Source organism: Janthinobacterium longum (genome assembly GCF_051380735.1).
Taxonomy (GTDB): domain Bacteria; phylum Pseudomonadota; class Gammaproteobacteria; order Burkholderiales; family Burkholderiaceae_D; genus Janthinobacterium.
In genome coordinates, this window is record NZ_JBNYXQ010000015.1 from 1 (window position 1) to 57,671 (window position 57,671).

The window sequence follows — 57,671 nt, forward strand, 5'->3', positions numbered from 1 at the left end:
GAAGGTGGCGTTGGTGGCCTGCATGCGTAAGTTGCTTGTGATCCTCAACTCCATGGTCCGAAACAACACGCAATGGGTCAGCAACTAAATTAAATGATCAAGACAGTTGCTGACCCCGGCGGTGTCCTGATTTGCCACATAGCAAGCATCAAATCTCGGCCCACATTCTCAACAGATTATGATAATGCCCGGTCAAACCCACAGTCGCCTCCGAATCACCATGCGCACTGCGCACCTGCTGAATATTCTGGTCCAGCTCAAACAACATGCTGCGTTTCCAGTCATCACGCACCATGCTCTGGGTCCACAGGAATGAGCAAATGCGCTCGCCATTGGTGACCGGCATCACACGATGTACGCTGGTGGACGGATAGACGATCACATCGCCGGCCGGCAGCTTGACTTCATGCGTGCCATAGGAATCGACCACCACCAGTTCGCCGCCCTCGTACTCTTCCGGTTCGCTCAGGAACACGGTCGAGGACACATCGGCGCGCATCGACTGCATGCCGCCCTTGGGGGTGCGGATGGCACCGTCGATATGCAGGCCATAGTGCTCGCCGCCGGCATAGCTGTTGAAGAAGGGCGGCAGGATGCGCAGCGGCAGCGCGGCGGCAAAGAACAGCGGATTGGCCATCAGCGCGCGGCTGACGATCTCGCCCAATTCGATCGCCAGCGGCGAGCCTTCGGCCAGCTGGCGGTTGCGCTTGACCTGGGCGCCCTGTTCGCCGACGCTGGCGCGGCCGTCGATCCAGTCGGTCTGCGCCAGGCGCTGGCGGAAATACGTCACCTGTTCCGGCGTCAGCACGCCAGGTATATGCAGCATCATCTTGCACTCCTTTGTAAATAAAAATCATTCCGCGATTATCGCACCGGGCATCGCGCCAAAACAGGCTTCAAAGCAAGAACCGCACAATCGCAATCCGGTCGCCGAAATGCGAATGCGTATGGCCTTCATTTGCCTTGACGAATAAAAATTGGCCGAGTGTGGCAATCCATTTGAGAATGGGTTTTATTCGCGCGATATTTACGTTAAAAATACGGAAAAACCCTGTTCTACATCAAAAATTGCCAACATTTTGCGCTATCATGCGGGCATAGCGAGACCGGCAAGCCAGCAAGATAATGCGTCACCAGGCAGCCCAGCGCCACCCGGCAGTGACCACCCCAGCATCCGGTTTCATCATTGACCGCAGCACAGAACAAAGGAAATCCCATGAAGGGCGATAAAGAAGTCATCCGCATGCTCAACGCACAGCTCACCAACGAACTGTCGGCCATCAACCAGTACTTCCTGCATGCACGCATGTACAAGCACTGGGGCCTGGAAAAGCTGGGCAAGAAAGAATACGAAGAGTCGATCGGTGAAATGAAACACGCCGACAAGCTGATCGACCGCATCCTGATGCTCGACGGCCTGCCCAACCTGCAAGCGCTGCACAAGCTGCTGATCGGCGAGAACACGCCGGAAATGCTGGAATGCGATCTGAAACTGGAACGCGCCGCGCACGCCACCGTCAAGGAAGGCATCGCCATCAGCGAAAAGGCCGGCGATTACGTGTCGCGCGACCTGTTCCTGATGATCCTGGAAGACACCGAAGAGCATATCGACTGGCTGGAAACGCAGATCGACCTGATCGCCAAGATCGGCCTGCAAAACTACCTGCAGAGCCAGATGGCAGTGGAAGAGTAATCTTCAGCGCTCAACAAAAAACCGGCAAGCTTGCCGGTTTTTTTACGCCCATGCCGTCAAGCCTGGGGCACGGTGTCCTTGAAAGACTGCCGTTCGGACAATTTGTCGAACAGGCGCGCCAGCGCCGGGTGCTCGCCGCGCCAGTCGATCTCGGGAAAGCGGAAGCTGAGCCAGCCCAGCGCGCAGCCGACCGCCACGTCGGCCAGTGTATAGTTCTTGCCGGCGCAATACACGCTTTCGCCCAGGCGCGCGTCGAGAGCCGCCAGTCCACGCGTGACCTTGTCGTGCTGGCGTGCGATCCACGCTTCACTTTGCTGTTCCGGCGGACGCTGGGCGCGCTCCAGACGCATCAGCACGCCCGCGTCGAGGATGCCGTCGGCCAATGCTTCCCAATTCTTGATATCGGCCCGTTCGCGGCCATTGCCGCCAGCCGGCAGCAGCTTGCACACAGGCGTGAGCGTGTCGAGGTATTCGACGATCACGCGCGAATCGACCAGCGTGCTGCCGTCTTCCATTACCAGGCAAGGCACTTTGCCAAGCGGATTGGCTTCGGCGATGCGCGTTTCGGGCACCCACACGTTTTCCAGCTCGAAAGCATAGTCGAGCTTTTTCTCGGCCAGCACGATGCGGACTTTGCGGACATACGGGCTGGCGAGGGAACCGATCAGTTTCATGGATACTTTAAAGTAGACGAGTAGCTGTCAGTATAGCATCGGTGCAGCGCAGTATTTGGCAGCACGCAGCATGCCTGTTGACCAGTGTGGTGGCCATGCCGCATTCAGGGCACCCACCGGCTGCCGGCGGCAAAAGCGCGGCCAGCAGTGGTAAAATCGCTGCTTTCCCGTGGCGTCCCCTCTGCATGAGCTTGCCTACGCTCTGCTGCGCGCCCCGCGCCCACCGTTTGATTAACTTGCGTCCGCTCTCATGACCTCTACTACTCCGTATTCCACGCTGTCGGCCCTGTCTCCGCTCGATGGCCGCTACGCCAGCAAGACCGATCTGCTGCGCCCGATCCTGTCCGAAGCCGGCTTCATGCACCACCGCGTGAAAGTGGAGATTTCCTGGTTGCAGGCCCTGTCGCAAGCAGGCTTTGCCGAAATCAAGCCGTTCTCGGCAGAAGCCAATGCCCTGCTCGACAAGATGGCGGCCGACTTCTCGGAAGCCGACGCGGCCCGCATCAAGGCCATCGAAGCGGTCACCAACCATGACGTCAAAGCCGTCGAATACTGGCTCAAGGAGCAAGTGGCCGACGTGCCGGAACTGGTGGCCGCCTCGGAATTCATCCACTTTGCCTGCACTTCGGAAGACATCAACAACACCTCGCACGGCATGATGCTCAAAGCCGCGCGCGATGGCGTAATGCTGCCGGCATTGAACGGCCTGGTGGCCAAGCTGATGCAGATTGCGCACGACAATGCCGATGTGCCCATGCTGTCGCGCACGCACGGCCAGACTGCCAGCCCGACCACCTTGGGCAAGGAGTTCGCCAACGTGGTGGCTCGCCTGCAGCGCGCCGTGAAACGCATAGCCCAAGTCGAAATCCTGGGCAAGATGAATGGCGCTGTCGGCAACTACAACGCCCATTTGTCCGCCTACCCGTCGTTCGACTGGCCGGCGTTCTCGCAAGCCGTGATCGAGCAACGCCTGGGCCTGGTGTTCAACCCGTACACCATCCAGATCGAGCCGCATGACTATATGGCCGAACTGTTCGACGCCTTTGCGCGCGTCAACACCATTTTGCTGGACCTGAACCGCGATATCTGGACGTATGTGTCGCTGGGCTACTTCAAGCAAAAGCTGAAGGCCGGCGAAATCGGGTCCTCGACCATGCCGCACAAAGTCAACCCGATCGACTTCGAAAACTCGGAAGGCAACCTGGGCCTGGCCAACGCCGTGCTGAAACACCTGTCGGAAAAACTGCCCGTCTCGCGCATGCAGCGCGACCTGACCGACTCGACCGTGCTGCGCAATATCGGCGTCGGCCTGGGCTACACCCTGCTGGCCTACGACAGCTGCCTGCGCGGCCTGAACAAGCTGGAAGTAAACCATGCGCGCCTGGCGCAAGACCTGGATGCTACCTGGGAAGTGCTGGCCGAACCGGTACAGACCGTGATGCGCCGCTATGGCATCGAAAACCCGTACGAGCAACTGAAGGAACTGACGCGCGGCAAGGGCATTTCGAAAGAAGCGCTACAAACCTTCGTCAACGGCCTGGCGATTCCGCAGGACGCCAAAGACGTGCTGCTCGCCATGACGCCAGCGAACTACATCGGTATCGCGGCACAACTGGCCAAGGCCATCTGATCCATCCTTAAAGGCACCTGCCACAAGGTGCAGTATCTTTCGCGGGGCGTCCAGCATACAATTTGCTGCACGCCCCGCAGTTTTTCCGGCTGGCTACCTTGTAAAATCTACCGACCTACAGCGCACTTTGTTTTTCTTTGGTATATTAGGCCGGATTAGTCCTAACACGTACTACTTTCAAGAAAGCCATCGATGCACCGCTATACGTATACCGCCATGCTGTTTCACTGGCTGACCGCCCTGCTCATCATCAGCGCCTTTATCATGGGCCTGGTCATGACCGATATCCCCGGCCTGACCCCCACCAAACTCAAGTATTTTTCCTGGCACAAATGGCTGGGCGTGACGGTGCTGGCGATCGCCGCCATCCGCCTGCTGTGGCGCCGTGCCAACGTGCCGCCACCGCATCCGGCCAGCATGGTCGCCTGGCAAAAAAAGGCCGCCGACGCCATGCACGTGCTGCTGTATATCCTGATTTTCGCCGTGCCGGTTTCCGGCTATTTTTATACCCTGGCGGCCGGCGTGCCGGTGGTCTACCTGGGCCTGTTCCAGCTGCCGGTCATCATGGCGCCCAATCCTGAACTTAAGCCGCTTTTAAAAGACATTCACTATGTTCTGAACATGACAATGGCTGCGGCCGTTGCCGCCCACGTACTGGCGGCGCTCAAGCACCAGTTCATCGACAAGGACGGCGTGCTCAAACGCATGCTGCCGTAATCACGCAACGCCCTCCACTGAACTACCAGGAAAAATAAAATGAAAACCACCCAACGCATTGTGCTCGCTTCCCTGCTCGGCCTGTCCGTCGCCGCCACCGCCGCCACCCTGCTGAAAACCGACCCTGCCAAGTCCAGCGTGTCGGCCGTGTTCAAGCAGATGAACGTGCCGGTCGAAGCCAAGTTCAAGAAATTCAATATCGTCATCGATTACAACCCGGCCACGCCGGACGCCTCCAAGGCCACAGTCGACATCGACACCGCCAGCATCGACATCGGCGATCCTGAATACAACAAGGAAGTGGCGAAGAAAGAATGGTTCAACGCGGCCCAGTTCCCGAAAGCGACGTTTGTCTCCAGCGGCATCAAGGCCGCCGGCGCCGGCAAGCTGACCGTCACCGGCAAGCTCAACATCAAGGGCAAGGCCACCGACGTGACCTTCCCCTTGAGCGTGAAATCCGAAGGCGGCAAATACACATTCGACGGCGCCCTGCCGATCAAGCGCCTGACCTACAATATCGGTGAAGGCGAGTGGAAAGACACCAGCATGGTCGCCGACGAGGTTACCATCAAGTTTCATGTAGCCGCACAGTAACACCTGAGAAAACTTCCATGACTGCGTTGCTCTTGCCCGGTTTTTCACCTTGTGCTATACGCACTGCCTTCGGCAAAACGCCTTGTCCTGAACGTTTTTCAGGCGTTACTCACTCAGATTAACCCCAACCCCTAGGACCTTGATGAAACTTTCGCACTTGATGATCGCCATGCTGGCTGTTGCCAGCGCCGGTTCGGCCATGGCCGCTGCCGATACGTACAACCTCGATCCGACCCACACCTTCCCCAGCTTTGAAGCCGATCACATGGGCATGTCAGTCTGGCGCGGCAAGTTCAACAAGACCAAGGGTACGGTCACCCTGGACCGTGCCGCCAAGACCGGCACGCTGGACCTGGTGATCGAAGCCGATTCGATCGACTTCGGCCTGGACGCAATGAATACGCACGCCAAAAAGGCGGACATGTTCAACGTGGAAAAATTCCCGCAGATCACCTACAAGAGCAACAAGCTCAAGTTCACCGGTGATCAACTGACCGAGGTCGACGGCGAACTGACGCTGCTGGGCGTGACCAAGCCGGTAACGCTGAAAGTGAACAAATTCAAGTGCATCATGCACCCGCGCTACAAGCGTGAAGTGTGCGGCGCCGATGCCACGGCCGAATTCAAGCGCAGCGACTTTGGCCTGAACTTCGGCTTGCCAGCCTTCTCGCCGGAAGTCAAACTGGCGATCCAGGTCGAAGCGATTAAAGCAGACTGATCGTTCGCCTCAGAAACAGCCCGCCTCGCTGCCCGCAGCCAGGCGGGTTTTTTATGGATAAGGCGTAGCAAGTTGTCATGCATGTGCACTGCCGCACTGACCGCGTGCCACACCCGGGGCAAAATGGGTCCAGCCATCAGCATTGCTGGTGCAAACCACAAACATTTACCATCGGGCGGAGAATCACATGAACTTCATTATCTGGATAGTTATTGGCGGTGTCATAGGCTGGCTGGCCAGCATGGTCATGAAAACCAATGCGCAACAAGGCATCTTCCTGAACATCGTGGTGGGTATCGTCGGCGCCTTCCTCGGCGGCTGGCTGCTGGCACCGCTGTTCGGCACGGGCACTATCAATAGCGACAATTTCAGCCTCGCATCCCTGCTGGTGTCGTTCCTGGGCGCCGTGATCCTGCTGGGCATCGTCAACTTGCTGCGTCGCGGCAAGATGCGTTAAACCGGCGTCACTATCCTGCGGCTGTCAAAACGATAGCCGAACAGCAATAATTTTCACCATGGCCGGGCCGCGCAAGCGCCCGGCCATTTTCATGCGCGCTCTGGCACATGCGCCACAGGTGTCCTTGTGATACGGAAAATGTCATTGACTAGTCACACTGTGATACGGATACTCTAGGTCGTCCGCTGAAAAAATCAGCGGATACAGACGCTAATATCCGACTTTCCTTCATGTAAAAGACCATAACTCGAATGAAAAAATCCCTGATTGCGCTCGCTATCCTGAGCAATTTTGCACATGCCGACGAAGGCATGTGGATGCCACAACAGCTGCCACAAGTAGCCAAGGAATTGAAAGCGGCCGGCCTGAAACTGGACCCGGCCACCCTGACCAAGCTGACCGAATTCCCGATGGGCGCGATCGTCAGCCTGGGCGGATGCTCGGCGTCGTTCGTCTCGCCGCAAGGCCTGGTTGCCACCAACCACCACTGCGTCTACAACAGCGTGGCCGTCAATTCCACCAAGGAGCGCGATCTGCTGGCCAACGGTTTCCTGGCCAAGACGTTTGCCGAAGAACTGCCGGCAGCGCCGGGCAGCCGCATCTTCGTCACCTCGGCCGTGACCAATGTCAGCGACAAGATCATTAGCGCCGACGTCGCCAAGCTGCAAGGCAAGGCCCGCATCGATGCGATCGAGAAAAACCAGAAGAAACTGGTCGCAGAATGCGAAAAAGAAGCGGGCTTCCGCTGCACCGTGTCGGCCTACTATGGCGGCCTGGAGTTTTACCTGATCAAGCAACTGGAAATCCGCGACGTGCGCCTGGTCCATGCACCACCGGCGGGCGTGGGCAAGTTCGGCGGCGACACCGACAACTGGATGTGGCCGCGCCACACGGGCGACTACGGTTTCTACCGCGCCTATGTCAGCCGCGACGGCAAGGCTGCCGACTACAGCAAGGACAACGTGCCGTACCAGCCGAAACATGTGCTGAAACTGGCCAAGGACGGCCTGAAGGAAGGCGACTTCGTGATGGCGCTGGGCTACCCTGGCCGCACCAACCGCCACCGCCTGCCGTCGGAAGTGGCGTTCACGTTTGACTGGAACTACCCTGCTTTCGTGAAAGCATCCGGCGAAACGCTGGCCATCATCGCGCGCGAAACCAAGGATAACAAGGACGTGGCGCTGAAATACGCAGGCCAGGTTGCCGGCGTCAATAACTACTACAAGAACCGCCAGGGCATGCTGGACTCCTACGCGGGCAGCGACTTCCTGGCACGCAAGACGGCCGAGCATGAAGCGCTGAAAACCTGGGTCAACGCCAACGCCGCCCGCAAGGCTGAATTTGCCGGTGATATCGAGCAGGTGGAAAAACTGATCGCCGAGCGCGATGCCGACACCAAGCGCGACTTCTTCCTGGGCTACGCGCAGCCACGCCTGCTGAACACGGCGCGCAGCCTGTACCGCCTGGCCAATGAAAGCACCAAAGCCGACACCGAGCGCAAATCGGGCTACCAGACGCGCGACCTGCCGCGCCTGGAAGCGGGCATCACCTCGGTCGAGCGCACCTACGATGAAAAAGTCGACAAGGCGCTGGTACTGAACAGCCTGACCAAGTACGCCGCCCAGCCAGCCGCCCAGCGCCGCGCCAGCTTTGACGCCGCCATCGGCATCAAGGACGGCATGTCGCAAGCCGACCTGGCAGCTGCGCTGGACAAACTGTATGCCGGCAGCAAGCTGGCCGACAAGGCAGAACGCGCGGCATGGCTGAAACGCACGCCAGCCGAATTCCAGGCCAGCAAGGATACCTTTATCCAGGCAGCCGTCGCCATGTACCCTGATTCGCTGAAAAACGAAGCGGAAGAGGAAGAACTGTCGGGCAAGATCCAGCAATCGTACGCCAACTACATGAAAGCAAAAATCGCCTACATGAAGAGCAAGGGCCAGGCAGTCTATCCTGACGCCAACAGCACCCTGCGCGTGACGTTCGGCAAGGTTGCCAGCCGTGACCATGGCGCCGACGGCACCACCTGGACCGCGTTTACCACCGTCAATGGCGTGGTTGCCAAAGCTACCGGCGAAGGCGAGTTCAATGCCCCTGCAAACCAGCTGGCAGCGATCAAGGCCAAGGACTTCGGTAAATATGTCGATCCGAAACTGAAAACCGTGCCGGTCGATTACCTGGCCACGCTGGACATCACCGGCGGCAACTCCGGTTCGGCAGCGCTGAACTCGAAAGGCGAATTCATCGGCCTGGCCTTCGACGGGACTTTGGACTCCATCATCTCCGACTGGGACTACAACAAGGCCAATACCCGTTCGATCCAGGTCGACCTGCGCTACATGCTGTGGAATATGAAGCATGTCGATCACGCCGACAACCTGCTGAAAGAAATGGGCGCTGAATAAGAACAACAAGCCCGGCAACGGGCGGTTATAGCCTGGGCCACTTCTTCGGAAGTGGCTTTTTTTCGTCTAGCGTTTGATGTTGGAAAAACGATACGGCGAAGCTTGCACCTGCTCGCCACGCACGATCACGCGCTGGCCATTTTCAAGCAGCAAGGCCAGGTCGGCGCCCGGATAACGCTGCGCCAATAGCGGATAATCTTCGCGCGCCATGCTGGCGGCCGGTATCACGATACGGTAGCCATTGTCGCCAAAGTCCAGCAACAGCGCGGGTGCCTCGTCCGGACCCGGCAAGGCCGTAATGCGCACACGCACCTTGCCCTTGCGCCGGGAAAAGGACTGCCACAGCGGCAAGCTGCCCGACCTCAGGCGCAGGTCGACAGCTTGCCCGTCAGAAGCGCCATCGAGCGCAAGCAGCATGCCGCGATAGCGTATCAAGGCACCATCGCCGGCCAGCGTGATGGAACCGTCATGGGCAGCGGCAGCGCCGCTGGTGCAGCAGCACAACAGAATGATCGCAAGCATGTGCATGGCACCTCCCGGGGGTGAGGCTGATTGATAACACGGCCTTTGATGGCGCCTTCTGCACTGCATCAAACCCGCTACGCCGGTGCTACAATTGCCCCTTGCGAGCGCGCTTATCGAGCATGCTTCCCACCTTCCCAGCCTCAGACCGCCATGCCACAAGACTTGCGCACGACCTACGAACTCGGTAACCACAACCAGACCACGACCTGGCTGGAATGCATCACTTTCTACAAAGATCTCGCCGCACGCTATCCGCAACTGCTGCAGTTCGAACAGATCGGCCTGTCCGATTCGGGCGTGCCCATCCATGCTGGCGTGGTCAGCGCCGACGGCGTGTTCGACCGCGCGCAGATCAAGCAGGCCGGCCGCACCGTATTTTTCAACAATAATGGCATCCATCCGGGCGAACCGGAAGGCATCGACGCCTGCATGGCCATGGTGCGCGACCTGTGCACGCAGCCGGAGCGCCTGGCGGCGCTGGGCTCAACCGTCTTGCTGTTCATTCCGATCTACAACGTTGACGGCAGCCTGAACCGCGCCAACACCTCGCGCGTCAACCAGGATGGCCCGGAGCAGTTCGGCTTTCGCGGCAACAGCCGCCACCTGGACCTGAACCGCGACTTCATCAAGTGCGACAGCCTGAACGCGCAAGTGTTCAACCGGCTGCTGGCCAGCTGGGACCCGGACGTGATGGTCGATACGCATACGTCGAACGGCGCCGACTACCCGTACACCATGACCCTGATCCACACGCAGACAGACAAGCTGGGCAATGGCCTTGGCCCCTTCCTGCAAAACACCATGCTGCCGCAAATCTTTGCGCGCATGGAAGCGGCCGGCTGGCCGACCTGCCCGTATGTGAATCCCGTCAAGGACAGCCCCGACCACGGTATTGCCGAGTTTCTGGAAGTACCGCGCTTTTCAACCGGCTTTGCGGCCCTGCACCATGTGATCGGTTTTATGCCCGAAACACATATGCTCAAACCGTTTGCCGACCGCTACGCATCGATGCACGCCCTGCTCGACATCACCCTGGCATTTACGGTCGAGCACGGCGAGCAGATCAGGCAGTTGCGTGCGGCCGCGAAAGCGGCCGGCCGCACGCAGGCCGCATGGCCCGTTTCCTGGCGCATGAATCAGGAGCACCCCTCGACTTTCCGCTTCAAGGGCTATGCCGCCAACTATACGCCCAGCGTGATCGGCGACTACCAGCGCCTGTCCTACGACCGCGCGCAGCCGTGGGAACGCGATATTCCCTATTACAACCGCTTCGACGCCGAGGTGGTGGTGCCGGCGCCGAAAGCCTATGTGGTGCCGCAGGCCTGGCGCGAAGTAATCGAGCGCCTGCGCTGGAACGGTATTGAAATGAGCCGCATCACCAGCGAACAGACGGTAACGGCGCGCTACTACCATATCGTGAAGGTCGGCACACGGGCTACTGCCTACGAGGGCCATATGTTCCATGAGACGGTGGACGTGGAAGCGCGCACGGCGCAGTTCACCCTGCCGCCGGGCGACTATGTAGTGTCCCTGGACCAGGACCAGGCCCGCTACGCCGTGGAAACGCTGGAGCCGCAGGCGCACGACAGCTTTTTCCGCTGGGGCTTCTTCAACAGCGTGCTGGAAAAGAAGGAAGCGTTTTCCGATTATGTATTCGAAGACATGGCGCTGGAATTGCTGCGCGATGAACCGCTGCTCGCTGCCAGGTTTGCCGAATGGAAAACGGCCAACCCGGAGCTGCTCGGCAGCCAGGAAGCCGTACTCGACTTTATCTTTCAGCACTGCCAGCGCTTTGCCGAACCGGAATGGCGCCGTTATCCGGTGCTGGCCCTGATGTAAGCCCGGGCTGCAAAAAGTCGTTTTATCCTGGCGCTGTATCGGAAACCCCGGTGCAGCGCCTCTTTCTGTGCTCTACCCACAAGGTACAACCATGCACTACGCACTGAACCTGCGCACCTTTATTTACAGCCATTATTTTTACCTGGGCTTGCGCGTGGCCGTTGGCCTGGTCGGCCTGACCTTCCTGACCCTGGAACTGAGCGACAGCACCACCGCCATGACGGTGTGCATAGGTGCACTGTGCACCACCTTGATGGACATGCCCAGCCCGCTGCGCCACAAATTCAACGAGATGCTGGCCTCGGTGCTGCTGTGCAGTGCCGTGACCTTGCTGATCAGCCTGTGCGGCCCCGTGCACTGGCTGTTGATGACAGTACTGGTCCTGGTCAGCTTTCTCGCCAGCATGATGGTGGTGTACGGCAAAAAATCCATGCCCTTGCAACTGGCCGCCCTGTTTATCATGACCATGTCGATGGAACACCAGATGACATGGCAGCAATCGTTCCACCATGCGGGCCTGTTCATGCTCGGCGGCCTGGCCTACCTGGCCTATGCGATGGCGGTGGCCTGGGTGCTGCGTCACCGCATCAAGCAGCAGGTGCTGGCCGAGGCACTGTTCGAACTGGCCGCCTATATCGACATCAAGGCCGATTTTTATGATGCGCGCTTCAACCTGACGGAACAGTTCAACAAGCTGGTGCGCCATCAAAGCATCCTGGCCGACCGCCAGCAAGCCTCGCGCGATCTGATCCTGCGCAGCCACCAGAACAGCAAGGACGCCATCGTGGTGCAGGTACATGTGTGCATGCTGGACCTGTACGAGCTGATCCTGTCGACCCATACCGACTACGCCCTGCTGCGCCAGCACTTGGCAGATTCGGAAGTGCTCACTTCGCTGCACGACCTGGCCTACAAGGCAGCGCGCGATATCGAATCCGTTGCGTACGCCGTCACGCGCAAGCGCGCCTCGTATGCGCAGATCAATTACGACAAGGAATGGGCTGACATCGAAGCGGAAATCGCCCGCCTGCAAGCGAAAGGCGATGGTGCACAGGAAGCGCTGGCCACCCTGCGCGCACAGCGCAACAAGATCCGCGCCATCCTGAAGATGATAGCCGAGCTGCACCTGGCCAGCCAGAAAGTCTATGCCGACGTGCCGTTCTGGAATGGCGCCGACATGGCGCCGTTTCTGTCGCAGCAAAAGTATGAGCTGGCCACCCTGCTGTCCAACCTGCGCCTGGATTCGCCGATCTTCCGCTTTGCGCTGCGCGTGTCGATGGCCATTTCGGTGGGGCTGATGATAGGCCACTGGCTGCCCTATGCGGCGCACAGCTACTGGATCGTGCTGACCATCGTGATTATCCTGCGGCCCACCTTCAGCATGACGCGCCAGCGCCGCGCCGACCGCATTATCGGCACCATTATCGGCTGCGTGGTGACCGCCATCGTGATCCGCTATATCCACAGCAATATCGCCCTGATGGCGATTCTGTTCCTGTCCATCGTGGCCACGCCCACCTTCATTTATCTGCGCTACCGCTATACGGCGATTGCAGTGAGCCTGATGATCCTGTTGCAGATGCATCTGGTGGCGCCCAGCAACCCCAACCTGGTCAGCGAACGCCTGATCGACACCCTGATCGGTGCGGCGGTGGCCACCGTGTTCAGTTTCGTGCTGGCCAACTGGGAATACCAGAGCCTGCCACGGCTGATACGCCAGGTGCTCGATGTCAACCTGTCGTACATGCAGGCCAGCTTCGAGCTGCTGCAGGGCAAGTGCAACGATGACTTTGCCTACCGCATCGAGCGCAAGCGCCTGATGGACAGCCTGGCCGCGCTCAGCTCGGCGCTGGTGCGCATGCTCGACGAACCGGCCAGCAAGCAGCGCGCGGTGGAGGACATCAATCTGTTTATCGTGCAGAACTATCTGCTGGTGGCGCACGTGGCGGCGCTGCGCTCGATCCTGGGGCGCCATGCCAGCCAGCTGCCAGTGGCACCCGTGAATGCCCTGCTCACGCACAGCCATACGCAAGTGTGCAAGACCCTGTCGCGCGCACTGGACCAGCTCGATAACAAGGCGACCATCAGCGCGCCACAGCCAGCGTTGCCAGCGCCCGCAGTGGCCGATGTCAGCTGGTCGGGCTGGCCGCTGGTCCAGCGGCGCATCCGGCTGTTGCAGGCTGATGCCGACAAGATCGTGGTGCATAGCGCGGCAATCGTGCACATCGTTACACCAAGAAAATCATGAACAGAGAAATCATGTCATGAAGACGTAACAAGGGGCCGCTATGCTGCGTGGGTTTTTCCAGCCTCCCACTACGTCAAGGTTCCCACATGCATGCATTTCCCATGACCCGCCGCCTGCCACTGGCGCTGGCCATCAGCGCCGCCCTCGCCCTCGCTGCCTGCGGCGGTTCCGACCATCATGAAGACACGGCGCTGGTGATTCCGGCCGCACCGGCCGACCAGGGCGCGCCCGATACGGCGCCGCCATCGGCCACGGCGATTCCGTTTGTCGACAATGTCGCCAGCAACCAGCGCGGCGACGCCCGCTACGCTACCGCTGCCACCAATGCCGGCGTGCGCGTGCTGATCGGCATGCTCGATATCTGGAAGCCGTTGACGGAAATCGTCGACGCCGGCGTCACGGCACCAGCGGTAGCAGGCTTCCCGGCCGTTGCGCAATCGAGCTGGACCGGCGTACCGAATGACGGCACGCCAGGCGGCACCATCGTCAATGCAGCCGTGCACAACGCCAATATCGATTACGTGGTGAAAGCCACCACCAGCCGCACTCCTGCCCAGGAACTGGCGGCCTACCTGGACGACCGCCGCGGCAAGGGCTACAGCATTACCGACGGCATGGGTCCGCTGACGGATGCGTGGCGCAGCGCAGCGCGCCAGAGCACCAGCATCACGGCGATTGCGCCGGACGCCACCACCGTGCTGTACAACGACAGCGGTACCAATACCGGCGTGGCCGGCAGCACCAATGCTGAATTCGGCAATGTGGTGGCGCTGGTCAATGCCATGGGCAATAACGGCTCGACAGAACCGGCCAAGCGCTTCTACAAATATGCGCGTCCATTCCGCTGGAGCAGCAATGTGGTGCTGGTCCCGGCGCTGGTCCCGGCCAAGAGCCCTACCCCATCGACCGATGGCGGCTTTACCAGCGGCCACTCGGCCGAAGCCGTGCGCGGCGCGGTAGGCATGGCGTATGTACTGCCCGAGCGCTACCAGGAAATGGTGGCGCGCGGCCTGGAGCTGGGCGAAAACCGCATTATCGCCGGCATGCATTCGCCACTCGACGTGATCAGTGGCCGCGTGCAGGCGCAGGCAATCGCCGCCGCCAACCTGCTCGACGCCACCACGGCCGCTACCAAGGCCGCCGCCGTCGCGCAGGCGCACACGACCCTGATGACGAAAACCGGCACCACCGCCGACAATTTCTACGACTACGCGCACTCGGGCACAGCCGCCAACGACCGTTTTGCCGACTACGCCGCCAACAAGGCCGCCTATATCCGCCGCATGACCTTCGGTTTTGTGCAGACGGGGCCGTCCAGCCTGCCGGCCGTGGTGCCGAAAGGCGCGGAAGTATTGCTGGAAACCCGCTTGCCGTACCTGAGCGACGCGCAGCGACGCGTGGTGCTGAAAACCACCGCCATGCCGTCGGGCTACCCGGTGATGGACGATGCTGAAGGCTGGGGCCGCTTGAACCTGTTTGCCGCCGCCGATGGCTATGGCGTGTTTACCGGCAACGTGGTGGTGGCAATGGATGCGACCAAGGGCGGCTTCAACGCCGTCGACCGCTGGCGCAACGACATCAGCGGCACGGGCAAGCTGAACAAGCAAGGCACGGGCACGCTGAAACTGGGCGGCAACAACAGCTGGAGCGGCGGCACGCAAGTCGAAGCCGGCCGCCTGGAAGCGCTGTCGGCCACGGCCTTCGGCAAGGGCGATGTGTATGTCAGCGGCGGCACGCTGGTCAGCAATGCGGGCACCAGCCTGGCGCTGGCAGCAAAATACACGCAGCTGGCGACCGGCAACCTGGAACTGAAACTCGGTAGCGGCCAGGGTGGCCGTTTGACGGTGGCCGGCGCAATGACGGTCGCTGGTGGCAGCCTGAAGGTGACGTTCCAGAACGGCTACAAGCCGGCCGCAGGCGACACGCTGAACGTGATCGGCGCGGCCAGCCTGAAGGGCAAGTTCGACACGATTACCGTCGATGGATTCAAGGTCACGCCGACCTATACCGCGACGGGCTTGCAGCTGAAGCTGGACGTGTAACTGCCGGGGTCAGACCCTCAATGCCGCCAACGCAGAGGCTTGCGCTGCCGGCCGAGGGGGTCTGACCCCAGGTTTTATTTCAAATAACGTTCAAACCAGGCCAGCGTACGCTGGCGCAAATCAAGTTGGTGTTCTGGCTTGCGGAACGAATGGCCCTCGCCGTCGTAGATAAACAGGCTGGACGGCACGCCCATGGCGCGCAGGCCGTTCCAGAATTCCAGCGACTGGGCAGCCGGGGTTTCCACGTCGCGCTCGCCGACATAGATCAGGGTCGGGGTCACCGCCGCCTTGATGGTCGAGATCGGCGAGGCCTTGCGGTAGACCTCAGGGTCGTCATAGGCCGAGGCGCCGAAGAAGGGGATCATCCACTGGTTAATGCCGTTCTGGCCATAGTAGCTGATCCAGTTCGACACGCCGGCGCCGGCCACGGCCGCCTTGAAGCGCGTGCTGTGGGTGACGCCCCACATCGTCATGAAGCCGCCATACGAGTGGCCCATCAGGCCCAGTCGCTGGCCATCGACGGGCACGATTTTTTCCACCGCGTCGATGCCGGCCAGAATGTCGCGCCAGTCGCCGCCGCCAAAGTCGCGCATATTGGCACGCGTAAATGCCTGGCCCTGGCCAAAGCTGCCGCGCGGATTCGGAAAGAAGACAAAATAGCCCTTTTCCGTCAGCTCGCGCACCTGCGCGCTGGCCAGTTCACCGGGACCCACATAACGCGGCGAGACGGCCGCACCCGGACCGCCATGCACGACAACAATCATCGGATGCTTCTTGCTTGCCTCGACCTTCAATGGCCCCAGCAGCCAGCCCTGCACTTGATAGCCTTCATTGCTCCAGCCGACGTTTCGCACGCTCAGCTGCGGCGCCAGGCTGTCGTTGTCTTGCGTGATTTTTTTCAGGCTGTTCAAGGGACCCGCCACCAGGTGCGCCGCATGCGTGAAGTCTTCCTGCACGGCTGCCGCTTGCGTGCCATCGGCACTGAACGACAGGCGGCCGTCCGAGCCTGCGCTGCTGATCTCGCCCAACGGTTGCGGCGCGGCCGGCCCGCTTTGCGGATCGAGTTTCACCAGCGCCAGTTGCGCATCGATCAGGGCCGTGGCCAGCAGGCCCTGGCCGCGCCAGACGACGCCGTTGAAGGTGCCGCGATAGTCTGGCGTCAGGTTCTGCGGCGTGCCGCCGGAAAGCGGTACCGTATAGATGTCGCCGCCTATCGAACCGAAGTCGCTCATCAGGCCGCCAACGAACGCCACCGTCTTGCCGTCCGGCGAAACCGATGGCAGGTTCAGCTGCATGGCCGGCGCGGCGATCTCGCGCAGCGCGCCGCTGGCCGCATCAATATGGCTCAGTTTGGCCACCCACCAGTTGCTGTCGCCATTGCCTTTGGCGCTGGTGGCGACAAAGCCGCGTCCGTCCGGGGTCCAGTTGTATTCGTACACATAGGTGTCGGCCGGCGAGACCAGGCGCAGCTCGCCACCCGAGGCAGCCACCACGGCAATGCGCTGGGCATCATCTTCGCTGCCCACTTCGCCCACCTGGCGCGCGCCCGCTTCCACGGCGCCGGCCAGCTTGCGCGCACCGACCGTCGCCAGCAAGGCGACCTGCCTGCCATCGGGCGACCAGCGCGCCGTGCTGGCAACGCCTTTCAAATTGAGCAGCTCTGCCGGCTTCGCCTGGCCCAGCGTGGCCAGGAACAGGCTGGCCTTGCCGGCCTTGGCGTCGTAGCCGACAAAGGCCAGCTGCCTGCCGTTGGGTGACCAGCTGGGTTTGTCGTACGAGCATACGGCGCAGGGATCGAACTGCTGCACCATGGCGCCGCTGCCGGCATCGCGCACCACGATGGCCGCATGCGGCCGTGGTATCTGGCCGCCGGTGTCGCTGGACTCGATGGCAACGATGCGCTGGCCATTGCCGGACAAGGCCACGGCGCGGTAGTCGCGCAAGGACTGCGGTGCGGCGTGAACGCCGGCAGCAAACAGCGCGGTGGCCAACATGCCGAGGTGGGCGATTTCAGTGATCTTCATCGTGTAAGTTCCAGTTTGAAATGAAAAAAACCGCCAGCAAGCGCGGCGGTTTCGAAGTGATGGGCGATGGTCAAGTACCCTTCTTGCCCAAGTGCGAGTGGCGTATGCTGTACAGGAAATAGATGGCAATTGTGACGGCCATCCATACGCTGAAAACCACAAACGTGGTGTGCGGCAAATCGCGCATGATGTACAGGCAGGCACACACGCTCAGGCCCGGTATCACATACGGGCCAAACGGCACGCTGAAGCCTTCGATGCGGTTGGCGCCCTGCTTGTGGCGCAGCACCGGCACGGCGATCGACACCACCATAAAGGCCGTCAGGGTGCCGATGCTGACCATGTCCCACAAATAGGTGGCGTCGACGGAACCGGCCACCAGCGCCACCACCAGGCAGACGATCAGCGTATTGCTGACCGGCACCAGGGTGCGCGGATGGATCTTCTGGAATGATTTCGGTATCAAACCGTCGCGGCTGATGGCGAACAGGATGCGCGTCTGGCCATAAATCGTGACCAGGGTCACGCTGAACACGGAAATAACCGCGCCGGCCGACAGCACCAGCGCCGGCCAGGCGTGGCCGGTGACGTTTTGCAGGATCACCGCCAGGCCCGCTTCCTGGCCTTCGAACAGTTTCGCCTGCTGCGCACCGAGCGCGGCCACGGCCACCAGCAAATAAAACACGGTGACAATCAAGAGCGCACCGAGTATGCCGCGCGGCACGTTGCGGGTAGGGTTTTTCACTTCGTCGCCGGCGGTGGCCACCGTATCGAGGCCAATAAACGAGAAAAACACCGTGCCGGCGGCGGCCGTGACACCCGTCATGCCGGCAAAGCCCTTGCTGTTGTCGGTATTGAAGAAGGGGAAAAAGTTGTCGGCGTTAAAGCCCGAAAACGCCACCACGATAAAGAACACCAGGATGGCCAGCTTGATCAGCACCATGATCGCATTGAGCAGCGCCGATTCCTTGGCGCCGCGCAGCAGCATGAAGCAGCACATGCTGATCAGGAAGATGGGCGGCAGGTTGATATGGCCGGCATGAAACTCCATGCCGTTCTGCCCGGAGACGATCATCGGCGAGCGCAGCATTTCCGGGATATGCCAGCCAAACGCGTTTTCCAGGAAATTGTTCAGGTAGGACGACCAGCCGATCGCCACCGCGCTGCCCGCCAGGCCATATTCGAGCAGCAGGCAGGCGGCCATGATAAAGGCCAGGAATTCGCCGACGGTGGCGTAGGCAAACGAATACGATGAACCCGAGGCGGGAATCCGGAATGACAGCTCCGCATAGCACAGGGCAGTCAGGCCCGCCGTGACGGCGGCGATCAGGAAAGACAGGATGACGGATGGGCCGGCCTTGGGCACGGCTTCGACCATGGTAAAGAAGATGCCCGTGCCGATGGTGGCGCCGACGCCAATCATTGTCAGGGAAAACAGACCGATGGAACGGCTCAAGCCGCTGCTGCTGAGGCCTTCACCAGTGCCGCTCGTGGTATCGATCGGTTTGGTGCGGCAAAGTTTCTGGACCAGGGTTTGGCTCACTAGCAATCCTTTTAGGAGACGGGTCATGTCGACGCATGAAAATGGTGCATGGGTTTTACTCGGCCAAAACCCGGAAACGATACAGTCCATTTTCAAAACTAAGCGATTATAGGGCTTACACCGGCCCTGTCGAACAGATCTTTGATGCAAGGAAACAACGCCGGCGACAATAAAAAGCGCGCCATTGCAATTGCAGGGCGCGCCAGGATCGCACGATGCGCTCGATTATTTCTTGCGCGGCAGATTATCGTCCAGCGGCGACCAGCCCGCTTCATAGCCTTGCGGCACTTCTTCACCACGCTCTTTCGGCGCCAGCCCCAGCACGTAGTACAGCACGGTGAGCAGGATCAGCCAGGCCGGGCCGATTACCAGCGCGATTCGGGTATCGGGGAAATACGCCATCAGGCCGATCACCAGCGCCAGGAAGGCCAGCGAAATCCACGTACCGTACGGTGCGAACGGCATGCGGAACGCCAGGTTATTGATCTCCAGCGGGCTCAGGGTCTTGCGAAAGCGCATCTGCGTGACCAGGATGATGCCCCAGGTCCAGACCGCGCCAAAGGTGGAAATCGAGGTGACCCAGATAAACACTTTTTCCGGCACCAGATAGTTCAGCAGCACGCCGATCAGCAGCGCCAGCACCGACACCATGATGGCGCGGCGCGGCACGCCGCTGGCCGTGGTTTGCGCAAACGCCTTTGGCGCCTGGCCCTGCAGTGCCAGGTTGTACAGCATGCGCCCGGTGCTGAAGATGCCGCCGTTACAGGACGACAGCGCGGCCGTCAGCACCACGAAGTTGATGATGCCGGCGGCCGTCTTGATGCCCAGGCGCTCGAAGGTCATCACGAACGGGCTGCCGGTGGTGCCGATTTCATTCCACGGGTAAATCGACAGGATCACGAACAGCGCGCCGACATAAAAGATCAGGATGCGCCAGAACACGGAATTGATCGCGTCGGGTATCGATTTTTTCGGGTTCGCCGCTTCACCGGCCGTCAGACCTATCATCTCCACACCCAGGTAGGCAAACATCACCATCTGCAGCGACATCAGCACACCCTGCGCGCCATTGGGGAAGAAGCCGCCATGCGTCCACAGGTTGGAAATGCCGATCGCCACGCCATCGTTGCCAAGGCCGAAAATGATCATGCCGGCGCCGCCAATGATCATCAGGATAATGGTGACGACCTTGATCAGGGCAAACCAGAATTCGAATTCGCCATAGGCTTTCACGGCCAGCAGGTTGACCGCGCCCATGGAACCGAGTGCAGCGAGCGCCCAGATCCAGCGCGGCACGTCGGGAAACCAGATGCCCATGTAGATGGCGACGGCGGTGATTTCCGCCACGCAGGTGACCAGCCACAAGAACCAGTAATTCCAGCCCGTCAGGTAGCCCTGCAAAGGCCCCAGGTAGTCCTGGGCATAGCGGCTGAAGGAGCCGGCGACGGGATTGTGCACCGCCATTTCACCGAGCGCGCGCATGATCATGAAGATCACCGCGCCACCGATAATATACGACAGCATGATGCCGGGGCCGGCCATGCGGATCGCATTGCCCGAGCCCAGGAACAGCCCCACGCCGATCGCGGCGCCCAGCGCCATCAGACGTATCTGTCGCTCACCCAGGCCACGGTGCAAGCCTTGCTGATTCGATTTCATTACTTGTCTCCGTTATTTTTATGACGCGCCGGTGGCCGGCGCGCAGTTGCTTGCTTACTCTGCCAACTCTGCAATCAGTTCGATCTCGACGCAGGCGCCCAGCGGAATCTGCGCGACGCCGAATGCAGAACGTGCATGCTTGCCGCTGTCGCCGAACACTTCCACGAGCAGCTCCGAGGCACCATTGGTGACCAGGTGCTGCTCGGTGAAGTCGGGCGTGGAATTGACCAGGCTCATCACCTTGACGATGCGCTTGACCTTGTTCAAGTCGCCGCCGCAGGCATCCTGCAAGGTGGCGATCAGTTCGATGGCGATGCCGCGCGCGGCCTGTTTGCCCTCTTCCGTGGTGGTGTCCTTGCCCAACTGGCCTACCCACACTTTGCCGTCCTTCTTGGCCAGGTGGCCGGACAGGAACACGGTATTGCCGGTGCGCGCATGCATGACATAGGCGGCGGCAGGCGCGGCAACGGTCGGCAATTCGATATTGAGGGTTTTCAGTTTTTCGTAAAAGGACATGCTATTTCTCCAATAAAACAAAGTGAACGATGAGCAGAGCAGCGCACAAATATAACTGTGACAACAATTCCGGATTAAACCCCATGATAGGGCGGAATGCCCAGTTTAAGTTCACAAATAGGCGTGGTTATTCAGTGGATTATACCGACTATCACCTGTTTTCCGCCTTGGCGGCAAGGTGCAGACCCGGCTGATCGAGGCCCAATTGTTGCAGGAAGGCGTGATCGTGCGAGACCACCAGCAAGGCGCCCTGGTATTGCGCCAGCATGCGTTCCAGGGCCTGCAAGCTGGCCAGGTCCAGGTGATTGTCGGGTTCATCAAGCAGCAGCAATTGCGGCGGCGCCTCGGCATACAGCTCGGCCGCCAGCGCCACCTTCATGCATTCGCCGCCGCTGAGCAGGCTACTCGCCATGGTGGCGCGCGCGCCGCTGATGCCCAGCAGCGCCAGGCGCGTGCGCAGTTCGCCTTCAGGCATGCCGGGATTGCGTGCCTGCAAGCGCTGCACAGCGCTCAGCGCGCCATCAAGCATGCCCGCATGCTGGTCCAGCCAGGCCAGGCGGCCATGGCACAGCACCTCGCCGCTGCGCGGGGCCAGCAAGCCGGCGATCACGCGCAACAGGGTCGACTTGCCGCTGCCATTGTCGCCCGTCACCGCCAGCCGGCACGGACCAGCGAGCAGCAGATTGATGGGCTGCGCACTGCCGTGCGGCAAGACCAGTTCGCGCAATTCCAGCATCAGCTTGCCATTCGGTACGCTGCCGGACGGCGCCAGCAACAGCCGCTCCGCATCGGGTGCACAGCGCTCGCTCGCTACGCGCACGCGCTGCTGGCGTTCGGCTTGGGCTGCTTGCGCGCGCAGGCGCAGCTTGCCCTGGCTGTCCTGGCTGCTTTCCTTGCGCGCGCCCATCAGCAGCTTGCTTTGATTGGCGTGACGGCCATCGCGCTCGCCGCGCGCCACATGGCGCTGCTGGCGTTCGGCCTGCTTGTGCGCCTCATGCTGCTGGCGTTTTTCAGCCGCCTTTTCCGCCTGCAGGGCGCTGGCAAAACCGGCCTGCTCCAGCGCGCGCTGCTGCACATAAAAAGCGTAGTTTCCGCCATAGCTGCGCAAGCCCCGCGTCGAGAGTTCGACGATTTCATCGACCTGCGCCAGCAGGCCGCGGTCGTGGCTGAGCAGCAGCAAGCCGCGCGGCCAGCACGCAATCTGCCGCACCAGACTGGCGCGCCGGGTGGCATCGAGATGATTGCTGGGCTCGTCGAGTATCAACCAGTCGGCCTGCGACAACCAGGCGCCGGCCAGTGCGATGCGCTGGCGCTCGCCACCGCTCAGGCTGGCGGTGGGCGTGTCGGGCAGCAACTGGCCCAGGCCGATCTCGTCCAGCGCTTGCTGCAAGCGCGCGCCGGCATCCCAGCGCTCACCGACCAGCGCATAGTCCTCCTCATCGATGGAGCCTGAGGCGATGCGCGCCAGCGCAGCGAGCAGCATATCGACGCCGGCCAGCGCCGCCACGGTAGGAAAATGTTCGGGCGACAGTTCCTGTGGCACATGGTGCACGCTGCCATCGCAGCGCACGGCGCCGCTGCCGGGCGTGGCTTGTGCAGCCAGCAGCCGCGCCAGCACGCTCTTGCCCACGCCATTGGCGCCGACCAGGCCGATGCGGTGCGGCGTGAAGGAAAACTGCAGTTGGTGAAACAGGGGCGTGCCGTCGGGCAGCACATAAGAAAGACGATCGAGTTGCAGTAATGCAGGCATGCGGATACTCCCTGTGCAAGGCTGGGCAAGGCTGGCAAACCCGCGCGATGGCGGGATGGGCTGGGCCGTGCACAAGCACGGCAGTATCAATGGCGCATGTCGAATGTCCTGGAGAATGAGTAAAAGCGCGCCCAGTGTAGCAGAGGACGCCTCAACTTGCTGTCAGCGCTGGCCTTGCGTCGTGTCGCCAAACAGGTCTTTGTATTCACGCGGCTGCGAGCGCCAGTACTGCGGCGGGGCCTGCACCTGAGCGCCCAGCTGGGCCGCCGCATGCCACGGCCAGCGCGGATCGAACAACATGGCGCGCGCCAGCGCCACCATGTCGGACTGGCCGCCGGCGATAATGTCTTCGGCTTGCTGCGCCTCGGTGATCAGGCCGACGCTGATGGTCGGCATGCCCGTTTCCGCCTTGATGCGCTCGGCAAAACCCACCTGGTAGCCGGGGCTGAGGGGAATTTTCTGCTGCGGCGACATGCCACCGCTGGAAACGTGGATAAAGTCGGCGCCGAGGTGCTTGAGTGCGTGCGCAAGCTGTACGCTTTGCTCGATCTCCCAGCCGCCTTCGACCCAGTCGGTGGCGGAAATGCGCATGCCGACCGCCATGCTGGCCGGCACGGCCGCGCGCACGGCCTCATACACTTCCAGCGGAAAGCGCATGCGGTTTTCCAGGCTGCCGCCATACGCGTCGGTGCGCTGGTTGGCCAGCGGCGACAGGAACTGATGCAGCAGGTAGCCATGCGCACCATGCAGTTCGATGCCTTCGATGCCGAGCGCATGGACCCGTTTGGCAGCGGCGACAAATGCGGCTTTTACTTGCAGCAAACCGGCCTCATCGAGCGCAATCGGCACTGTTTCACCGGGCGCATGGGCAATCGCCGACGGCGCCACCGTCTGCCAGCCGCCTTCCGACAGGTGCACGCAGTTGCCGCCCTGCCAGGGCGCACGGCTCGACGCCTTGCGCCCCGCGTGGCCCAGTTGCACGATCAGCGGCATGATGGAGTGACGCCGGATCGCCTGCACCACCCTGGCCAGCGCTTGCTGGTTATCGCTGGACCACAAGCCCAGGTCGTCGGCGGAAATACGTCCTTCCGGCGAGACGGCGGTCGCTTCCGTCATCAGCACGCCCGCGCCCGACAGCGCCAGGTGGCCCAGGTGCATCATGTGCCAGTCGGTGGCGTTGCCGTTCTCGGCAGAATACTGGCACATGGGGGCGATGGCGATGCGGTTGACCAGGGACAAGGGTCCCAGCTGATAGGGCGTGAATAACTGGCTCATGGATAACTCCGGCTTGATGAAGCACAGATGGTACAGCGATCAGGAAAACGGTGGATTACACCTGCTTACGTTTGATACAGCGCAAGGTCTATCCGGGGAAGCAAGGTGCCGTTACTCTGGACACATCAGCAACACCAACCATTTTCAGGAGACACAGATGAACAGCACCGCCACCAGCACTACCGCACGCATTCACCCCTTGATGGCCGGCGCCGCCATTTCCGCCACAGTACTGTGCCTGGTCGGTGCGGCATCGATTGCCGGCATCCTGCCCAAATCCAGCGCCAACAATGCACCCGCCGTGCCGGCAGAGCTGGCGGCAAGCAGCCTGGCCGCGCCGGTGGCGCCGCAGGCTCTGGCACCCGTGGCAGCGCCAGTAGCCGCACCCGTGGTGGCACAAGCCGCGCCAGCCCCGGCGCCGGTGGTCCATAAACGCGTGGTACATCGCGTGGCGCAAGCGCGTCCGGCCAGCCGCGACGACGATTACGCCTACCGCGAACCGGTACGCCAGCAGCAGCAGGTGCAAGCGCCTGCGCAACCGAACTATGTGGGCATCGGCACCGGCGCCGTGCTCGGCGGCCTGATCGGCAACCAGGTGGGCGGTGGGCGCGGCAAGGCGCTGGCGACGGTGGCCGGCGTGATAGGCGGCGGCTTCCTGGGTAATGCCGTGCAGAACCAGGTGCAGCAGCCGCAGCGTTAAGAGCAATCAGTCGTAAGGACCGAGGTAGTCCAGCTTGCCGATCACTACGCCGTTGTTGCGCAAGATGGCGTGGACCATGGAAACGTGGAAATAGAAGTTGGGCAGGGCGAAGCTGAGCAGGTAGTCATCACCGTTGAAGCGCTTGCCCTCGTCGGTCCAGTTCAGCACCACTTCGCGCTGGGCGCTGCCCGCCATCTGGCCGGCGTTCACGCCATCGATATAGGCAATCGTGTCGGCAATCCGTTGCTGTAACTGATCGAACGAGGTTTCATTGTCTTCAAAGCGCGGCGCCGGTATCGTGCTCAGGCGTTCGACCGACAGTTTCGCCGTATCGCTGACGCGCTGCACTTGCGCCGTCAGGTTCAGCATATCGGGCGCCAGCTGCGCACCGAGTAAAATTTCCGGCACGATGCCGCCCTGCTCGACATGGGCCTGCGCTTTTTCCAGCAGGCTTGAAACGACGCGCAAACCGCGCACGAAAACGGGAACGGTGGCCTGGTACATGGATACGGACATTCTTCACTCCTGAGTAGTTGCGATCAGCCAGTGTAGCCGAGGCCGGCCGAAGCCGTGCGCACGCAGCGGGCTACTTGTCCAGGTTGACCTTGCCGTCAACAGCATGCAGCGGCTGGCCGTCGGCCACCGGCAGCGTTTGCGGCTGCTTGCGCCTGCCCGTGAAAAATTTCCAGATGGCCGTGGCGCCGCCAAACAGCAAGACCAGCAGCACTTTCTTGAAAGCCAGCAGCAGCGCGATCAGCTTGCCAAACAGGCCCAGCTTGCTCGCCACGCCACCGGCCACCAGCGCCGCCAGGCCATATTCAGCCACCTTGTCGGTCTTGCTGTCGAAGTCGGCATAGCGGTTACCGGGCGTAAAGTCGGTAAATGCCGTCACCTGCCGCATCTCCTGTTTAATCGTGTCGATCTGGTCCATGCCGGCGATGGCGTTCAGGTTCAGCACGCCCTCGCGGCCCAGCACGCGCACGTTGTAGTTGAGCGAATGCGCGCCGCCATCGGCCATCAGATCCTTGGCCCAATACAGTTTATGGCTGTCCTTGGCATAACTGGGTTTTTCCGCCCAGCCCATCAAATGGATGGCGGGATAGCCCTGCTCCTTGCGCTCCTTGTTGTTTTCCAGGACCGACGCCTGCATGTCTTTCAGCAGCTCGTCGTACTTGATGCTGTCCGCATCGTCGTCCTTGATATGGCCTTCCTTTTCATACGTCACGATCACGCCCCAGCTATTGCGCTCGAGCACGCTGGTGGCGGCCGGCACGATCATGCCCAGCGACTCGAAACCCGGCGGATTGCCCCAGGCATCGACCAGCACACGCTCGGCGTCGGCCGGCGACAGGTAGCGGAAGTTGGCGGGCAAATCAAGGGTGGCGATAGCGCCGGGCAAGGTGATCTTGCCGGTCTGGAATTTCAACTGCGCCAGGAACTGTGCCTCGGTCATTTCCGGCGTGGCCGGCTTGTCGGCGGCATGGGCGCTGGCCATCAGGCCGGCAAAAGAGAAGCACACGACGGCCAGCAAATGTTTCAACATAAGGTATCCGGATGATCAGCAGGGAGGAACACTTATTTTAAATGAATAATTGCTCGATGGATAATTATTTCCGTGCGGAATCAGGATAAAAAAATGGCGCCAGGCAGGAAACCCTGCGCTGGCGCCATGGTCTTGTGCGTCGGTAAAAATCAGGCCACGCGCACCACCATCAGCCCGGCGCGCAGGCCGACGCGCACATCGGGATTCGGAAACACCACCAGCTCTTGCGCATGTTGCACCGTGTACACCGTGTCGCCATCGCTGGCGATCATGGCATGCTGCGGCAAGGACGTGAAATTGTGCGTGCTGCGGTCGAATGCCATGCGGAACGCATCGCTGTGCTTGATGATTTCCTGCGCCACCTTGAACACATGCGGCGCCGCCTTCACAGGCCGCGCCGGCAAGCCGCGCAGCAAGCCGTCCAGCGCCTGCGACACGTCGTCGAACAGCGACAAATTATTCTGGCCCAGTACGCCCACGCGGCCCAGTTCCACCGTGCTGGCAGCCGCACCACAATGCTCGGCCGAGTAATAGCTGTAGGTGCCGGCCGATTGCGGATTCATGATAATGGCGCCGATCGCCGCCTGGCCCAGCCAGTCTATCAGCGCCGCCCTGGCGCCCTCTTCCACCAGGTCCGGCACGATGGCAAAGGTCGGGTAGACGGACGGGCGTATCGCCGTGTGCAGGTCCAGGTGCCAGCGCCCTGGCCCCGCATCGCTGAAGAACGCCCTGGTCGCCGCGATCATTTCATCGGCGCGCGCGCTTTCCGCCGCTTGCGCCAGCGAACCGCGCACGGGACGGAACATGCGGTTCAGGTCCGCATCGATAAAGCGCTTGCCGGCGCGGATCGCGTCGACATTGCCGACGCAAACGAGCAGGTCGACCGCCAGCGATTGCGGTTGCCTCGACACGTCGCGCGACAGCGCGTCGAGCAGATGGGCCAGCACTTCGATCGGCCCCGTCTCGTCGCCATGCACGCCGACCGACAGCACCACGCTGGCGCGCGCTGCGTCAGGCTGGTTGCTCTTTACCTGCAGCATGCCGGGCGCCGGCAGCGCCACGGCAAAGCCGGCGTCGGCAAACAACTGCGCCACAAGCCTGAAGTCTGCCTGCGCCAGCGCTTGCACGGCCGGCGGCAAGCCGTGTGCTGCCGTCATCAGGCTGCCACTTCCGCTGGCACGCCACGGTTGACCGTCTCGGACAGGGTCCATACATCGAGCATGGCCTGTTCCAGTTCGGTTGCCGCGACATAGGCCGACAGGCCCAGTTCGCTCGTCACCGCATCGACGGCATTGCCTTCACCTTGCTCGGCGCGTGCCAGCACCTGCGTCAGCAAGCGCTGTTGCGTACGGCGCAGGGCTTGCTGGGCATAGCTGCGCAACTGTTCCTGCGATTTGCCTTGCGCGGCCAGCTTCAGGCCACGTTCCAGCGTGTCGATACCGGCCTGGCTGCGCAGGGCCAGGCCCATTTGCAAAAAGGCCGCCAGGTCCATCGCCGCAGGGCGCGGCACCGACAGGGCCGGGAACAGGAAACCCGCCACCACTTCCAGCGCATCGACCACATCCCAGGCCTGCACAAAGGCCGGGCTCAAGCCCGGTACCAGCGCCGCTTCCGACTTGATGCCGACCGCATTGAGCAGTTCACGTTTCGAGTGTGCGCCGAACAGGCCCGTCAGCTCGGCCAGGCCGGCACCGCGCAATTGCTCGCCCGGTACCGACAGCACGCCGGCCAGCATGGTCTTGTGCAGTGCGCGTGTTTGCGCATCGACCTTGATCGACACCTCGCGCGGAATGCTCAAGGCATCCGCATCGAGCGCGTCAAACACCGGCGCCAGGTTCAGTGCCACCCATGCCTGGCCCCATGCCAGGATCACGGTCGATTCGTCCACGTTGTACTCGGACGCCAGCTCGCGCAGCATCAGCGGGCCGCAACGGTTGACCACTTCATTGGCCAGCACGGTGGCGAGGATGGCGTTGGCCAGCGGATGGTCGAGCGCAGAACGGGTTTCTACCAGCAGCGACGGGAAGTAGGGTTTGAGCACCGGCTCGGCCCAGCTTTCCTCCGTCAACGGCAGGGTTGCCAGGATGCGCTTGTAGCGGTTCTTCACGTTGGCGATCACCACCGCCAGTTCCGGCGTGGTCAAGCCACGGCCGTCGGCCTTGCGGCGCGCCAGTTCGGCCACGGCCGGCAGTTGCTCCAGGTCGCGCGACAGGGCGCCTTCCTCTTCCAGGCTGGCGATCAGGGCCGCATAGCCATCCTGCACCGCGCCTTCGCTTTGCGCCTGCAGTTCGCGCACCAGCAAATGGGTCTGCTGCGTGTTGTCGCGCAGGACCAGGCGTTCGACGTCGTCCGTCATCGCATACAGTTCGCGGTTGCGTTCTGCTTCGGTCAGCTTGCCGGCATTGACTTCAACATCGAGCCAGATCTTGACGTTCACTTCATGGTCGGAGCAATCGACGCCGGCCGAATTGTCAATCGCATCGGTAAAGATGCGGCCGCCAGCGAGCGCGAATTCGATCCGGCCCGCTTGCGTGGCGCCCAGATTGCCCCCTTCGGCCACCACTTTCACGCGCAGCTCATTGCCGTTGACGCGGATCTGGTCATTGGCGCGGTCCTTGACCTGCGCATGGGTTTCGGTCGAGGCCTTGATATAGGTACCGATGCCGCCGTTGTAGAACAGGTCCACCGGGGCTTTCAGGATGCGGTGCATCAGCTCTTCCGGCGGCAGCGACACTTCCGCGATATCGAGCGCGGCGCGAATCTGCGGCGACAGTGGAATCGAGCGCGCGCTGCGCGGATACACGCCGCCGCCTTCCGAGATCAGGTCCTTGTTGTAGTCTTCCCACGACGAGCGTGGCAGTGCGAACATGCGTGCGCGTTCTTCGAACGAGACGACGACGTCCGGCGTCGGGTCGAGGAAAATATGGCGATGGTCGAACGCGGCCAGCAGTTTCAGCTGGCGCGACAGCAGCACGCCGTTGCCGAACACGTCGCCCGACATGTCACCCACGCCGACCATGGTGATCGGGGTAGTATTCATGTCGTGGTCCATTTCATAAAAATGGCGCTTCACGGCTTCGAACGCACCCTTGGCGGTGATGCCCAGTTTTTTATGATCGTAACCATTCGAACCACCCGAAGCAAACGCGTCGCCGAGCCAGAAGCCGCGCTGCACGGCGATGCCGTTGGCGATATCCGAGAATGTCGCCGTGCCCTTGTCGGCAGCCACCACCAGGTAGGGGTCGGCCTCGTCGTAGCAAACGGTGTCCTGTGGCGGCACGATATTGCCCAGCGAGCGGTTGTCGGTCACTTCCAGCAGGCTGGAAATGAACAGGCGGTAGACCGATTCGCCTTCGGCCGCGATGGTTTCACGCGCGGCGTCCTGCGGCATCTGCTTGCAGACAAAACCGCCCTTGGCGCCGGCCGGCACGATGACGGCGTTCTTCACCATCTGCGCTTTCACCAGGCCCAGCACTTCGGTGCGGTAGTCTTCCATGCGGTCCGACCAGCGCAGGCCGCCGCGGGCGACCGGGCCGCCACGCAGGTGCACGCCTTCGAAGCGGCGCGAGAACACAAAGATTTCGCGGTACGGGCGCGGTTCCGGCACCAGCGCCAGGCTGCTGGTGTCGAACTTGAAGATGATCTTGTCACCCTGTTGATTGTTCTGGAAGTAGCTGGTGCGCAGGGTGGCCGCCATCAGGTCGGCCAGCGCGCCCAGGATTTCCTCGGTATCGGCATGGTTGACCGACGCCAGGCCAGCCTTGATGCCGACGATGGTTTCCAGTGCGGCAGCGTGATGCTCATCGGACAGCGATGGATCGAAGCGCTGCAGGAAGGCGTCGACCAGGGCTTTCACCAGGGCCGGCTGGCGGCGCAGGCTCTCGGCGATATAGCGCACCGAGAAACGGCTGCCCGTCTGGCGCCAGTAGCTGGTATAGGCGCGCACCAGTTGCACTTCGCGCGTCGACAGGCCACCTTCGATCACCAGGCCATTCAGGCGGCCGTCTTCGACCGTGTCGTTGAACAGGGCGGCGAACAGTTCTTCGGCCACCTTGGCGACTCTCGGCTGCGCCAGCTTGGCGGCGCTGGTGGCGTCAACCGTCAGGCTGGTGACGAAATAGCGCGTGCCTTCGGGCGAGAAGATCGAATAGGCCTGCTCGCGGTCGATCGCCACGCCGGCGTTATGCAGCGCCGGCAGAATGGTCGACAGCGACGGCACGCGGTTGGCCGAATACAAGCGGATGGTGGTAACAAGGCCGGACTCGATGCGCACGGCCACGTTGGCCGGATCGGTATTGCGCAAAATGGTGTCGAGGTCGCGGTAGGCGACGGTCGGCGCGGTGGCAGCGACGTAATCAAGCGGCAAGGTAGCGCACAACTTGCGCAGGCTTGCGCGCAGGGCCACGTCCGGTACGGCGTCGGCAACGGCGGCAAAGCCGTTGTGCCAGCCATCGAGCACGCCCAGCAGGGGCTGTTCGATATCGGTTTCCAGGTCCAGCGGATAGCGCGCCGCATGGGCGATCAGGTAGACGCGCGCCAGCGGGCCGTCGGCCACCAGCGTCTGCATGCTGACATGGGTGGCGCCGGAACTGGTTTTCAGGGCTTTCGCCAGGGCGCTGGCGACGCTGGCGCTGTAGCGCTCGCGCGGCAGGTAGACCAGCACGTTCAGGTGGCGCGCATACACGTCGCGGCGCGCGAAAACCTTGGTGCGCGGCTGCTTGTACAGCGAAACGACGGTGCCGCACACTTGCACCAGCCAGTCCAGGTCCGCTTCCAGCGCTTCGGTGCGCGGCAGCGACTCGAGGATTTCACGGAATTTCTCGGCGCGGAAGCCTTGCTGGCGCACGCCGGCCAGGCTCAGTACCTTGGCCACGCGGCCGCGCGCAAACGGCAGCGCCGCCAGCGGGGTGGAATTGCCGGCACGCGTAAACAGGCCGACAAAGCAATGCTCGCCGAGGATGGCGCCTTGTGCGTCGGTGTCGCGCACGCCGATGAAATCAAGCTGCTGGTCGCGGTGCAAGGTGCCGGCCACATCGGCCTTGACGATGGACAAGGCGGAGTCGCGCTTGGCCAGGGTGTCGAAGTCGCCGGGAATATTGGCCAGGCTGGTATCGTAAATGGGATGGGTCGTGTCCTGCAGTACGCCGATGCGGCTCGGCAGGTCGCGCTCCAGTTCGCGCACGCCCGGCTTGACGCGATAGTAGCCGTAACCGAAGACTTCAAAACCACCGCTGCGTGCCCATTCCAGGAAGGCGGCCACTTCCGGGCCTTCTTCGCCCTGGGTGGCTGCAGCCACCGCCGACAGGCGCTCGCCCATGGCGACGCTGTCGCGGCGCACCACGGCAGCGTCGCGCGCCACCATTTCAATCGCATCGACCAGCGCGGCCTGCGCGTCAGGCACCAGTTCTTCGTCCAGCAGCACCAGCACATAGGACTCGAGCGGGTCGCCAGGCTGGCGCACCGCTTCCACGCTGCCATCAAGAGCGCGACGCACCGGCAGCACGGTATTCATCACGCCGCGCACGGCCAGGTGCTGGCGGCGCATGGCCATCACGATGGAGTCGACCAGGTAAGGCATGTCCTGGTTCAGGATCAGCAAGGCGCTCGCCATGCCGCCACGGCCATCGGCGTAGCGCAGGGTGGCGATCTGGCAGCCGTCGCTGCTGCGGGTAGCTGCCTGCGTGAAGCCGTCGACCAGCACCGGCGCCAGGCTGGCGGGCGCGATATCGGCCAGGTCTTCCGCGTCGAGCGAATCGAGCCAGGCTTGTACCAGTTCGGTGACGGGCTTGCTGGCCGCGCTGGCCTGCACCAGTTGCAGCGTTTGCGTGCGCAAATCTTGTGGCGTTTGGTTCATCTTGCATCTCCATGTCGTAGTGTATGTGCAGCGCGGCCATGCTTGCTTGTGGCTGGCCGGCCATGCTGGCTGGGGACGGGGTTGGCCCGTCCAATTCTGTATCGGGTGTTGCGGCTATTGCCAGGCCTGGCGATCGTACAATCCAGGCAAGTTGAGGATGATGGTCAATTCTTCAAGCGCCGCATGCACTTCCAGCGCCAGTTGCGGGTCCGCCAGGTCGGACGGTTCCAGATGGTCGCGGTAGTGCTTTTCCACCCAGGCCACCAGCCTATGGTACAGCGCTTCGGTCATGATCACACCCTGGTGCATGGCGCGCGCCTCGGTTTCAGTCAAGGCGACCCGCAAACGCAGGCAGGCCGGCCCGCCGCCATTGCGCATGCTCTGGCGCAGGTCGAAATGAATCAGCTCGTCGATCGGGCCGCCGTCGGCCACCAGTCCTTCCAGGTAGCGCGAGACGGCCTTGTTTTCGCAGCATTCCTGCGGAATCACCAGCGCCATCGTGCCGTCGTCTTTGCTCAAAAGCTGGCTGTTGAACAGATAGCTGGTCACGGCATCCTGGATAGGCACCTGGCCCGTGTCGACGCGCACCGCCGCCAGTTGCGCGCCGGCGTGCGCCACCGCGCGGCGCACTTGCGACAGGCTCGCCTCTTCATCGGCAAACGCCTGCTCGTGATAGAACAATACATTCCCGTTGCCAACCGCGATGACATCATTGTGAAACACACCCTGGTCGATCACCTCGGGATTCTGCTGCACGTACACCGTGCGTTTCGCCTCCAGCCCATGCAGGCGCGCCACGGCCTGCGACGCTTCCAGGGTCTGGCGCGCGGGATAGCGCTTCGGCGATGGCGCGGAAGGGTCGAACTCGACCCGGCCATACACGAACAGCTCCACCGACGGCGCACCGTGCGTGGCGCCCAGACGCGTATGGTTGGCCGCGCCCTCATCGCCAAACGCCGGCGTCGATGGCAGGGCATCGTGCACGGCAAAGTGTTTTTCATTGCCGAAGATGGCGCGCAGGCTGCGCGCCGACTGCGCGTGCTCGAAGGCGCGGTGCAGCTTGTTGTTCAGGTTGGCGGCCGTGAAATGCACGCGGCCATCCTGCGTGTCGGCCGACGGGCTGACGGTGGCAGCATTGGCAGTCCACATGGGCGAGGCGGAATAAGCGCAGGCCAGTATCACCGGCGACTCCTTGTACGCGCGCGCCAGCACGTCGGCGTCGGTACCGGTAAAACCTATAGAGCGCAGCAGGCGGAAGTTGGGCCGGTCCTGCGGCGGCAGCAAGGCTTGCGCAAAACCGCGCGCGGCCAGCGCGCGCATCTTGGCCAGGCCCTGCAAGGCGGCCTGCTTCGGGTTCGATGCGCTTTTTACGTTGCTGAACGAAGCGACGTTGCCGAACGAGAGCCCCGCATAGTTGTGCGATGGGCCAACCAGGCCGTCAAAATTGTATTCGCGCGTGCCGTGCATGGAGACTCCTTAGAAATGCAAACCGGGCGACAACTTGGCCGGCATGGACAAGGTCGCGTTCTCGATCGAAGCGACCGGATAGGCGCAGTAATCGGCCGCGTAATAGGCGCTCGGCCGATGATTGCCGGACTTGCCGATGCCGCCGAACGGCGCCGTGCTGGCCGCGCCCGTGGTTGGGCGGTTCCAGTTGATAATGCCGGCGCGCGCGCGCGTCTGGAATTTCTGCCACAGCTTGTCGTCGTCGGACAGCAGTGCCGCCGCCAGGCCGAATTCGGTGGCGTTGGCCACCTTCAGGGCGCTATCAAAGTCGGCGACGCGTATCACCTGCAGCAGCGGGCCGAACCACTCTTCATCAGGGATGCCTTTCGCATCGGTGACGTCGACGATGCCGGCCGTGACGAAGCCCGCTTCCGGGTTCAGCTGGCGCATCTGCAGCAGGCTGGTGCCGCCCCTGGCGACCATGTCCATCTGCGCCTGCACCAGGCGTTTGGCCACGGCGGCGGAGACAACAGGACCCATGAACGGTTCGGGCTGGGCGTTCGAGGCGCCCAGGCCCAGCTTGCCCGCCACTTCCACCAGGCGCGCGACAAAAGCAGCGCCGGCAGCGTTGTCCTGCACCACCAGCCGGCGCGCGCAGGTGCAGCGCTGGCCGGCCGACACAAACGCGGAAAAGATCGCATGGTGGACGGCCGCGTCCACGTCTTTGATGTCCCACACCACCAGCGCGTTGTTGCCGCCCATTTCCAGCGCCAGCATCTTGCCCGGCTGGCCGCCGAACTGGCGGTGCAAGCTGACGCCAGTCTGGCAGGAACCCGTAAACAGCACGCCGTCCAGCAAAGGGTTGGCGCCCAGCGCCACGCCGGTATCGCGCGCGCCGTTGACCAGGTTGATCACGCCATCAGGCACGCCGGCCTGCTGCCACAGCTGCACGGTTTTCACGGCCGTGCGCGGCGCATATTCGCTGGGCTTGAAGACGATGGTATTGCCGGCGATCAGGGCCGGCACGATATGGCCGTTCGGCAGGTGGCCCGGGAAATTGTACGGGCCAAACACGCCGAACACGCCGTGCGGGCGGTGGCGCAGCACCGCATCGCCATCGGCGATAGTGCTTTGCGTGATGCCGGTGCGCGCGTTATACGACTGCACCGAGATGTCGATCTTGTTGGCCATGGTGGCCACTTCCGTGCGCGATTCCCACAACGGTTTGCCGACTTCTTCCGAGATCAGCAGCGCCAGTTCTTCGGCATTCGCTTTGAGCAGGTCGCGAAAGCGCACGCAGGTGGCGATGCGCTCGTCGACGGGCGTATCGGCCCAGGCATCAAAGGCGGCGCGAGCAGCCACGCAGGCCTGCTCCACTTCCAGTTCGGTGGCGGCCAGGCTGGCCCAGGTCTGGCGGCCGGTGGACGGGTCGATGGTCACCAGTTCGGCGCCGCTGCCGGGCAGCCAGGCGCCGTTGATGAAGTTCGATGGGGCGGATGCTGGATTGAATTGTTCAGACATGGGTATGCTTCCTCGGGTTGAGTGGCAGCGTGCGCACGGTGTCGCCGTGCTGGCAGCGCAGCAGATGCAATTCATCGTCGTGCAAGGCCAGCTTGCCGCCTTGCGGCATGGCGTCGGTGACGATCATGCGGAAATCCTTCAGGTCGGTGTTCGACACCAGGTAGGGCTCGGCATCGGCCGGCACGGCGCAGGCGTCCGCGCCGCTTTGGGTATCGAGCACGGCCGGCAGGCTGTCGCGCATGGCGCGCAATTCGGACACGCGCGCCTGCAGCACGGGGCCGGCGTCGAAAATGTCGACATAGCCCTCGAAGTGCAGGCCTTCCTGTTCCAGCAAACGGCGCGCCGGCGCCGTGCTCAGGTGGACCTTGCCAATCACTTCCTGCGCTTCGTCGGGCAGGTAGGCCACGTACATCGGCTGGCGCGGCATCAGCTCGGCGATAAACGATTTCTTGCCCAGGCTGGTCAGGTCGTCGACATGGTGAAAATCCATCTTGAAGAAATGGCGGCCCAGGCCTTCATAGAATGGCGAGCTGCCGTCCTGGGCCTGGTAGCCGCGCATCTCGGCGATCAGCTTTTCCGTGAACAGATGCGGGAACTGGGCGATAAACAGGAAACGGCTTTTCGACAGCAGCTTGCCGTTGTTGCCGCTGCGGTAATCGGGATGCAGGAACAGCGAACACAGTTCGGTGCTGCCGGTCAGGTCGTTCGACAGATACAGCGTTTCCATGCGCGTAAACACATCGAGCTCGCGGCTGGAATGGACCAGGGTGCCGATGCGGTAATTGTAAAATGGCTCTTCCAGGCCAACCGCGCCCTTGATCGCGCACACGCCGGCCAGGCGGCCCGAATCGGTATCCTCCATGACGAACATGTAGTCGCGCTTTTCGGGCGGAATGGTTTCGGCGAACGAGGCGCAGGCAATGGCCAGGCGGTCGCCCAGCATGGTCATGTCGGGCTTCAATGTGGTCATGCCGGTGCCGACCTGGCTGGCCAGGCCGTACAGGGCGTCCAGGTCGGAAGCGTTGATGGCGCGAACTACTAGCATGCGGTGGGTCTCCCTTAGATGCGTACGCAGATGACGCTGTCGCCGGCGGACACCGCCAGCGCGTCGAGCAGGTCGGCCGGCAGGCCCACCGTGTCTTGCGCTTCAAGCGCATCGCAGGCGAACGTGACAGCGCGGAAATTGCGCTCGGCGCCAGAAGCGATAGCGTAATTGACTTTCAGGCCGGTGCGGCTGGGCGTCATGCCTGCCGTCACGCGGCGGGTCAGCGAACCGGTAAACGAGCGCAGCGAATTCTTGTGCGCCTGCAGGATAGGGCCGCCGTCGAAAATATCGATATAGTCGTCGGCTTCAAAACCCTCTTCCGTCAGCAGGTTGAAGGCCAGTTCGCCGCTCGGATGGATCTGGCCCATGGCCGCCTGCGCGTCGCCGGGCAGCAGCGGCACATAGACGGGATAGTGCGGCATCAGTTCGACGATCAGGGTGCGGTTGCGCGCGCCGCCGATGACTTTTTCGGCATCGAGAAAATCCATCTGGAAGAACTTGCGGCCCAGCGCATCCCAGAACGGCGACTGGCCGTTGCCGTCGGTGATGCCGGCCAGCGGCACGAAGAAGCGGTCGCCGAAACGGTGCGGTGCCAATACGGCAAACAGCAGCCGCGCGCGCGACAGCAGCGCCGCTTCCAGGCCTGCCTGCTCCATGTTGCGCACATAAAAGCCGGACAATTGCGAATACGCCGTCAGCTCCGAACACAGCGTCAGCGCATGCACGCTGTGGCTGATGTTCAGGTCACGCGAAACTTGCTGGATAACGTCGTTGCGAAAGGAAAAATAGGTGCCGTTCGAACCGGCAGAAGCGAAGATGGCAGCGGTGCCGAGGATGCTGTTATCGAGCAGCGATTCAAGCACGAACAGATACGATTCTTCGCTGGGGATATCGACGTGGGCGGCAAACGAGGCAATGGAGCGCTCGATGGAAGCGGCGATTTTCTCGCGCGTCTTCGGCAGCGTATGGACACCCGGCATGGTGACCGCAGCCAGCGCTTCCAGCGCTGCGATATCCGTAATTGCTACCGGACGGACAACATACATGGAGACTCCTTCAGTGCAGGGTAGAACCAAGCCGGCCCGCGGCAAAGGCGGCGGGCCGGTGAAGTGATGCGATGGCGTGTGAACGCTTATGCCTTGAGCAGGCCGTCGATGCCGGCGCGCAGCAGGCGGCCTGCTTCTGCGATCTGTTCGTCCGACACGATCAGCGCCGGCGCCAGGCGCACCACGTCCATGCCGGCGATCAGCACCATCAGGCCTTGCGCTTCGGCCGCTTTCTGGATGTCTTTCGCGCGGCCTTTCCAGGCATCGCTGACCACCAGGCCCAGCAGCAAGCCGCTGCCGCGCACCACCGAAAACACTTGCGGATAGTCGTTGATCAGGCTTTCCAGCATGGCGATGGTGTTGACGCTGGCTTGCTTGACGCGCGCCAGAAAGGCTGGCGTGTTGATCGTTTCCAGCACTTTCAAGGCGACGGTGGCAGCCAGCGGGTTGCCGCCGTAGGTGGTGCCGTGGGTGCCGACGTTCAGGGTTTGCGCCAGTTCTTCAGTGGTCAGCATGGCACCGATCGGATAGCCATTGCCCAGCGCCTTGGCAGCCGTCAGGATGTCTGGCGTGACACCATAGCCCATGTAGGCGAACAGCGCGCCGGTACGGCCCATGCCGCACTGCACTTCGTCAAAAATCAGCAGGGCGCCGGTCTTGTCGCACAGGGCACGCAGTTCTTTCAGGAATTCAGGGTTGCCCGGTACCACGCCGCCTTCGCCTTGCACCGGCTCGACGATCACCGCGCACACATCGTCACCGATGGCGGCGCGCGCCGCTTCGATATCGTTGTAGGCGATATGGTCGATCGATGGCGGCAGCGGCTCGAAGCCTTCCGTGTACTTGGACTGGCCGCCGACCGAGACCGTAAACAGGGTGCGGCCATGGAAGGAGCTGAAGCACGAGATAATGCGCGACTTGTGCGCGCCGAATTTGCCGTGCGCATATTTGCGCGCCAGTTTCAGCGCCGCTTCATTGGCTTCCGCGCCCGAATTGCAGAAGAAAGCGCGGTCGGCGAAAGTGGCTTCGGTCAGCGCTTGCGCCAGGCGCAGCACCGGCTCGTTGGTATAGCCATTGCCCAGGTGCCACAGGGTGTTGATCTGTTTGGTCAGCACTTCGACCAGCGCCGGATGGCAGTGGCCCAGGCTGTTGACGGCGATGCCGGAGGTGAAATCGAGGTAATGCTTGCCGGACTGGTCCCACAGATCGAGGCCGGCGCCGCGCACAGGCACCATCGCGGCAGGAGCGTAAGTGGGAACGAGAACCTGATCATAGGTTTCGCGGGTGACCGGACGAGCCGTTACGGTCGAATCAAGCTTGGCATTCATAGCATTCCCCATCAATATGTTAGGTACTCCCGCAACTACGACAGCTGCGCATGTACTGCATTATAAAAAGCGGGATGCTAAAACTCTTTTGAATCTGCGACAAGGATTTTCACAATTCATCACAGGAAAACCCTTGCTGCATCTAGCCTGGCGGCATCAGTTTACGCTGGCGCTCTTCCCTGGGCGTATTGCCGAACAGCGTGCCAAACGCGGTGGAAAAATGCGATCCGGACGAAAAACCGCACATCAGCCCCACTTGCACGATGGAATAGTGCGTATCAAGCAATAGTTGCCGTGATCTCTGCAGCCGCAGTTCCAGGTAGTAGCGCGACGGCAGGCTGCCCAGGTATTGCTTGAACAGCCGTTCCAGCTGGCGCCGCGACAGCCCGACCAGGCTGGCGATGTCGTCAGTTGACAGCGGTTCCTCGATATTGGTCTCCATTAAGGTGACCGCCTCCGACAGTTTCGGCTGCAGCACGCCGAAACGCGCTTGCAGGGCCACCCGCTGGCGCTCTTCCTTGCCGCGCACCTTGTCCACGCACAGCGCCTCCTTGACCAATGCCTGGGCGTCGGCGCCGAAGATGGTCTCGATCAGGGTCAGTGAAAAGTCGATGCTGGCCGCTCCGCCGCAGCAAGTCAGGTGGGGGCCGTCGATATCGAACAGGTGCGGCGTCAGGATGGCGCGCTCGGCCTTGGCTTCGGCATCCGCATACAGCGCCCAAGGCAGGGCGATGCGCACGCCGTCCATCACGCCGGCACTGGCCAGCCACAGCACGGCCGCGCCCACGCCGCCCCAGAATGGCGCCGAACGGCAGCGCTCGATCACGGCGCGGCACAATTCAGGGGCCAGCGGCGCTTCGGTCTCGTCGGCCACCAGCAAGGCCACATGCCAGTTGCCACCCTGGGCCGCCACCTGTTCGGGGGTGCGGATCTCCAGTTGCAGCATTGCCGGCCCCAGCGCACGCGCGCACAGGCGCAGCGGCTGCACCAGGCCGGCCCAAGTGATCGACTCGGCGTCGCCGGCATGGATCAGCAGCAAGCGCAGCGGTTTATCAAGGCCGATACGGGAGAGATTGGCAAAGGACATCGGCAGGCGCAGTCAGGTCAGGTGCTGGGGTGCGGACATGATACCGGAGTTCGGCCGTACCGGAAAAAAGCGGGCCACAAGGATATAATCACTGTCTATGGGTGAACGATATTTAAAAAGTATCCGGCTGCTGGCCGAATGCATGCAAGGCTTCGAACGCTTTTCGAGCGACTTTGTGCGCCAGTACGGCCTGACGCATGCCCAGTTCGACATTATCGCCACGCTGGGCAACACCTGCGGCATGCCCTACAAGGAGCTGGGCCAGAAGACCCTGATCACCAAGGGCACGCTGACGGGGGTGATCGAAAGGCTGGAACAAAAAGGACTGGTCAGGCGCGAACGCTGCACGCGCGACAAGCGCTCCTATTCCGTGCGCTTGAGTATTGAAGGTGAGCAAGTGTTTCATGAGGTGTTTCCCCAACTCACCAGGCAAGGGCAGCACTTGTTTGAAGGCTATACCGAAGACGATTTCAGCCGCCTGGAAACCACCCTGGCGCGACTGAAACAGGCCATTGCAAACGGCCACAGCTGAAAACTCATCAAGCATCTAACAATATCAAAGGAAACCAAGTTGAAAACTTCCCTGCTCGACGGCAAAAAACCTGCCCATTTCGATAAACACATCATCGGCAACCTGCTGCTCAACGCCAGCACACCGGAGCTGGTGCGCCAGGAAAAACTGATTATCGGCGTGCGCAACGAAGACGGCGAAATCTACCGCCTGATCGGTGCCACCAAGCACAACAGCTTCATGAACGCGGTCGAGGAATTGTTCGACCTGGGTTTGACCGATGAGCTGGAAGACAGTGATGAACTGGTGGAAGGTTGCGACGCGATCTTCAGTGAAGTGCTCTAATAACGCAAACGCTTCAAAGGGCATGCTGCACGCCGCAAGCATGCCCTTTTTCGTTTACGGGCTAGTTGCTTGCAACAACTTGCTTTATGTACGAAAAAATCAAGTTTAAAAAGTTCCGAAAAGAAATATTGCGAGTATAATTTTTTCGATGAACAGACTCGACGCCTTTAAAAGTATCGCCGCATCAGCTGGCCGTGGCGAGCTGACCTTCCCCGCCAATGTCAACGCTTCGCTCAAGCTGCAGCAGGCGCTGGCCGATCCCGATTGTCATATCGAGGCGGCCGCCAAGCTGGTGCAGGCAGACCCGCTGCTGGCTGCGCGCACGGTGGCGATCGCCAATTCGGCCGCCTTCAACCGTTCCGGCAATGAGATTACCAGCGTACGCAATGCGGTACAGCGCCTCGGTGTGCGTACCCTGCAATCGGTGGTCGCGTCCCTGATCGTGCGCCAGCTGGGCAGCACGATTACCGATCCGGTACTGCAGGCCAAGGCGGCGCAATTGTGGGAGCATACGGCCCATGTGGCGGCGCTGTCGCAGGTGATCGCGCGGCGCGTGACGAAGGTCGACGCCGATACGGCGCTATTTGCCGGCATCATGCATGAAGTAGGCGGCTTTTACCTGCTGTCGCGCGCGGCCGAGTTTCCAGGCCTGCTCGATGGCGAGCCGCAGGAATGGGTCGAGCATGGCGAGCAGGCGATCGGCCAGGGCGTGCTGGCCAAGCTGAAGGTTCCCGAAGCGGTGATGGGCGCGATTGCCTCGCTGTGGGAAGGCCTGCGCGCGATTCCGCCCGAGTCGCTCGGCGACACCCTGCTGCTGGCCAACGACCTGGCGCCGGTGGCATCACCGCTCAACGAAAGCCCGGCTGCGGTTGCCGTGCGCAATGCCCGCGCCGCGCGTGGCATCGATTGCCTGATCGGCGGCCAGGAAACGCTGTCGAGCATCCTCGCCGACGCCGACGAGGAAGTGCAGTCGCTGCTGCACGTGCTGGTTCACTGATCTTTCTTCACCGGCGCCACGGGCGCCGGTACCGGCCTGGCGCTCTCGACGACCAGCACATGCTTGTCCATCGCGGGTGTGCGTTGCTGCTGTTGCACCACCATGGTGGCGATCGCACGGGTACTGAGCAAAGGCCTGGGATGGCGTGGAAACAACATGGCTTTCCTTGTCATGATCGAATATTGCCTAGATGCAGGAACTTATCAAATTTTCAATCCACTGTCTATCCCAGTCATATCCGTCATGCCAAAAAAAAACCCGCTCGAAAGCGGGCAAAGTCCAAAGCTGGGGATGTCCTGAAAGAGACAGCCCTATCGTATGCGCGCCAATGGGCGCGCTCCGTACGCTGGCTCACTTAAATGCTGCAGTACCGGCCTACCACTGCGGATTGGTTTCCTGCCATGCCGGCAGTTGCTGCACACGCGCAAACCACGCTTGCAGATGTCCATACTGCGCCAGCGGCAGCGCGATCTTCTCGCCATACATCATCGGCGCGGCCAGGGCAAAGTCGGCCAGGGTCAAGCTGTCGCCACAGACCCAGCTGCGGCCGGCCAGGTGGTTGTCGAGCACGAAGGCACATTCGGCCAGTTCGCGTTCGCCGCGCGCCACTTCCAGTGGATCGGCCTCGCCGCAGCCCGTCATGCCCTTCCAGGCCAGTTCCCAGGTCAGCACGCCGATGGCGGGCGCGTAGTGCTGGGAACACCAGAACAGCCAGCGGTCGACATCGGCGCGCGCCTGCGCTTGCTCCGGATACAAGGTCTGGCCCGGCGCCTTGCTGGCCAGGTATTGCATGATGGCGCATGACTCCCACAGCAAAAACGTGCCGTCGGCCAGCACCGGCACCTTGACGTTGGGATTGAGCTCGGCCAGGCGGCGACGGTCGTCCATATTCATCAGGTCGACTTCGGCCAGTTCCACCGGCAGCTTGAGGTGGATCGCCGTCATCAGGGTGCGGCGGGCATTGGACGACATGGGGTTGTGATACAGGCGCATGGTGGCAGCTCCAGTGAGTGAAGAAGTCACCATGGTACGAGTGGACACTGACAGTTTTTGTCAGGAGCAAACACTAGCTTTCGGGCTCGATACCGTACATCTTGCGCCACACATTCAACAGCTCATAACGACGTTTGGGATAAGGTTCCCCACCGTTCACGCCAGCGATGCGGTCGATGCGGAAATGACGGTAGTCGCTGCGCAGTTCGCACCAGGCCGCCAGCACGCGCTTGCCGTCGAAATAGGCCAGCGCGAACGGCCAGACGGTGCGCTGCGTAACCCGGCCGTGCTCATCCTGATACGCCAGCGTCACCCGGCACTCATGGCGAATCGCCAGGCGCACCGGCTGCACGTAACGGTCGGCCAGAGCGCCGTCCTCGGCCGCCGCAGCCGGCGGCACCCACAAGCTGGTCTCGGCCATCGTGTCGCGCAGGTCACGCGGCGCGGCGGCGGCGATTTTCGCCAGCGCATTGCTGGCCGCCTGCGCCAGGGCCGCATCGCCCTGGCGGCGTACCCAGCGTGCACCGAGCACCAGCGCTTCGAGCTCGTCGGCATCGAACATCAAAGGCGGCAAAAAAGCGCCGCGCCGCAGCACATAGCCAACCCCTGCTTCGCCCTGCAATGGCGCGCCCAGTTCGGCCAGGGTCTGGATATCGCGGTATATCGTGCGTTCGGAAACATTGAGTTGCTGCGCCAGTTGCGCCGCCGTCACCGGCACCCGTTTGCCGCGCATGGCGTCCATCAGCAAGATCAAACGGCTGCTGCGGCTCATGATGTTTACTCCCAAAAAAAACGGCCACCTGCGGTGACCGTTCTGGCAAATCAACAATTCGGACGAACCGGCTTACACCACGGCGCCGTCGGTTTCGTCTTTTTCCTTGACCGGCTTGATCAGGTCTTCGCGCTTGACGCCCAGCCACATGGCGATCGCGGCCGCCACGAACACCGACGAGTAAATACCGAAGCAGATACCGATGGTCAGCGCCAGTGCAAAGTGGTGCAGGGTCTGGCCGCCGAAGATCAGCATCGACAGCACCATCATCTGGGTCGAGCCGTGGGTGATAATGGTACGCGAAATGGTGCTGGTAATGGCGCTGTCGATCACCTCATGCACGGTGGCTTTGCGCTGCTTGCGGAAGTTTTCGCGGATACGGTCAAAGATCACCACCGATTCATTGACGGAGTAGCCGAGCACGGCCAGGATCGCCGCCAGCACCGTCAGCGAGAATTCCCACTGGAAGTAAGCGAAGAAGCCCAGGATGATCACCACGTCGTGCAAGTTGGCGATAATTGCCGAGACAGCGTATTTCCATTCGAAACGCACGGCCAGATAGGCCATCACAAACAATACCACCATGACAATCGCATTCAGGCCGTTCTGCGCCAGTTCTTCGCCCACTTGCGGGCCGACGAATTCAACTTTTTGCAGCACGACCGCTTCATTGCCGGCCGCGTCCATGCAGGCACTTTTCAGCACGTGCTCGCCTTTTTCGGTAACGGTGTCGATCGCCTTGGTGCTGCCCTGCTCGACCTTGCACAGTGCGTCAAACACGCGCAGCGAGGTATTGGCGGCCGACACGCCTTTTTCCACCGGCAGGCGGATCATCACGTCGCGCGCCGTATCGAAGCTGGTCACGCCGGGCTCTTCATAGCCCATCTTGATCAGGGTGCCGCGTATGCTTTCCAGGTTGGCGGCCTTGGGGTACTTGACCTCCATCACTGTGCCGCCCTTGAACTCGACCGACAGGTGCAAGCCCTTGTGGAACAGGAAGAAGACGGCTGCCACGAATGTCAGTGCCGAAATCACGTTGAAAATCAACGCATGGCGCATGAAGGGAATATCTTTTTTGATCCGGAAAAATTCCATGAAATCCTCTGAGTTCTGTTCTGTACGTCCGGCGGCTGGGCCACCGGACGCTATCGCTGTTGACGCTATGTAGGTAGGGCCTTGCTTATTTGCTCGTACCCGGTACCCAGACCGTGCCAATCGACAGGCTGGTCAGCTTTTTCTTGCGGCCATACCAGAGGTTGACCACGCCGCGCGAAACAAACACCGAGGAGAACATCGAGGTCAGGATGCCCAGGCAATGCACGACGGCAAAGCCGCGCACCGGACCGCTGCCGAAAGCCAGCAGCGCCAGGCCGACGATCAGCGTAGTCACGTTCGAATCGAGAATCGTGGCCCAGGCATGGTCGAAGCCGGCGGAAATGGCGGCCTGTGGCGAGTTGCCGGCGCGCAGCTCTTCACGGATACGTTCATTGATCAGCACGTTGGCGTCAATCGCCATGCCCAGCGCCAGCGCAATCGCGGCAATACCGGGCAAGGTCAGGGTCACCTGTATCATCGACAGCAAGCCGATCAGCAACAGCAGGTTGGTGGCCAGGGCCAGCACGCTGAAGGCGCCGAACAGCATGTAGTAGGCGACCATAAAGATGGCGATGGCAATAAAGCCATACAAGGTCGAATGGAAACCTTTGGCGATATTTTCAGCACCCAGTTGCGGTCCGATCGTGCGTTCTTCGATTACCGTCATCGGCGCCGACAGGGCGCCCGAGCGCAGCAGCAGTGCCAATTCATTGGCGTTTTCCGCGCCGCCCATGCCGGTGATCTGGAAGCGCGAACCGAGTTCCTGCTGGATGGTGGCGACCGACAATACTTCAGGCTTGCCTTTTTCAAACAGCACGATGGCCATGCGCTTGCCCACGCGTTCGCGGGTCGCTTCGCGCATCTTGCGCCCGCCATCGCCGTTCAGGTCGATCGACACGGCCGCCTGCTGGTTCTGGTCGAAGCTGGCGGTAGCGCTGGAGATATAGTCGCCTGTCAGGATCACGTCTTTCGACAGCACCACCGGCACGCCTTTGCCGACGGTGAACAGTTCGGAATTGAACGGAATCGCACTCGACAGTTCGGTGCCAGGGACGATGTTTTCATCGACCAGGCGCACTTCCAGGGTAGCGGTGCGGCCGATAATGGCTTTTGCACGCGCCACGTCCTGCACGCCAGGCAGTTGCACCACGATGCGGTCGGGGCCTTGCTGCTGGATCAGCGGCTCGGAGACGCCCAATTCGTTGACGCGCTTGGACAGGGTCGAGATATTCTGTTTCACGCCTTCGTCAACCGTGGCCTTCAGGGCCGCCGGTTTCAGGCTGACCACCAGTTTCAGGTCACTGCCGCTGCCGGTGTCGGCAAACGCCAGGTCGCTCATCTGGTCGGCCAGCGTATTTCTTGCCTTCTGGCGCGTATCGGCGTCGCGGAAATTGATTTCAATGTTGTCGCCCACACGGTCGATGCCGGCATGGCGGATATTCTTGTCACGCAGAATGCTGCGCGAAGCGGACTGGATGCCCTGTACTTTCTTGGTCAGTACGGCTTTCGCGTCGACCTGCATCAGGAAGTGCACGCCACCGCGCAAGTCCAGGCCCAGGTACATCGGCAAGGCGTGCAGTTTCTGCATCCACATGGGGGTATTGGCCTGCAGATTGACCGTCACGATGTATGCAGGGTCGCTGGCATCGGGGTTCAGGTCTTTTTCCAGCACCAGCTTGGCCTTGAACTGGGTATCGGGATCGGCGAAACGCACGCGCACGGAGGCCAGGTTGCCGGCCCCATCCATAGTGACACCCTCCGACTTGATGCTTTCTTTCGTCAATATCTGATCGACTTGCGTCATCAGTTCGCTGGTCACCTTGACGGTAGAGCGGCCACTGGTTACCTGCAACGCCGGTGATTCACCGAAATAATTGGGCACCGTGTATAGCATGCCCAGCAATAAGGCGACGGCGATGAGTATGTATTTCCAGACAGGGTAGCGATTCATATTGATTCAGCGTTCAGTGTTGAGCGTCGGAGGCATCAAAGGGGCGGCGCTAGCCACCCCGGAGCAGGATTACAGCGCCTTCAGCGTGCCTTTGGGCAGCAAGGTGGTGATGGCGCTTTTCTGTACCGTCACCTCGGTAGCGGTGGCCACTTCGATGGTGACGTAGGTGTCCACTACCTTGACAACGCGGCCCAGCATGCCGCCGACAGTGATGACTTCATCACCCTTGGCCAGCGCGTCCATCATCGCCCGTTGTTCTTTTGCGCGTTTTTGCTGTGGGCGTATCATCAGGAAATACATGACCACAAACATCAATACCAGCGGCAAGAAGCTGGTCAGGTTGCTGCCGAGGCCCATGGCATCGGCAGGGGCTTGCGCGTAAGCGTTGGAAATGAAAAACACGGTGACTCCAGTTCTAATCAGTTTGGAAAAATAGCGCTGTATTCTAGCATCGGCTGTCGTCCACCTTGCCCAAATGCCGGCATGGCAGCTTCAAATGGGGCTAAAAAAGCATTATGCAATGCTTTCATGCCCCAAACCAAGCACCAGAACAGAAAACATCCGGCGAGGGCTACGTTGTACTTGCTCTAAGGATTTCTTAAGTTCCGCGTGCACGTTCTGCATGGAACTGCAATGTAAATGCATGGAAACGGTCTTCATCGAGCGCTTCGCGCATCTGGCGCATCAGGTCCAGGTAGTAATGCAGGTTATGGATGGTGTTCAGGCGCGCGCCGAGGATTTCCTTCGAGCGGTGCAGATGGTGCAGATAAGCGCGCGAAAAATTGCGGCAGGCGTAGCAGCTGCAGGTTTCGTCGAGCGGTGCCTGGTCTTCCTTGTATTTGGCGTTCTTGATCTTGATGTCGCCAAAACGCGTGAACAGCCAGCCATTCCTTGCGTTACGGGTCGGCATCACGCAATCGAACATGTCGATGCCGTTCGAAACACCGGCTACCAGGTCTTCCGGCGTGCCAACACCCATCAGGTAGTGCGGCTTGTTGGCCGGCAGGCGCGGGCCGACATGGGCCAGCATGCGCATCATGTCTTCCTTCGGCTCACCGACCGACAGGCCGCCGATGGCCAGGCCCGGGAAGTCGATTTCTTCGAGCTTGGCCAGCGACTCGTCGCGCAGCATTTCATACATGCCGCCCTGCACGATGCCGAACAGCGCATTCGGGTTTTCGCCACGGTGGAATTCGTCCTTCGAGCGCTGCGCCCAGCGCAGCGACATGCGCATCGACTTGGCCGCTTCTTCCAGCGTGGCCGGACGGCCGGCAATTTCGTACGGCGTGCATTCGTCAAACTGCATCACGATGTCGGAATTCAACACGCGCTGCACCTGCATCGACACTTCCGGCGACAAAAACAGTTTATCGCCGTTGATCGGCGAATTGAAATGCACGCCCTCTTCCGTGATCTTGCGCATGGCGCCCAGCGAAAACACCTGGAAACCGCCCGAGTCCGTCAGAATCGGCTTGTTCCAGCCCATGAAACCATGCAGGCCGCCAAATTTTTCCATGACGGTATTGCCAGGACGCAGCCACAAGTGAAACGTGTTGCCAAGAATAATCTGCGCATCGATTTCATTGAGCTCCAGCGGCGACATGGCTTTCACGGAACCGTAAGTGCCCACTGGCATGAAGATCGGCGTCTGCACGACGCCATGGTTCAGTTTCAGGGTGCCGCGGCGCGCTTTGGTCAAGCCGCTCGTATCGGTCTTGAGTAAAGTAAATTCCAGCATGTCAGTCTTTCACGGAAGGGGCGATAAGGTGATACTCAGCGGGGCGCGCGATTGCGTGGTCAGCAGCATCGCGTCGCCATAGCTGAAGAAACGGTAGTTCCGGGCGATCGCATGCGCGTAGGCATGGCGGATCGGCTCATAGCCGGCAAACGCCGACACCAGCATCAGCAGGGTCGATTTCGGCAGGTGGAAATTGGTGATCAGCCGCGTGACGGTTTTAAACGCATAGCCAGGCGTGATGAACAGGGCCGTGTCGGCGCTGCCCGCTTCGAGCTGGCCGCTTTGCGAGGCCGACTCCAGCGCGCGCAGGCTGGTGGTGCCGACCGCCACCACGTCACGGCCAGCCTGCTGCGTGGCGCGCACGGCGTCGACGGTTTCCTGCGGCATGGTGTACCACTCGGTATGCATCTTGTGCTCGGCCAGCACCTCGGTGCGCACCGGCTGGAAGGTGCCGGCGCCCACGTGCAGGGTCACATAGGCGAAATTGACGCCTTTCGCTTTCAGCTGGTCGAGCAGGGTCTGGTCGAAATGCAGGCCGGCGGTCGGCGCGGCGACGGCGCCGGGCACTTTGCTGAACACCGTCTGGTAGCGCGTTTCGTCGAACTCGTCGGCGTCGTGCTCGATATACGGCGGCAGCGGCAAACGGCCATGCGCTTCGATCAGCTCGAACACGTCGGCGTCGAAGTGCAAGGTGAAAAATTCGCCGGCGCGCTGGCCGACCGTGACGTCGAATGCATCTGCCAGGCGGATGCGGCAACCGGGCGGCGGCGACTTCGAGGCGCGCACCTGGGCCAGCACGGTGCGCTCGTCGAGCACGCGCTCGACCAGGGCCTCGATCTTGCCGCCGCTTTCCTTGACGCCAAAGAAGCGCGCTTTCAGCACGCGCGTGTCGTTCATTACCAGCAAATCGCCGGCCTGCAGCAGATTGACGATATCGGCAAAGCTGCGGTCAGCCACGGCGTCGCCGTCCAGGTGCAACAGGCGCGAGGCGCTGCGCTCGGCCAAAGGAGTTTGCGCAATATTTTCTTGCGGCAAATTGAAATCGAAATCGGAGAGCGAATACATGCGTTTTGCTTGAAAAGTACGTCAACAATGATTAGGAGTGCGCGATGCGGCGTGTGGCACTATACTGTGCGCCTATACAGGCATTACAATAATCCGCCGCAAGATTTTCTCTGCGGTATGCACAGGGTGTGCCGGACAACCCTCTATTTTACGCTAGCGGCAGCAAAAATTCTTATATGCCTGATCCAAGCCACGATCTACCGCCAGCGACGAAGCCCGCGCCCAAGCCCAAAGCCGTCAAAAAAGTAGTCAGCACGGAAACAAAACTGGCCAGCCTGGGCTTGCGTACCGATATGGACCTGGTGCTGCACCTGCCGATGCGCTACGAGGACGAAACCCGTGTCTACACCATCCGCGACGCCTGTTTGCGCGGCGGCGAATCGTGGCAGGTCGAGGGCGTGGTGACCAAGTGCGAAGTCAGTTTCAAGCCGCGCAAGCAATTGCTCGTCACCATCGCCGACGAAACGGGTGACCTGCTGCTGCGCTTCATGAATTTTTATGGCAGCCAAGTGAAACAGCTGGCCGAAGGCACGCGGGTGCGCGCGAGGGCCGAGCTCAAGCACGGCTTTTTCGGCGCCGAGATGGTCCACCCCGTGTATAAGGTGGTCAACGAAGGCGCGCCGCTGCCGACCGCCCTCACGCCCGTGTATCCGTCCGGTGTAGGCCTGTCGCAGCATGTGCTGCGGCGTGCCATTGCCGAAGCGATGAAGCGCATCGACTGGACCGATACCCTGCCCGACTCCTTGCTGCGCCAGATGCAGCTGTCACCGTTCCAGGCCGCCGTGCGCCTCCTGCACTATCCGCCGCAGCAGATCGATGAAAGCGCGCTGATGGACCGCTCGCACCCAGCCTGGGTGCGCATGAAATTCGATGAATTGCTGGCCCAGCAGCTGTCGCTGAAACGCGCCCAGTATGCGCGCCGCTCGAAGGGCGCGGCCTCCCTGCCGTTCGTCGGCAGCCTGTCGACCGCCTTTCAGGCCGCCCTGCCGTTCAGGCTGACCGGCGCGCAGGCGCGCGTATTGGACGAAATCCGCGCCGACCTGCGCCAGCCGTATCCGATGCAGCGTTTGCTGCAGGGCGACGTGGGCAGCGGCAAGACGGTGGTGGCGGCCCTGTCGGCCACGCAGGCCATCGACAGCGGCTACCAGGCCGCGCTGATGGCGCCGACCGAGATCCTGGCCGAGCAGCACTTTCGCAAGATCGCCGCCTGGATGGAGCCGCTGGGCGTCAAAGTCGCCTGGCTGACCGGCAGCCTGAAAAAGAAGGAAAAAACGGCGGCGCTGGCCCTGATCGAATCGGGCGAAGCGCAGCTGGTGATCGGCACGCATGCGCTGATACAGGACAACGTACAGTTTTCAAAACTGGGGCTGGTGATCGTCGACGAGCAGCACCGCTTCGGCGTGGGCCAGCGCCTGACCCTGCGCAACAAGGGCGACAGCACAGCCGTGCCGCACCAGTTGATGATGTCGGCCACGCCGATCCCGCGCACCCTGGCCATGACCTATTACGCTGACCTGGAAGTGTCGGTGATCGACGAGCTGCCGCCCGGACGCAGCCCGATCGTCACGCGCGCCATCGACCAGAACCGGCGCGACGAAGTAATCGCCCGCGTGTATGCGGCCGCGCTCGAAGGCCGCCAGGTGTACTGGGTCTGTCCGCTGATCGAGGAATCCGAAGCGCTGCAACTGCAAACGGCCACCGACACCCACATGATGCTGGCCGAAGCACTGCCCGCGCTGCAGGTGGGCCTGGTGCATGGCCGCCTGAAGCCGGCCGAAAAACAGGAAGTGATGGATGCCTTTATCGCCGGCCAGCTGCAGGTGCTGGTGGCCACCACCGTGATCGAGGTGGGCGTCGACGTGCCCAATGCGTCCCTGATGGTGATCGAGCACGCCGAGCGCTTCGGCCTGTCGCAGTTGCACCAGTTGCGCGGCCGCGTCGGCCGTGGTTCGGCCGCCAGCGTCTGCCTGCTGCTGTACCAGGGGCCGCTGGGCGGCGTGGCGCGCCAGCGCCTGATGACCATGCGCGAGACCACCGACGGCTTTGAAATCGCCCGGCGCGATCTGGAACTGCGCGGCCCCGGCGAATTTCTCGGCGCGCGCCAGTCGGGCCAGGCCATGCTGCGCTTCGCCGACCTGGAAACCGATCAATGGCTGGTCGACCAGGCACGCGACGTGGCGCACGACCTGCTGCGCGCCACCTCGCCGGCCAGCGCGGCTACGGTGGAAGCCCACCTGGCGCGCTGGCTCGGCAACAAGGAAGAGTTTTTAAAGGTGTAGCTACAAGGGCGCGAAGATCGCTTGCAAATCGTCCTGCGTCAGCGCCAGTGTTTGCGCAGCACCGTCGGCCAGCACCGCACTGGCCAGTTCGGCCTTGCGGCGCTGCATGTCCTGGATTTTTTCTTCCAGCGTGCCCCTGGCGATCAGTTTGTAGACGAACACCGGCTTGTCCTGGCCGATGCGCCAGGCACGGTCGCTGGCCTGGTTTTCGGCGGCCGGATTCCACCATGGATCGTAGTGGATGACGGTATCGGCGGCCGTCAGGTTCAGCCCCACGCCACCGGCTTTCAGGCTGATCAGAAAGACCGGCACGGCGCCTTGCTGGAAAGCGTCGACCTGCGCGCTACGGTCACGCGTCTCGCCGGTCAGCAGGGCATAGTCGATGGCGCGTTCACGCAACTGCGCTTCGATCAGCGCCAGCATGCTGGTAAATTGCGAGAACACCAGTACCTTGCGCCCTTCGGCCAGCAACGCTTCTAGCATCTCCATCAATTCGGCCAGCTTGGCCGACGGCGCCGCGCCTTTCTTGCCGGCGCCGGCTATCAGGCGCGGATCGCAGCACACCTGGCGCAGCTTGAGCAAGGCTTCCAGGATCACGATCTGGCTGCGCGCCATGCCTTTCGCGGCAATCGCCGCACGCACCTTTTTATCCATCGCCAGGCGCACCGTTTCATACAGGTCGCGCTGGGCGCCAGCCAGTTCCACCTCGCGCACCATTTCTGTCTTGGGCGGCAAGTCCTTGGCCACCTTGTCCTTGGTACGGCGCAGTAAAAACGGTTTCACGCGGCGTATCAGAAAGGCGTTGCGCGCCTCGTCGCCCAGCTTTTCTATTGGTTTGCGAAATTCGCCGTTGAAGCTTTTTTCATCGCCCAGCAGACCCGGCATCAGGAAGTGGAATTGCGACCACAGCTCGCCCAGGTGATTTTGCAGCGGCGTACCGGTCAGGCACAGGCGGTGCGTGGCCTGCAGCAAGCCGGCCGTTTGCGCCGCCTTCGAGCGGCTGTTCTTGATGTATTGCGATTCGTCCAGGATCAACAAATGGAAGCGCTGGCCGCGCAGTGTTTCCTCATCGCGCGGCAGCAGCGCATAGGTGGTCAGCACCAGATCGTAGTGCCCCATCGTATCGAAGTGTTGCGCCCGCTGCGCGCCATGCAGCAGCAGCACGCGCAAGCCGGGCGCGAAGCGCTGTGCTTCAGCCTGCCAGTTGCCCATCAGGCTGGTCGGCGCGACCACCAGCGCCGGCGCGATCAATCGTCCCGCTTCTTTTTCCAGCAGGATGTGGCACAAGGTCTGGATGGTTTTCCCCAGCCCCATGTCGTCGGCCAGGATGCCGGCCAGGCCGTACTCGCGCAGGAACTGCATCCACGCCACGCCCTCGGCCTGGTAAGGACGCAGCGTCGCTTGCAGGCCGGCCGGTGCGGCCATCGCGGTGATGCCGTCGAAAGCGCGCAGCCTGGCACCCAGCTGGCGCAGCCGCTCGCCGCCAGTCCAGCGCAGTTGCGCGCTGGCTTCCAGTTCGGCCAGGCGCACCGCATCGAGCACCGGCAAGCGCATGACGGTACCGATGCGGTCCTTGAAATACAGCTCGCCCAAGGCATGCAGAATCGGCTTGACGCGGCGCCACGGCAGCGCCACCCTGGCGCCATCGGGCAGGCTGGCCATCAGGTGGGCGCCATCGTCGTGCAGCGCCAGCGCCTGCGGCTGGAAGCTGTCGGGTGCTGCGCGTATCAGTTGCAGCAGCACCGGCAGCAAGGGCACGCGCTGGCCGCCTACCATAATGCCCAGCTCCAGCTCGAACCAGGCGTTGCCGCCCTCGCCTTCGTCGGCCACCTCGGCATACCATTCATCGATCGCCGCCAGCTCATAGCGGTAGCCGGGGCCATGATCGATCAGCCAGCCCTGCTGGCGCAAAACCGGCACGCCATGCGCGGCGAAATCGATCCAGGCGGCTTCGTCGGGCAACTGCAGTACGCCCGACACCGAGTGCAGCGGCGACGCGGCGTCGGCGGCGGCAAATCCCTTGTTGCGCAGAGTGGCCATGGCCGCTTGCTCCGCCTTCGCATCGCGCTTGATGACCTCTTTGCCGCTGGCAGTATGGCGCAGCAGCTTTTGCGTCGTGTCGGTGGACGCGCGCACGCCATCATAATCAAACGCCAGCAGCGCAAAGTCGTGCGGCGGCGCGCCGGCGGTATCGCTGTCCACGCTGCCAAGCAGCAGGAAAGGACGCGCCGCGATGTCGCTGCGGACGATCTTGCGCAACGGCGGCGGGGGCGCGATGAACTGTTCCAGGCCCTGCGCGGCCAGCGCGTGCGCCAGCAGCGCGCGCTGCTTGCCGGCTACGCGCGGCGCCCGTGCCACCAGCGTCTGGAGCTCCGGCGGCGCCATGCTGGCCAGGCTGTCGGGCAGGTTCAAGGTGCCGATTTCGGCGCCATGCACGAACAGCGCCGGCTGCGTTGCCAGGACATATTCCAGCGCTGCACCGTCATCGGTCTGCCAGCGCAGCGCCAGGCTATCGTCTTCCTGCCCTATCCAGGCCAGGCGCGCCTGGCGTGCCTCGGTGGTCAACAGCGGCGTCAAGCTGCCGTTTTTCAGGTCGTCATGCGTGGATGCGCGAAACAGACGCTGTCCTTGCTGCAATTGCTGCAACAACTCGGCACCGATGGCGCCACGTACTTCAGCCACGGCTCTGGTAAATTCCTGACCGCCTCGCAACAGGAAAAACAGATGCGCAGCATACTGGTCCTGCTGCGTCATATAGGCCGGCGGCGCACGGCGTATGTCATACAGATTGGCCAGCACCACAGCCGATACGATCTCATCGCCTCCGCGCAGGCGAGCGCGGCACAGCCACAGATCCAGCCGGCCTGCAGAATTGGGCATCAGCACATATACCAGCCGGTACATGGCTTGCGCTCTGGCGACGGCACGCTTGATGTCTGGCTTTGGCATCGCTGCCCGTGCCATTTCCTTCAGCCACAAAGCGAGCGGCGGCGCCAGGCCATCGTCGGGCACCGTTGTACCTGGCGCTGGCGCCTGTTCCAGATAACGCAGCAAAACAGCCACCACATGCTTGCAATTGTGCTCCATGGGACAGCTGCAATTGCCATCGACACGCATGCCGCGCGCGGCGCGCGTAAGTCGTATCGTTTGCCGGTAGCTTTGCCTGCTGCTACCGCTGACCTTGCCCTTGATCATCCCACTGTCGGCCGTAACAGACAACACCATGCCGCGCTGCGCATAGCCGCGCCCGCGGCCCAGGGTGCCGCCATCAAAACAGGCAGCAATATCGTCAGCGCCAAACACCATGATGCCGTGGTCGGCAGATTTACTCGTCATACTCAATCTCTATAAACACATCCAGAATCGGTTCGCCAGGTCCAGCATGAAAGCGGGCCGCAAATACGCCATGAAGACCAGGGCCAGCACCACCGCGCCAGCCACTCGCCACAGCCAGTTGCGCCGCGTGCTCATCACGCTGCGGCCACGCGCCGGGCGGCGCGTTCGTCGATCGGCAGGTTGATCAGGGCGGCCAGCAGGCCCAGGCCGATGGTGATCATCCAGACCGCGCTGTAATTGCCCATGCGCTCGTACAGGAAACCGCCGAGCCAGGCGCCCAGGAAGCTGCCCACTTGGTGCGAAAAGAAGACCATGCCGGCCAGCATCGACAGATGCTTGACGCCGAAGATGCCGGCGATAATGCCATTCGTCAGCGGCACGGTCGACAGCCACAGCACGCCCATGCCGGCTGCAAACAGGTACACCGTCCACGCCGACAATGGCGCCAGCAGGAACAGGCCGATGACGGCCGCGCGCGACAGGTAGATCACCGACAGCAGATGGCGCTTGGCGAATTTTCCACCCAGCTTGCCCGCATAGTAAGAGCCGAAAATATTGAACAGGCCGATCAGCGCCAGCGCCGTCACCGCGATGTTCGGATTCATCAGGCCCTGGTCTTTCAAATACGCCGGCAAGTGCACGCCGATAAAGACCAGCTGGAAGCCGCATACGAAATAACCGGCCAGCAGCAGCCAGAACGAGCGGTTGCCGATCGCCTCGCCAAAGGCCTCGCCGACGCTTTGCTGGGCAGCGCCGGCATGCGTGACGGGCGGCTCGCGCAGGTAAAAAGCCATCGGGATCATGGCCGCCACCACCAGCGCAGCCAGTACATAAAACGCGTTCTGCCAGCCCACGGCGGAAATGAGCTGCTGCTCGATCGGCATCATCAAAAACTGGCCGAAGGAGCCGGCCGCCGATGAGATGCCGAAGGCCCAGGAGCGTTGTTCGGGCGGCGCGCTGCGCCCGACGATGCCGCTGATGGCGCCAAACGCAGTACACGCCAGCGCCAGGCCGATGAATACGCCCGAGCCGATGATGAACAGGGTCGGCTCGCTGACCACCGCCATCCACACCAGGCCGGCCATGTAGCTGAAGGCGCCGACAATCACCACGCGCATGGTGCCGTAGCGGTCGGCGGCCATGCCGGCGAACGGCCCGAACACACCCCACATCAGGTTTTGCAGGGCCATCGCCAGCGAATAAGTTTCGCGGGTCCAGCCATTCGCTTGCGAGATCGGCTGCATCCAGAAACCCAGGCCGTGGCGAACGCCCATCGCCAGCGTCAGCACGACGCCGCTGGCGATCAGCACGGTTTTCAGGCTGGGGCGCGATGCCGTGTTCATGCCACCACGCCTCGGTCAGCGTCGTACACCAGGCCTACCTGGCCGCGCATGGTATCGAGCACGGCCATCAGCGCCAGGGTTTCCGCGTGCGGCATCAACGGGCTTTCCAGCAGGCCGGCGCGGATGCAGCGCATCGCTTCGATCGCCTCGTGCGTATAGCCGTTGCCGATAAACGGGGCATCGACCACGCGGCGCTCGCCGTCCATCGGTTCGATGATCAGATGATCGGGTTTGTAGAAACGGCCTGGCAGGCGAATGCGGCCCAGCGTGCCGGTTATCGTCAGTTCGGTCGGGCTCAGGGCGCGCATGCTGCAGGCGCAGGAAGAACTGCCGCCGCCTTCATGCAGCAGGCTGAAGACGGCCTGCTCGTCGACCCCGGTCGGCCCCATCTCGGCCAGGGTCTGCACCTGCGTCACCGGGCCAAGAAAGAATGCCGCCATCGACAGCGGATAGATGCCGATGTCGAGCAGTGCGCCGCCGCCAAGCAGCGGGTTCAGCAGGCGGTGCTCGGGCGGGAAATTGGCGACAAAGCCGATATCGGCCTGCAACTGCTGCACGGTGCCGATGGCGCCGCTGGCGATCAGGCGCTGCGCTTCCTGCACTGCCGGCAGGAAGCGGCTCCACATCGCCTCCATCAAAAACAGCTTTTTCTCGCGCGCCAGTGTGATCACGCTTTGGGCTTCGCGCGCATTCATGGTGAACGGTTTTTCGCACACCACGTGCTTGCCGGCGGCCAGGCACATCAGCGCGTTTTGCGCATGCAGCGTATGCGGCGTGGCGATATAGATCACATCGACACCGGCGTCATCGGCCAGCGCCTGGTAGGAAGCATGGCGGCGCGGCGCGGCGCATTGTGCGCCGAAACGCTCGGCGCTCTCCAGCGTGCGCGACGCCACCGCCACCAGTTGCGCACCGGGTACGTCGCGCAAGGCCGCCGCCATCGCCTGGGCGATCTTGCCGGTACCGAGTATGCCCCACCGTATCACTTGCTCCATGCCTGTCCTTTCGCGCTGCTGCGCGTTCATTATTGTGCGGCTTTGCGCTTCGGGCGAAAAACCGTCGTGTCTCCATAAAACTGCGCATCCTGCTGCGCCCACCAGCCGGGAATACCCAGCACCGGCAAGGGCGTGAAATCGGCCGTGCTCAAGCCTTGCTGCGCCAGGTCCTGCGCCACCCGTTCATCGAGCCAGGCGCGCCGCGCCATATCGTCCAGCGCAAAGTAGTCATCGCCGGCAAACACCACGCGCGTGTGGGCGGTAATTGCCTTGTAGGGCGCCACCAGCTTTTCCATCAGCGCGTGGCCGAACAACCATACTTCGGCGTCGCCACCGGGTGCAAACTGCGCGCGTTGTTCCACGAACACGCCT

Annotated in this window: 46 protein-coding genes (1 of these 46 running past the window's edge); 15 read left to right on the forward strand and 31 right to left on the reverse strand. The window is 62.0% G+C overall.

Features of this window, described 5'->3' with window-relative positions:
• Positions 1–148: 148 nt before the first annotated feature.
• The gene (locus ACQ4WM_RS23745) at positions 149–829 is read right to left on the reverse strand and encodes a Fe2+-dependent dioxygenase (RefSeq protein ID WP_436549119.1); all 681 of its coding nucleotides are present in this window, start codon (positions 827–829) and stop codon (positions 149–151) included.
• Between the two features lie 387 nt (positions 830–1,216).
• Between ACQ4WM_RS23745 and bfr the strand changes: the two genes are divergently transcribed.
• On the forward strand, positions 1,217–1,693 hold the full coding sequence (bfr, locus tag ACQ4WM_RS23750; RefSeq protein WP_065307050.1) for a bacterioferritin: 477 nt from the start codon (positions 1,217–1,219) through the stop codon (positions 1,691–1,693).
• Between the two features lie 56 nt (positions 1,694–1,749).
• On the opposite strand, the gene ACQ4WM_RS23755 is transcribed toward bfr, so the two are convergent.
• Positions 1,750–2,367 carry a glutathione S-transferase N-terminal domain-containing protein gene (locus ACQ4WM_RS23755; protein WP_436549120.1) on the reverse strand — a complete coding sequence of 206 codons (618 nt, stop codon included), beginning with the start codon at positions 2,365–2,367 and terminating at the stop codon, positions 1,750–1,752.
• A 250-nt stretch (positions 2,368–2,617) separates the two neighbouring features.
• Between ACQ4WM_RS23755 and purB the strand changes: the two genes are divergently transcribed.
• The 6 genes from purB (at position 2,618) to ACQ4WM_RS23785 (ending at position 8,888) form a co-directional block, all read left to right on the forward strand.
• Positions 2,618–3,997, forward strand: a complete 1,380-nt coding sequence (gene purB / locus ACQ4WM_RS23760; protein WP_436549121.1) for an adenylosuccinate lyase — start codon at positions 2,618–2,620, stop codon at positions 3,995–3,997.
• Between the two features lie 192 nt (positions 3,998–4,189).
• Complete coding sequence (locus ACQ4WM_RS23765) at positions 4,190–4,714, forward strand: cytochrome b (protein ID WP_436549122.1); 525 nt, start codon at positions 4,190–4,192, stop codon at positions 4,712–4,714.
• 39 nt (positions 4,715–4,753) lie between these two features.
• Positions 4,754–5,308 carry a YceI family protein gene (locus ACQ4WM_RS23770; protein WP_436549123.1) on the forward strand — a complete coding sequence of 185 codons (555 nt, stop codon included), beginning with the start codon at positions 4,754–4,756 and terminating at the stop codon, positions 5,306–5,308.
• 142 nt (positions 5,309–5,450) lie between these two features.
• Positions 5,451–6,026, forward strand: a complete 576-nt coding sequence (locus ACQ4WM_RS23775) for a YceI family protein (protein ID WP_436549124.1) — start codon at positions 5,451–5,453, stop codon at positions 6,024–6,026.
• Between the two features lie 187 nt (positions 6,027–6,213).
• A complete protein-coding gene (locus tag ACQ4WM_RS23780; protein WP_312437788.1) occupies positions 6,214–6,483 on the forward strand; it encodes a GlsB/YeaQ/YmgE family stress response membrane protein in 270 nt (89 codons plus the stop codon).
• Between the two features lie 251 nt (positions 6,484–6,734).
• Positions 6,735–8,888, forward strand: coding sequence for a S46 family peptidase (locus ACQ4WM_RS23785; protein ID WP_436549125.1), 2,154 nt, complete (start codon positions 6,735–6,737; stop codon positions 8,886–8,888).
• 66 nt (positions 8,889–8,954) lie between these two features.
• On the opposite strand, the gene ACQ4WM_RS23790 is transcribed toward ACQ4WM_RS23785, so the two are convergent.
• The gene (locus ACQ4WM_RS23790) at positions 8,955–9,416 is read right to left on the reverse strand and encodes a hypothetical protein (protein WP_436549126.1); all 462 of its coding nucleotides are present in this window, start codon (positions 9,414–9,416) and stop codon (positions 8,955–8,957) included.
• A gap of 147 nt (positions 9,417–9,563) precedes the next feature.
• On the opposite strand from ACQ4WM_RS23790, the gene ACQ4WM_RS23795 reads away from it, so the two are divergent.
• The 3 genes from ACQ4WM_RS23795 to ACQ4WM_RS23805 all read left to right on the forward strand — a co-directional run bounded on the left by ACQ4WM_RS23795 (position 9,564) and on the right by ACQ4WM_RS23805 (position 15,542).
• Positions 9,564–11,252, forward strand: a complete 1,689-nt coding sequence (locus ACQ4WM_RS23795) for a M14 family zinc carboxypeptidase (protein ID WP_436549127.1) — start codon at positions 9,564–9,566, stop codon at positions 11,250–11,252.
• A gap of 91 nt (positions 11,253–11,343) precedes the next feature.
• Entirely contained in the window at positions 11,344–13,500 is a 2,157-nt protein-coding gene (locus tag ACQ4WM_RS23800; RefSeq protein ID WP_436549128.1) for an FUSC family protein, read from the forward strand.
• A gap of 86 nt (positions 13,501–13,586) precedes the next feature.
• Entirely contained in the window at positions 13,587–15,542 is a 1,956-nt protein-coding gene (locus tag ACQ4WM_RS23805; RefSeq protein WP_436549129.1) for a phosphatase PAP2 family protein, read from the forward strand.
• A gap of 74 nt (positions 15,543–15,616) precedes the next feature.
• On the opposite strand, the gene ACQ4WM_RS23810 is transcribed toward ACQ4WM_RS23805, so the two are convergent.
• From ACQ4WM_RS23810 to ACQ4WM_RS23835, 6 genes are all read right to left on the reverse strand, one after another.
• Positions 15,617–17,566 carry a S9 family peptidase gene (locus ACQ4WM_RS23810; protein ID WP_436549130.1) on the reverse strand — a complete coding sequence of 650 codons (1,950 nt, stop codon included), beginning with the start codon at positions 17,564–17,566 and terminating at the stop codon, positions 15,617–15,619.
• Between the two features lie 70 nt (positions 17,567–17,636).
• Positions 17,637–19,109, reverse strand: coding sequence for an amino acid permease (locus ACQ4WM_RS23815; protein ID WP_436549131.1), 1,473 nt, complete (start codon positions 19,107–19,109; stop codon positions 17,637–17,639).
• Between the two features lie 225 nt (positions 19,110–19,334).
• The gene (locus tag ACQ4WM_RS23820; RefSeq protein WP_436549132.1) at positions 19,335–20,768 is read right to left on the reverse strand and encodes an amino acid permease; all 1,434 of its coding nucleotides are present in this window, start codon (positions 20,766–20,768) and stop codon (positions 19,335–19,337) included.
• 54 nt (positions 20,769–20,822) lie between these two features.
• On the reverse strand, positions 20,823–21,284 hold the full coding sequence (locus ACQ4WM_RS23825; RefSeq protein ID WP_436549133.1) for a RidA family protein: 462 nt from the start codon (positions 21,282–21,284) through the stop codon (positions 20,823–20,825).
• Positions 21,285–21,435: 151 nt separating this feature from the next.
• Positions 21,436–23,034 (reverse strand): ABC-F family ATP-binding cassette domain-containing protein, encoded by a 1,599-nt coding sequence (locus ACQ4WM_RS23830; RefSeq protein WP_436549134.1) that lies wholly within the window; start codon positions 23,032–23,034, stop codon positions 21,436–21,438.
• 162 nt (positions 23,035–23,196) lie between these two features.
• Complete coding sequence (locus ACQ4WM_RS23835; protein ID WP_436549135.1) at positions 23,197–24,309, reverse strand: NADH:flavin oxidoreductase/NADH oxidase; 1,113 nt, start codon at positions 24,307–24,309, stop codon at positions 23,197–23,199.
• A gap of 157 nt (positions 24,310–24,466) precedes the next feature.
• Here ACQ4WM_RS23835 and ACQ4WM_RS23840 point away from each other — a divergent pair, with 157 nt between their 5' ends.
• On the forward strand, positions 24,467–25,009 hold the full coding sequence (locus ACQ4WM_RS23840; RefSeq protein WP_436549136.1) for a glycine zipper 2TM domain-containing protein: 543 nt from the start codon (positions 24,467–24,469) through the stop codon (positions 25,007–25,009).
• Between the two features lie 6 nt (positions 25,010–25,015).
• On the opposite strand, the gene ACQ4WM_RS23845 is transcribed toward ACQ4WM_RS23840, so the two are convergent.
• From ACQ4WM_RS23845 to ACQ4WM_RS23890, 10 genes are all read right to left on the reverse strand, one after another.
• Positions 25,016–25,525 (reverse strand): DUF1993 domain-containing protein, encoded by a 510-nt coding sequence (locus tag ACQ4WM_RS23845; RefSeq protein WP_436549137.1) that lies wholly within the window; start codon positions 25,523–25,525, stop codon positions 25,016–25,018.
• A 70-nt stretch (positions 25,526–25,595) separates the two neighbouring features.
• Positions 25,596–26,552, reverse strand: a complete 957-nt coding sequence (locus ACQ4WM_RS23850) for a DUF2167 domain-containing protein (RefSeq protein WP_436549138.1) — start codon at positions 26,550–26,552, stop codon at positions 25,596–25,598.
• Positions 26,553–26,701: 149 nt separating this feature from the next.
• A complete protein-coding gene (locus ACQ4WM_RS23855) occupies positions 26,702–27,709 on the reverse strand; it encodes a succinylglutamate desuccinylase (protein WP_436549139.1) in 1,008 nt (335 codons plus the stop codon).
• Positions 27,709–32,406, reverse strand: a complete 4,698-nt coding sequence (locus tag ACQ4WM_RS23860; protein WP_436549140.1) for an NAD-glutamate dehydrogenase domain-containing protein — start codon at positions 32,404–32,406, stop codon at positions 27,709–27,711. Before ACQ4WM_RS23860 ends, ACQ4WM_RS23855 begins: the two co-directional genes overlap by 1 nt.
• A 114-nt stretch (positions 32,407–32,520) precedes the next feature.
• Positions 32,521–33,873, reverse strand: a complete 1,353-nt coding sequence (astB, locus tag ACQ4WM_RS23865; RefSeq protein ID WP_436549141.1) for an N-succinylarginine dihydrolase — start codon at positions 33,871–33,873, stop codon at positions 32,521–32,523.
• 9 nt (positions 33,874–33,882) lie between these two features.
• Entirely contained in the window at positions 33,883–35,373 is a 1,491-nt protein-coding gene (gene astD, locus ACQ4WM_RS23870; protein ID WP_436549142.1) for a succinylglutamate-semialdehyde dehydrogenase, read from the reverse strand.
• Entirely contained in the window at positions 35,366–36,418 is a 1,053-nt protein-coding gene (gene astA / locus ACQ4WM_RS23875) for an arginine N-succinyltransferase (RefSeq protein ID WP_436549143.1), read from the reverse strand. Before astA ends, astD begins: the two co-directional genes overlap by 8 nt.
• A gap of 14 nt (positions 36,419–36,432) precedes the next feature.
• Positions 36,433–37,464: an arginine N-succinyltransferase gene (locus ACQ4WM_RS23880; RefSeq protein ID WP_436549144.1), complete on the reverse strand. Its 1,032-nt coding sequence runs from the start codon at positions 37,462–37,464 to the stop codon at positions 36,433–36,435.
• Positions 37,465–37,550: 86 nt separating this feature from the next.
• Positions 37,551–38,792 (reverse strand): acetylornithine/succinylornithine family transaminase, encoded by a 1,242-nt coding sequence (gene astC / locus ACQ4WM_RS23885; protein ID WP_436549145.1) that lies wholly within the window; start codon positions 38,790–38,792, stop codon positions 37,551–37,553.
• 142 nt (positions 38,793–38,934) lie between these two features.
• Positions 38,935–39,879 (reverse strand): GlxA family transcriptional regulator, encoded by a 945-nt coding sequence (locus ACQ4WM_RS23890; RefSeq protein WP_436549146.1) that lies wholly within the window; start codon positions 39,877–39,879, stop codon positions 38,935–38,937.
• 142 nt (positions 39,880–40,021) lie between these two features.
• On the opposite strand from ACQ4WM_RS23890, the gene ACQ4WM_RS23895 reads away from it, so the two are divergent.
• From ACQ4WM_RS23895 to ACQ4WM_RS23905, 3 genes are all read left to right on the forward strand, one after another.
• Entirely contained in the window at positions 40,022–40,411 is a 390-nt protein-coding gene (locus ACQ4WM_RS23895) for a MarR family winged helix-turn-helix transcriptional regulator (RefSeq protein ID WP_436549147.1), read from the forward strand.
• 39 nt (positions 40,412–40,450) lie between these two features.
• Positions 40,451–40,735, forward strand: a complete 285-nt coding sequence (locus tag ACQ4WM_RS23900; protein ID WP_308924034.1) for a hypothetical protein — start codon at positions 40,451–40,453, stop codon at positions 40,733–40,735.
• 148 nt (positions 40,736–40,883) lie between these two features.
• Positions 40,884–41,732 carry an HDOD domain-containing protein gene (locus tag ACQ4WM_RS23905; RefSeq protein WP_436549148.1) on the forward strand — a complete coding sequence of 283 codons (849 nt, stop codon included), beginning with the start codon at positions 40,884–40,886 and terminating at the stop codon, positions 41,730–41,732.
• Here the strand turns inward: ACQ4WM_RS23905 and ACQ4WM_RS23910 are convergent.
• The 8 genes from ACQ4WM_RS23910 to queA all read right to left on the reverse strand — a co-directional run bounded on the left by ACQ4WM_RS23910 (position 41,726) and on the right by queA (position 49,346).
• Positions 41,726–41,890 carry a hypothetical protein gene (locus ACQ4WM_RS23910; RefSeq protein WP_436549149.1) on the reverse strand — a complete coding sequence of 55 codons (165 nt, stop codon included), beginning with the start codon at positions 41,888–41,890 and terminating at the stop codon, positions 41,726–41,728. The two genes, ACQ4WM_RS23905 and ACQ4WM_RS23910, sit on opposite strands and share 7 nt — an antisense overlap.
• 217 nt (positions 41,891–42,107) lie before the next feature.
• Complete coding sequence (locus ACQ4WM_RS23915; protein WP_436549150.1) at positions 42,108–42,725, reverse strand: glutathione S-transferase family protein; 618 nt, start codon at positions 42,723–42,725, stop codon at positions 42,108–42,110.
• A 73-nt stretch (positions 42,726–42,798) separates the two neighbouring features.
• Positions 42,799–43,497 (reverse strand): helix-turn-helix transcriptional regulator, encoded by a 699-nt coding sequence (locus ACQ4WM_RS23920; protein ID WP_436549151.1) that lies wholly within the window; start codon positions 43,495–43,497, stop codon positions 42,799–42,801.
• A gap of 72 nt (positions 43,498–43,569) precedes the next feature.
• Positions 43,570–44,592, reverse strand: a complete 1,023-nt coding sequence (gene secF, locus ACQ4WM_RS23925) for a protein translocase subunit SecF (RefSeq protein WP_436549152.1) — start codon at positions 44,590–44,592, stop codon at positions 43,570–43,572.
• 85 nt (positions 44,593–44,677) lie between these two features.
• Positions 44,678–46,543 carry a protein translocase subunit SecD gene (gene secD, locus ACQ4WM_RS23930; RefSeq protein ID WP_436549153.1) on the reverse strand — a complete coding sequence of 622 codons (1,866 nt, stop codon included), beginning with the start codon at positions 46,541–46,543 and terminating at the stop codon, positions 44,678–44,680.
• Between the two features lie 69 nt (positions 46,544–46,612).
• A complete protein-coding gene (gene yajC / locus ACQ4WM_RS23935) occupies positions 46,613–46,900 on the reverse strand; it encodes a preprotein translocase subunit YajC (protein ID WP_436549179.1) in 288 nt (95 codons plus the stop codon).
• A gap of 241 nt (positions 46,901–47,141) precedes the next feature.
• The gene (gene tgt / locus ACQ4WM_RS23940; RefSeq protein WP_436549154.1) at positions 47,142–48,281 is read right to left on the reverse strand and encodes a tRNA guanosine(34) transglycosylase Tgt; all 1,140 of its coding nucleotides are present in this window, start codon (positions 48,279–48,281) and stop codon (positions 47,142–47,144) included.
• Positions 48,282–48,290: 9 nt separating this feature from the next.
• Entirely contained in the window at positions 48,291–49,346 is a 1,056-nt protein-coding gene (gene queA / locus ACQ4WM_RS23945; protein ID WP_436549155.1) for a tRNA preQ1(34) S-adenosylmethionine ribosyltransferase-isomerase QueA, read from the reverse strand.
• Between the two features lie 176 nt (positions 49,347–49,522).
• Between queA and recG the strand changes: the two genes are divergently transcribed.
• Entirely contained in the window at positions 49,523–51,625 is a 2,103-nt protein-coding gene (recG, locus tag ACQ4WM_RS23950) for an ATP-dependent DNA helicase RecG (RefSeq protein ID WP_436549156.1), read from the forward strand.
• Here recG and ACQ4WM_RS23955 read toward each other — a convergent pair whose 3' ends face one another.
• The 4 genes from ACQ4WM_RS23955 to ACQ4WM_RS23970 form a co-directional block, all read right to left on the reverse strand.
• Complete coding sequence (locus ACQ4WM_RS23955) at positions 51,626–54,961, reverse strand: DEAD/DEAH box helicase (protein ID WP_436549157.1); 3,336 nt, start codon at positions 54,959–54,961, stop codon at positions 51,626–51,628.
• A gap of 134 nt (positions 54,962–55,095) precedes the next feature.
• On the reverse strand, positions 55,096–56,304 hold the full coding sequence (locus ACQ4WM_RS23960; protein ID WP_436549158.1) for an MFS transporter: 1,209 nt from the start codon (positions 56,302–56,304) through the stop codon (positions 55,096–55,098).
• Positions 56,301–57,299 carry a Gfo/Idh/MocA family protein gene (locus ACQ4WM_RS23965; RefSeq protein ID WP_436549159.1) on the reverse strand — a complete coding sequence of 333 codons (999 nt, stop codon included), beginning with the start codon at positions 57,297–57,299 and terminating at the stop codon, positions 56,301–56,303. Before ACQ4WM_RS23965 ends, ACQ4WM_RS23960 begins: the two co-directional genes overlap by 4 nt.
• A gap of 29 nt (positions 57,300–57,328) precedes the next feature.
• Positions 57,329–57,671 carry the end of a DUF3025 domain-containing protein gene (locus tag ACQ4WM_RS23970; protein WP_436549160.1) on the reverse strand. Its footprint extends 461 nt past the window's final position, so only the last 343 of its 804 coding nucleotides appear in the window; its start codon lies beyond the right edge, outside the window — the gene reads right to left on this strand; the stop codon is at positions 57,329–57,331.

What these genes read in the sequence shown, in the direction of transcription:
- ACQ4WM_RS23915 (WP_436549150.1), bottom strand. Translation starts at nt 42,725, where the DNA reads ATGCGCCTGTATCACAACCCCATGTCGTCCAATGCCCGCCGCACCCTG.
- ACQ4WM_RS23810 (WP_436549130.1), bottom strand. Translation starts at nt 17,566, where the DNA reads ATGAAGATCACTGAAATCGCCCACCTCGGCATGTTGGCCACCGCGCTG.
- ACQ4WM_RS23785 (WP_436549125.1), top strand. Translation starts at nt 6,735, where the DNA reads ATGAAAAAATCCCTGATTGCGCTCGCTATCCTGAGCAATTTTGCACAT.
- ACQ4WM_RS23905 (WP_436549148.1), top strand. Translation starts at nt 40,884, where the DNA reads ATGAACAGACTCGACGCCTTTAAAAGTATCGCCGCATCAGCTGGCCGT.
- secF (WP_436549152.1), bottom strand. Translation starts at nt 44,592, where the DNA reads ATGGAATTTTTCCGGATCAAAAAAGATATTCCCTTCATGCGCCATGCG.
- ACQ4WM_RS23745 (WP_436549119.1), bottom strand. Translation starts at nt 829, where the DNA reads ATGATGCTGCATATACCTGGCGTGCTGACGCCGGAACAGGTGACGTAT.
- ACQ4WM_RS23755 (WP_436549120.1), bottom strand. Translation starts at nt 2,367, where the DNA reads ATGAAACTGATCGGTTCCCTCGCCAGCCCGTATGTCCGCAAAGTCCGC.
- ACQ4WM_RS23805 (WP_436549129.1), top strand. Translation starts at nt 13,587, where the DNA reads ATGCATGCATTTCCCATGACCCGCCGCCTGCCACTGGCGCTGGCCATC.
- ACQ4WM_RS23820 (WP_436549132.1), bottom strand. Translation starts at nt 20,768, where the DNA reads ATGAAATCGAATCAGCAAGGCTTGCACCGTGGCCTGGGTGAGCGACAG.
- ACQ4WM_RS23960 (WP_436549158.1), bottom strand. Translation starts at nt 56,304, where the DNA reads ATGAACACGGCATCGCGCCCCAGCCTGAAAACCGTGCTGATCGCCAGC.
- ACQ4WM_RS23920 (WP_436549151.1), bottom strand. Translation starts at nt 43,497, where the DNA reads ATGAGCCGCAGCAGCCGTTTGATCTTGCTGATGGACGCCATGCGCGGC.
- ACQ4WM_RS23890 (WP_436549146.1), bottom strand. Translation starts at nt 39,879, where the DNA reads ATGTCCTTTGCCAATCTCTCCCGTATCGGCCTTGATAAACCGCTGCGC.
- ACQ4WM_RS23845 (WP_436549137.1), bottom strand. Translation starts at nt 25,525, where the DNA reads ATGTCCGTATCCATGTACCAGGCCACCGTTCCCGTTTTCGTGCGCGGT.
- astC (WP_436549145.1), bottom strand. Translation starts at nt 38,792, where the DNA reads ATGAATGCCAAGCTTGATTCGACCGTAACGGCTCGTCCGGTCACCCGC.
- ACQ4WM_RS23825 (WP_436549133.1), bottom strand. Translation starts at nt 21,284, where the DNA reads ATGTCCTTTTACGAAAAACTGAAAACCCTCAATATCGAATTGCCGACC.
- secD (WP_436549153.1), bottom strand. Translation starts at nt 46,543, where the DNA reads ATGAATCGCTACCCTGTCTGGAAATACATACTCATCGCCGTCGCCTTA.
- ACQ4WM_RS23910 (WP_436549149.1), bottom strand. Translation starts at nt 41,890, where the DNA reads ATGTTGTTTCCACGCCATCCCAGGCCTTTGCTCAGTACCCGTGCGATC.
- ACQ4WM_RS23795 (WP_436549127.1), top strand. Translation starts at nt 9,564, where the DNA reads ATGCCACAAGACTTGCGCACGACCTACGAACTCGGTAACCACAACCAG.
- ACQ4WM_RS23895 (WP_436549147.1), top strand. Translation starts at nt 40,022, where the DNA reads ATGCAAGGCTTCGAACGCTTTTCGAGCGACTTTGTGCGCCAGTACGGC.
- purB (WP_436549121.1), top strand. Translation starts at nt 2,618, where the DNA reads ATGACCTCTACTACTCCGTATTCCACGCTGTCGGCCCTGTCTCCGCTC.
- astA (WP_436549143.1), bottom strand. Translation starts at nt 36,418, where the DNA reads ATGCTAGTAGTTCGCGCCATCAACGCTTCCGACCTGGACGCCCTGTAC.
- ACQ4WM_RS23880 (WP_436549144.1), bottom strand. Translation starts at nt 37,464, where the DNA reads ATGTATGTTGTCCGTCCGGTAGCAATTACGGATATCGCAGCGCTGGAA.
- bfr (WP_065307050.1), top strand. Translation starts at nt 1,217, where the DNA reads ATGAAGGGCGATAAAGAAGTCATCCGCATGCTCAACGCACAGCTCACC.
- tgt (WP_436549154.1), bottom strand. Translation starts at nt 48,281, where the DNA reads ATGCTGGAATTTACTTTACTCAAGACCGATACGAGCGGCTTGACCAAA.
- yajC (WP_436549179.1), bottom strand. Translation starts at nt 46,900, where the DNA reads ATGGGCCTCGGCAGCAACCTGACCAGCTTCTTGCCGCTGGTATTGATG.
- ACQ4WM_RS23765 (WP_436549122.1), top strand. Translation starts at nt 4,190, where the DNA reads ATGCACCGCTATACGTATACCGCCATGCTGTTTCACTGGCTGACCGCC.
- ACQ4WM_RS23790 (WP_436549126.1), bottom strand. Translation starts at nt 9,416, where the DNA reads ATGCACATGCTTGCGATCATTCTGTTGTGCTGCTGCACCAGCGGCGCT.
- astB (WP_436549141.1), bottom strand. Translation starts at nt 33,873, where the DNA reads ATGCACGGCACGCGCGAATACAATTTTGACGGCCTGGTTGGCCCATCG.
- ACQ4WM_RS23780 (WP_312437788.1), top strand. Translation starts at nt 6,214, where the DNA reads ATGAACTTCATTATCTGGATAGTTATTGGCGGTGTCATAGGCTGGCTG.
- ACQ4WM_RS23860 (WP_436549140.1), bottom strand. Translation starts at nt 32,406, where the DNA reads ATGAACCAAACGCCACAAGATTTGCGCACGCAAACGCTGCAACTGGTG.
- ACQ4WM_RS23850 (WP_436549138.1), bottom strand. Translation starts at nt 26,552, where the DNA reads ATGTTGAAACATTTGCTGGCCGTCGTGTGCTTCTCTTTTGCCGGCCTG.
- astD (WP_436549142.1), bottom strand. Translation starts at nt 35,373, where the DNA reads ATGTCTGAACAATTCAATCCAGCATCCGCCCCATCGAACTTCATCAAC.
- ACQ4WM_RS23830 (WP_436549134.1), bottom strand. Translation starts at nt 23,034, where the DNA reads ATGCCTGCATTACTGCAACTCGATCGTCTTTCTTATGTGCTGCCCGAC.
- ACQ4WM_RS23855 (WP_436549139.1), bottom strand. Translation starts at nt 27,709, where the DNA reads ATGACGGCAGCACACGGCTTGCCGCCGGCCGTGCAAGCGCTGGCGCAG.
- queA (WP_436549155.1), bottom strand. Translation starts at nt 49,346, where the DNA reads ATGTATTCGCTCTCCGATTTCGATTTCAATTTGCCGCAAGAAAATATT.
- ACQ4WM_RS23965 (WP_436549159.1), bottom strand. Translation starts at nt 57,299, where the DNA reads ATGGAGCAAGTGATACGGTGGGGCATACTCGGTACCGGCAAGATCGCC.
- ACQ4WM_RS23775 (WP_436549124.1), top strand. Translation starts at nt 5,451, where the DNA reads ATGAAACTTTCGCACTTGATGATCGCCATGCTGGCTGTTGCCAGCGCC.
- recG (WP_436549156.1), top strand. Translation starts at nt 49,523, where the DNA reads ATGCCTGATCCAAGCCACGATCTACCGCCAGCGACGAAGCCCGCGCCC.
- ACQ4WM_RS23840 (WP_436549136.1), top strand. Translation starts at nt 24,467, where the DNA reads ATGAACAGCACCGCCACCAGCACTACCGCACGCATTCACCCCTTGATG.
- ACQ4WM_RS23770 (WP_436549123.1), top strand. Translation starts at nt 4,754, where the DNA reads ATGAAAACCACCCAACGCATTGTGCTCGCTTCCCTGCTCGGCCTGTCC.
- ACQ4WM_RS23835 (WP_436549135.1), bottom strand. Translation starts at nt 24,309, where the DNA reads ATGAGCCAGTTATTCACGCCCTATCAGCTGGGACCCTTGTCCCTGGTC.
- ACQ4WM_RS23800 (WP_436549128.1), top strand. Translation starts at nt 11,344, where the DNA reads ATGCACTACGCACTGAACCTGCGCACCTTTATTTACAGCCATTATTTT.
- ACQ4WM_RS23955 (WP_436549157.1), bottom strand. Translation starts at nt 54,961, where the DNA reads ATGACGAGTAAATCTGCCGACCACGGCATCATGGTGTTTGGCGCTGAC.